Consider the following 55,472-nt stretch of genomic DNA (forward strand, 5'->3'; position numbering starts at 1 on the left):
GACAACGCCTCCGGCGTCGCCGGCACGCTCGAAGCCGCGCGGGTCCTGTCGAAGCACCGCTTCCACGGCAGCATCGTCTATGCGGCGCTGTCCGGCGAAGAGCAGGGCCTGTTCGGCGGAAAGATCGTGGCCGAAAAGGCACAGGCCGAAGGCTGGCGCATCGAAGCCGTGCTCAACAACGACATGATCGGCAACATCGCCGGCATCAACGGCGTGATCGACAACGGCACCGCGCGCGTGTTCGCCGAGGGCACGCGCGTGACCGAGACGCCGGCCGAGGCGAACCAGCGCCGCTTCACCGGCGGCGAAGTCGATTCGCCCTCGCGCAACCTGGCCCGCTACATCGATCGCATGGCCGACCTCTACGTGCCCGGGCTCGACGTGATGGTGGTCTATCGCCTCGACCGCTTCGGGCGCGGTGGCCACCACCGGCCGTTCAACGACCTCGGCTACCCGGCGGTGCGGGTGATGGAGACCAACGAGAACTACGACCGCCAGCACCAGGACCTGCGCACCGAAAACGGCATCGCCTACGGCGACGTGATCGAAGGCGTGGACTTCGACTACGCCGCAAAACTCACAGCGCTCAACGCCGTGAGCCTCGCCGGCATGGCCTCGGCACCGCCGCCGCCCGCGGGCGTGACCATCGAAGGCGCGGTCACCGCCGACACCACGCTGAAGTGGACGCGCGCGCCGGCGGCGCTCGCACCCGACCTGGCCGGCTACCGGCTGCACTGGCGGCGGACCACCGAACCGCAGTGGACGCACAGCGTGTACGTCGGTGATGTCGACCAGCACACGCTGGAGAACGTGGTGATCGACAACTGGTTCTTCGGCGTGTCCGCGGTCGCGAAGGACGGCGCCGAGAGTCCGGTGGTGTTCCCGGGCGCGGCGGGCAGCTTCGGCGGCTACGGAACCCCCTAGCCTCCGCGATGCCCGATCGCCCCGGCTGTTACGGGGCGCCGGGCGTACCCGGCCGCGATGCGGACGCGCTACTCGCCGGGCAGCGAGAGCACCTCGTCCGCGAACACCGCCACGTGCGGCACGCCGTCGGCGCCGATCCAGCCGCGATACATGCCTTCGGTATTGAAGGGGAAGGCGACGTTGCCGGCGGCGTCAAGCGCGATCGCGCCGCCATTGCCGCCCGCAGCGACCACCTCGCCGTTGATCACCGCTTCACCTGCGGCCGCGATGCTTTCGCCTAGATGACGCACGCGCGCGCAGACCTCGTGCGCCGCGGCGGTGCGGATGTAGAACTCGCCCCAGCCGGTGCCCGAGACCGCGCAGCGCGCATCCGCCCAGGTGCCGGCGCCGATGATCGGCGCATCGCCCACGCGTCCCCAGCGCTTGTTGGTCATGCCGCCGGTGGAGGTGCCGGCGGCGAGATGGCCAGCGTTGTCGAGGGCCACCGCACCGACGGTGCCGAAGTACTTCAGACCATGCGTTCCGTCGCGCAGATCGGCTCCAGCTTCAGCGCCCTCCGCGGCGTCCTTCCGCAGCGCGCTCTGCAGCTGCTCCCAGCGTCGTTTGGTACGGAAGTAACCGGGATCCACCAGCTCGATGCCCTGCCCGGCCGCAAACTCCTCGGCGCCGCTCCCGGCCATCATCACGTGTGGCGAATGCTCCATCACCGCACGCGCCAGCAGGATCGGGTTGCGAACGCGCTGCACGCCGGCCACAGCGCCAGCGTTGCCGTTGCGCCCTTCCATGAGCGAGGCGTCCAGTTCGTTGCGACCCTCATGAGTGAACACCGCACCGTGCCCCGCGTTGAACGCGGGGTCATCCTCGAGCACGGTGATCGCGGCGGTCACGGCGTCGAGCGCGGGGGCGCCGTCCTGCAGCTTGGCGTGACCCGCGAGCAGCGCGCGCTCAAGCCCCGCGCGCGCGGCCGCCTGGTCCGCCGCCGACAGTCCCGCGCGCACGACCCCCGCGCCGCCGTGGATCGCGAGCACCGGAGTTCCAACTCCCGGCGTCCGGGGCATGGCACCCGATGCATCGCTGATGCCGGCGGCACCATCGCCCTCCGCCATTTCCCGGCAGGCCACTAGAGCCAGGCATGCCAGCACCGCGGCAAGCGTGCCGCTTCGACCGTATCGCTTCATGTCGCTCTCCCTGAATTCATCCTCGCCGACCATGCCGGAGCGCGGCGTTCCGATCAGACCGTACCGCGATTGCGCCCCTGCCAGGGCCGGTACCACTCACGCACGCGCGCCATTTCCGTGGCGTCGTCATCACCAACCCGGAACGGCGCACCAATGCCGATCACCTTGTCCGGGTAGTGGAAGTACACCGGCAGCACCGGCACGTCGGCGGCGCGGGCGATCTTCAGGAAGCCGCTTCGCCAGTGCTCGACCGGCTTGCGCGTGCCCTCCGGCGCCAGCCCGAACCAGAACCGGTCGTGGGCGCGGATCATCGCCGCGATCTGCTCCACCACGCCCGCCGAACGATTGCGATCGACCGCGATCACGCCGAGCTTGCGCAGGAGCGGCGCCAGCGGCCACCAGAACAGCTCGCGCTTGCCGAGGAGCTTGATCTCCAGGCCCAGGCCAAGCTTGACCGCAAAGCCCCAGATGCCGTCCCAGTTGGACGAGTGCGGGGCGGCGATGAGCACCACGCGCGGCTCGTCGGGAAACTCGCCGACCACGCGCCAGCCGCCGATGCGCAGGATGCTGCGTCCGAGCCCCCGCATGAACCGGTTGTGCTTCACCCGCGGCACCTGCGGTGGCAAGGGCGGCAGGATGTCGTGCTTCGCTCCGCTCATGTGCCCCCTGTGGCGTCAGTCCCAGCCCTTCCCCGTGCGGCCGCGCTTGATCGTACTACGCTCGCGCTTGGCATCCAGGCGGCGGGCCTTGGCCGCGCGGCTGGGCTTCGTTGGCACGCGTGCCTTGGGCGCCCTGCGCCCGGACTCGACGAACGCCGCCAGCCGCTCGCGCGCGTCCTGGCGGTTGCGGTCCTGGGTGCGGAAGCGCTGCGCGTTGAGCACCAGCACGCCGTCGTCGGTAAGCCGGCGGTCGCGCTTTGCGAGCAGCCGCTCGCGCACTGCTTCGGGCAAGGATGGCGAGTTGGCGATGTCGAAGCGCAGCTCGACCGCGGTCGCGACCTTGTTGACGTTCTGCCCGCCCGGCCCGGACGCGCGCACGAAACGCTCGATGATCTCGGTTTCCGGGATTTCGATGGCGGATGGCGTGGTGGTCATGGGCGTCCGGAATCGATGGCCAGCGCGACGGTCAGCGCGGTCCCGCCTCGGCAGCCGGCGCGGCATCGGCGGGCTGCGTGAAGAATGCCAGCGCGCGTGCGAACTCCGCGTCAGGCGGCGCCACGGCGTGCACGCGTCGCGCCGGGTCCCCTGGATGCGGGAATGAGAGCTGCTCCGCGTGCAGCAGCATGCGGTGGATGCCGAGCATGCGGAAGCTGCGGTTGTGGCGGCCGTCGCCGTGGCTGGTGTCGCCGATCAGGTGGTGCGAGAGGTGCTTGAGGTGGCGACGGATCTGGCGGAAGCGCCCGGTCTGCGGCCAGGCGCGCAGCAGCGCGTAGCGCGAGGTCTCGAACCCGGCGGACGGGATCGGAAGCTCAGCGGTGGCCAGGCGTTCGAAACGCGTCACCGCGGGCTTTTTCTGCGGCTTGCCGGGGCCGCCGTCGAGCGGGTGGTCGACGGTGAACGCCTCGTCCGCGGGCCAGCCACGGCAGACCGCGAGATAGCCCTTGTCGACCTCGCCGGCCATCAGGGATTTGCCGAGCGCGGAAGCGGTTTCGCGATCGAAAGCCAGCAGCAGGCAGCCGCTGGTGGCACGGTCGAGGCGGTGGACGAGGAAGATCGGGCGATCGAACTGCTCGCGCAGGCGGTCGGCGGCGAAGTCGCTCTCGCCGCGCGCGAGCTTGCTGTCGTGGACCATGAGCCCCGCGGGCTTGTCGACCACGGCGAAGGTGTCTTCCAGATGGATGACCGGCAAAGCCGCGGGAAGGTGTGCTGACGGGATATCCGCACCTGCATTTGTAGGAGTAGCTACAGCTGCGACTGCGTCACCCTCTGCGTCACCGGGAAGAGCGGGTTCGGTTGCGGGGAGATCGCGGTCGCAGCTATAGCTGCTCCTACTGGGAGAGCTGCTCACGGCCGGGGGCGGGCGGCAATGATGGCCCAGAGTCCGGCGAGTCCGGCGACCCAGGCCGCCGCCGGCACCGACCACAGGCGCGGCCCGCCGGCATCCAGGCCGTACAGCACCGCCGCCGCCACCAGCAGGCCCACGCCCAGGATCGCCGCCACGGTGCGCCGCTGCATCGCGCGCATCACCTGCACAAGCTCGGCCAGCTCCGCGGAGTGCATGCCCAGCTGGTGCCGACCCTCCACCTGCTGGCTCAGCCATGCGTGCATCAGCCGCGGCATTTCCGGCGCGCGGGTGATCAGCTCCGGCAGCCGTTTGCGGAACTCGCCGGCCAGCCGCTGCGGGCTGTAGCGCTCCGCAAGGATCCGCTCCAGCACCGGACGCGCCACCGCCCAGATATCGATTTCCGGGTCCAGGTGCCGGCTCACGCCTTCGACGTTGAGCAGGGTCTTCTGCAGCAGGATCAGCTGCGGCTGCAGGGTCAGCTGGTAGCGCTGTGCGGTGCGGAACAGCTTCAGCAGCACTTCGCCCAACGAGAACTCCGACAGCGGTCGCGTGAAATAGGGCTCGCAGACACCGCGCACCGCCGCTTCCAGCTCATCCAGGCGGATGTGCGACGGCATCCAGCCGGCCTGCACATGCAGCTCGGCGATGCGACGGTAGTCCTTGTTGAAGATCGCCATGAAGTTTTCGGCGAGGTAGTACTGGTCGTCGCCGGACAGCTGGCCGACGATGCCGAAATCCAGCGCGATGAAGCGCGGGTTGACCCGCCGCGACGGATCGTTGTCCACCCAGATGTTGCCTGCGTGCGCATCGGCGTGGAAGAAGTTGTCGCGGAAGACCTGGGTGTAGAACACGCGCACCGCCTTGGCGGCAAGCAGCTTGCGATCCATGCCGGCCGCTTCGATCGCCGCGATGTCATCACTGGGAATGCCGTGCACCCGCTCCAGCGTCAGCACGCCCTCGCTGCTGTGCGACCACACCGGCGCCGGCACGTACAGATCGGGCGAGTCCGCCCAAAAGCGCCGCAGCACCGACGCATTCGCGCCTTCGCGCTGCAGGTCGAGTTCGGCGGCCAGCGTGCCTGCGACTTCGGCCACCACTTCGCGCGGACGGATCTTGTCGGCGCTGGGATGGGTGCGCTCGACCAGGCCGGCGATGCGCTCAAGCAGGCGGATGTCGGCGGCGATGCGCGCATCGATGCCGGGACGCAGCACCTTGACCACGACCTCGGCGCCGGGCGCGCCATCGACGCCCGGCAGCTGCGCCGCGTGCACCTGCGCCACCGAGGCCGAGGCCAGCGGCACGATGTCGAAGCGCGCGAAGGCCTCGGCCACCGGCCGCTCCAGTTCGCGCTCTACGATGGCGCGCGCCTCTTCGCCGTCGAAGGGCGCCACCTGGTCCTGCAACAGCACCAGTTCGTCGGCGACGTCGGCCGGCACCAGGTCGCGGCGGGTCGACAGCACCTGTCCGAACTTGACGAAGATCGGGCCCAGCTCCTGCAGTGCCAGGCGCACGCGGGCGCCGCGCGGCAGGTCGGTGATCCCGCGCGGGGCACGCGGCACGAACGGCCGCAGCAGCCACAGCCAGCGCTGGACCGGCGTGCCTTCAAACAGCGTGTGCAGGCGATAGCGGAGCAGGACGCGCCCGATCTTCAGGGCGTGCATCGCCGAACTCACCGGGCTGCTCCCGCGCTTGACGCCATGCGCGCCACGCGCGCCGCGATGCGTTCGACGTCGTCGCGCAGGGTGTCGACGTCGTCGTGGAAGGCATCGAGCTCATGGCGGCCGACGACGTCGCGCGACTCTTCCACCACGTATTCGGCGGCGGTGGCCGCGAAGCCTTCGCCAGCGCGGCGCGCGCCCTTCAGGGCCGCCGCGAACCCGTTGGCCACCTGCACGCCGATGACCTCGCCGAAGGCGGCGACGAAGGGCCGCTGCCAGTCGGGGTCGAAGCGCGAGGCCAGGCGCTGCAGCGCGCGCGCGAGCTCGGCGTCGCCTTCGATGCGCAGCCGGCCGCTGGGGGTGGCGTGCTCGTCGGCCCCGCCAAGCATGCCCTGGAGCTGGCCAAGCAGGCCGCCGAGCGTGGTGCGCACCGACAGGTCGGGGCTGGCATCGTCGGCCACCGGTCCCACGCGCAGGGCTTCGCCGTCCACGCGCACCGACATCGCCAGGGGCGGCGATGCCAGGTGCAGGGCGACGTGACGCCCGTCCAGCCGGGCAAGCGCCTGGCGGGTGTCGTCATCGAGTGCAAGCGCGCGGTTGAGCGCGGATTCCAGCGCGCGGCCGGCCAGCGGCTTCAAGCCGGGGAGCGAAAAAGGGGATCGGGCCATGGCCGGCATTGTAGCGGCCGCGCCCCTTGCGCCGGCGCGCCGGACCGCGCCGCCGACGGGGCCACCGCTGCGCCGCGACGCCGCGGCGCAGCGGTGGCGCGGGTCAGACCCGCTTGCCGCGGAAGAACGAGATCGCGGCCAGCACCAGGAACACGACGAACAGGATCCAGGCGATGTTGCTGGCGGCACCCGCGATACCGCTGAAGCCCAGCACGGCGGCGATCAGGGCGATGACCAGGAAGATGACGGCATAACTCAGCATGGCGGTTCTCCAGTCCGTCGGAGCGCGGACGGCTGGCGACATCCTTGCCGGCCACGGGTCGTCAGGAGGTGATGGTTCCGCGCTGCGACAGGGCCAGGCGCTCGAGGCCTTCGGCGATCGACACCCGGGGCACGTAGCCGAAGTCGCGGGTGGCCGGCGCCATGTCGTACCAGTGCGTGGTGCTGAGCTGCTCGGCCAGGAAGCGGGTCATCGGCGGCTCCGAACGCAGGCGCAGCAGCGGCCACGCGGTCTCGCAGGCGCCGCCGATCGCATAGGCGAGGCCGAAGGGCAGCGTGCCCTCGACTTCGGGCGCACCGACCGCGCGCAGCAGCGCGTTGACGATCTCGCGCATGGGCATCGGCTCGCCGTTGCTGATGAAGTAGGCGCGACCGGCGCAGGTCGCCCCAGGCCCCAGGTGGTCGAGCGCATCGAAGTGGGCCTGCGCGGCGTTGTCGATATAGGTGGTGTCGATGCGGTTCATGCCGCCGCCGACCAGGCGCAGGCGGCCGGCGCGGGCGCGTTCGGCCAGGCGCGGGACCAGCTGGTTGTCACCCGGCCCCCAGATCAGCCGCGGGCGCAGGGCGACGGTGGCCAGGGACGCGTCGTTGGCGGCAAGCACCACCTTCTCGGCGATCAGCTTGGTCGCGGCGTACGGCGCCTTGAGGTCGTCGCCATAGGGCACGGTGTCGGCAGTGCCGCCCTCGACCGGGTGCGTGGCGCGATGGGTCACGCTAGGCGACGAGGTGTAGACCAGCTTCGGCACGAAGTGTTCGCGGCAGCCGGCCAGCACGTTGCCGGTGCCCATCACGTTTGCCCGGTGATAGCTGTCGTAGCTGCCCCAGGCACCGGCTTTCGCGGCGTTGTGCAGCACCGCATCCATGCCGGCGCAGGCGGCGATGACCGCATCGCGGTCGGCAAGGTCGCCGCGCAGCTGGCGGACGCCGAGCGCATCAAGCTCCGGGTAGTGGCCGCGGTTGAAGCTCGTGACCTCGTGTCCGCGTTCGACCAGGCCACGGCACAGCGCCTGGCCAAGGAATCCGCCGCCGCCCGTCACCAGTACCCGCACTTCAGTGCTCCCTCGCGTCAATCAGGCGTCACCACCGTGTCGTAGACCTTGCCGCGGCGCAGCTCGCGCGCGGCCCAGACGGCCAGTTTTTCGCGGCCGATTTTCGCATTGTGGCGGATGTCGACGGGAAACGCAGGGTGGAAGGCGAAGGCATCGACGTGCGCGGTGTGGACGAACCCTTCGCCAAGGTGGCGCAGCTCACCGGCGATGCGGGCGTGTTCGGCCCTGTCGATACCGGGCTGCAGCTCGACGCAGAGCAGCGGCCGCTGGGCACCGCGTTCGCCGATGCCGACCAGCGCCGTGCGGCGGACGTCGGGATGGGTATCGAAGACCGGCTCGATCTGTTCGGTGCACAGCGTGCGCTGCGCGGTGACCACGCGCTGCGATTTGCGGCCGCAGAACCAGAGGCGGCCTTCGGCGTCGAAATAGCCGAGGTCGCCCATGCGGTGGACGATGCGGGAGGTATCCGCGGCACCCTCGGCACCCGCGGAAAAGCTCCCCGCCTCGCGGATTTTCGCCAGCGCGGTCTGCGCGTCGCGATTGAAGTAGGTGTCGGTGGCGGTGGGTCCGGCAACGGTGATCTCGCCCACTTGGCCCGCCTTCACCAGCAGCGCGTCGGACCATTCCGGGATGGCCTCGTCGGTCACGCGGATCATGCGCACCTCGTTCGGCGCCACCGGGCGGCCGACGCAGGTACCGGCACCGGTTTCGGTGCGCTCGCGCAGGGTCACCAGTTCGCGGCCTTCGATCACCGCCACCGGCAGGCATTCGGTGGCGCCGTAGGGCGTCCAGAACTGTCCGTCGTCGGGCAGCAGTTCGCGCATTTTTGCCACCACGTCCGCGGGCACGGGCGCACCCGCCGAGGTCACGCGCGTCACCGTGGGCAGCGGCTTGCCATGTTCGGCAAGCACCCGCATCAGCGCCGGCGAGCCGAACAGCTGGGTCACGCCGAAGCGCTCGATGGCCGCGTGCAGCTTTCGCGGATCGGCCTTCGCCGGCCGCGTCGGGTCCATGTCCGGGATGATCGACGTCAGGCCCAGCGCCGGATCGAACAGGGCGAACGGCGGGAAGGTCGGGAAGTCGACGCCACCGGGCGACACGCCAAGCATGCCGCCCAACATGTCGATCTGGGCCACGAAGTGACGGTGGCGGTAGACCACGCCCTTGGGCACGCCGGTGGAGCCGCTGGTGAACAGGATCGCCGCGACGTCATCGGGCGCGGTATCGGCCAGCTGCGGGCCCGCGTCGGCGCCGCTGCGCTCGACCTCGGCCAGGGTCACGTCCGCGAACAACGGCCTCGCGCCGGTGGTCACGCGCAGCCGCGCAGACTTCGCCCAGCCCAGCAGCACGCGCGCGAACATCGCCAGCGGAACGCCGACGAAGGCCTCGGCCTGCACCTCGCCCAGGCACTGCTTCAACGCCCGCTTGTCGATGCCCGGGTCCACCAGCACCGGCACCGCGCCGGCCTTGAACAGCGCGTACATCAGCAGGAAGAACTCCGGCGTCGGCCGCACCATCACCACCGTGCGCGTGCCGCGGCCGATGCCGCGTGCGGCAAGGCCGGCGGCGATGGCGTCGCTGCGGGCGTCGAGCTGGGCGTAGGTCAGCGCGGTGGCGTAGCGGCCGTCGCGGCCGGGGGCGCGCATGGCCACCTGGTCGGGCAGCTCGCGCGCCAGCCGCGGCAGCGCGGCGGCGATGTTGCAGGAACCGGTCATGGCCGGATTATCGCCCGGACGCGCGGGGCACATGCACGTCGGCGCGTCGGCGCGTCGGTGCGTCAGCGCGTCGGCGATCCTGCAGGCTCCGCATCGCGGACTCATCGCGCTCCCGGCCCGGGCCCCCTGGCAGCCCGTTGGCCCCGTGCGCAGCAATGATCGACAATCGCCGGCCCCGCGGCCGGGCCGCGCGTCCCGGAGACCCGACCATGTCGCTGTTCGAACGCCTGAAGGCCACCGCCGCCGATGACTGGAACGCCTATATCGACCACGCCTTCGTCCGCGGCCTGGGCGATGGCAGCCTGCCACCGGCCGCGTTTCGCAACTATCTGGTGCAGGACTACCTGTTCCTGATCCAGTTCGCCCGCGCCCACGCCCTGGCCGCGTACAAGAGCCGCAGCCTGGCCGACATGCAGGCGGCCCGCGGCGGCCTGGCCGCGATCCTGGACGAAATGGGCCTGCACCTGCGCGTGTGCGAACGCTGGGGCCTGTCGGCCGCCGACGTCGAAGCCACCGAAGAGCAGCAGGCGACCGTGGCTTACACCCGTTTCGTGCTGGACACGGGCATGTCGGGCGACCTGCTCGACCTGCAGGTGGCGCTGATTCCCTGCACCCTGGGCTATGCCGAGATCGGCCGCCGGCTCACGCCCGCGGGCATCGACGCCATTCCTGCCGACCATCCCTACCGCGACTGGATAGCCGAGTACTCCGGCGATGCCTTCCAGCAGGCCGGCGCCGCCGCGCACGCGTGGCTGGACGACCTCGGCCGGCGCTATGCCAGCGAGAACCGCTACGCGGAACTGGTCGCGATCTTCCGCAAGGCCTCGCGGCTGGAGGCGGCGTTCTGGCAGCAGGGGCTGGATGCGGCGGGCGCCGGACCTTGAGGCTGTGGCGCCGCCCTGGCAGCTATCGCGGCTATAGCCGCTCCCACGGGCGGATGTTGTGGGAGCAGCTATAGCTGCGAAAGCCACCTCGCCGCCATCCTCACCCCAACGCCGTATCGATCCTGATCTCCCCCACCAGCAGCTTGTGCACCGGACAGGCGTTGGCGATCTGCAGCAGCCGCTCGCGCTGGGCCTCGTCAAGGTCGCCCTTCACCGTCACCACGCGCCGGATGTCGTTGCCCGCCGCCGGCTTGCCGTCGGGGTTCAGCACCAGCTCCACCGAGACATCCTCCAACGGCCACTGCTTGCGCGCGGCGTACATCTTCAGGGTAATCGCCGTGCAGCCTCCCAGCGCCGACAGCACCAGGTGCATGGGATCCGGCGCGGTGTCGCCGCCGCCCAGAGACGCCGGTTCGTCGGCCTGCCAGCGGTGCCCGGCGGGATCGGTGAAGTCGACGATGTAGTCGGTGGCGGTGGAGGTGGCGGTCACGCGAGCAGCGCTGGACATCAGGTTCTCCTTGATCGGCGCGGATATGTGCCGGACCAGCATAGGCCAGCCCGGCGCCCTCTCCGGCGGTGGCTTCAGGCGCGCTCCGAAACCCCTTGCGCGCCGCCCGCGCTTGCCGAAAAATCCTGCACACGCCACTCAGCGACCCGCCCGCGTGCCCCATCCCTGCCTCAGCTGTGGCGCCTGCTGCGCCCATTTCCGCGTGAGCCTGCACTGGTCCGAAGCCGACCCGGTGCTGGGCGGGCACGTGCCGGCGGCGCTGACGGTGCCGCTGCGCAACCACGAGCTCGCGATGCGCGGCACCGCCGGCGGATCCACGCCGCGCTGCGTGGCGCTGGACGCCGACATCGGTCGCCGTTCGCGCTGCAGCATCCATCCGCTGCGCCCACAGGCCTGCCGCGACGTGGCGGCCTCGTGGGAGTTCGGCGAACCCGGCCGCCAGTGCGACAACGCGCGTGCGGCGCACGGCCTGGCCGCGCTGACGCCTGCGGACTGGATCTGGCGCGAAGCCGCGGCCAACGACCGCGACGGCAACCCCGACGGCAGCGACCACCCCAACGACCGCGGCACCCCGCCGCCCGCCCTGCCGCCGCCGATCGCAGCCTGATTGCGGCTGGCTGCTGTGGGAGCGGCCACCAAGCGCCGGCGATCAGAGCGGGTTGCGGTCCAGGAAATCGCGGATCGCGGGCACCAGCACTTCGTGCTTGTCTTCCAGCACGTAATGGCCGGCATCATCGAAGGCCATCGTCTCCGCGCCCGGCAGCTCGGCCTGGAAGCGCTCGAGGAAATGGCGGTCGAACACGAAATCCTTCAGCCCCCAGCCGATGAAAACCGGCAGGCGGGCGTACTCGTGCAGGCGCCGGCCGGATTCGTCCAGCATCGGCCAGGCCCGGTCCTTCGGCGACAGCGGGATGTCCTGCATGAAGCGCACCGTCGAAATGCGGTTCTTCCAGCTGTCGTAGGGCGCGACATAGGCGCGGCGCACATCGGCCGGCATCTTCCGCTCCACGCCCAGCCACGACGCGCCGGAGGAAAACGCGTTGAAGCCGCGGATCACCATCTCGCCAACGTTGTAGTCGCGGCCCAGCGCGATCTGCCAGGGCACGGCCTTGGCATCCGGCATCGGGAAGGCCGCGGTGTTGAGGATCACCAGCCGATTCACCTGCGCCTGGTGCGACAGCGCCCAGCCGAAGCCGATCATGCCGCCCCAATCGTGCACCGCCAGCGTCACCGGGCCGTCGATGCCGAGGTGTTCAAGCAGCGTGGAAAGGTCTTCGACCCGCGACTTGAGGGTGTAGTCGTAGCGGGGGATCGCGTTCGGCGCGTCGTCGGGCTTGTCGGACAGTCCCATGCCGACGTGGTCGGGGACGATGCAGCGGTAGCCCTTGCCGGAAGCGGGGTGAGTCAGCCCTGCCACCAGCGTGCGCCAGTAATAGCTCCAAGACGGATTGCCGTGGACCATGACCACGACCTCGCCGTCGCGCGGGCCCTCGTCGAGATAGGACATCGCGATGCCGGGACGGACCTGGAAACGCTGGGGACTGGAGGGATAACCCGGAAAATGCATGGCGGTGCCAGGGCGGACAGCAGCGTCCATTGTAGGACGCGGGCGCGGCCCCCGGCCCCGCCGCCGCGGCGACGCGACTACCATGCATGCCTCGCCGCCTTCCGCAGATCGCCATGTCCAGCAAGACCTCCGCCCCGCCCTATCTCGACGAAGACCGCATCGAACGCCTCGCCGACCTCCTCGACCGGCGCGCCGTGCCCTTCAAGGGTTTCAACCTGGAGGCGCTGGACGGCTTTTTGACCGCGCTGGCCGTCTCGCCATCGACGGTGCCGCCGGAAGAATGGCAGCCCGTGGTCTGGGGCGGCAAGGCGCCGACCTGGGACGGCGCAGCGGAGGCGGACGAGGTGCAGCAGTTGCTGATGGGGCACCTGAACATGTGCACCGCCCGCGCGCGCTACGACGACAGCGACCTGCCGGACCATCTCGCACCGCTGATGTGGCTGCCCGAGGACCCGGAGCTGACCGGCGAGGAGGCGCTCAACGAGGACGAACTCGACGTCGGCACCGACTGGGCCCACGGCTTCTTCTCCGCGGTGATGCTGCGCGAGGCCGAGTGGGACCAGTGGCTGGACGACAACGACTGGATCGAGGACATCTTCGACGCCCTTGACCGGCTGGCCAGCGGCGAAGCCATCAACCCGGACGACCCCACCGCCGAAGCGATGCCCGTCGACTACCGCGAGCGTCTGGGCATCGTGATCGAGATCCCTTCGATGATGGCCGATCTCAACCACCACCGCGTGGAAGCGCTGACCCCGCGCACGCCGATCCGCCGCGACGCGGCCCCGGAGCGCAACGACCCCTGCCCCTGCGGCAGCGGGAAAAAATACAAGAAGTGCTGCGGATTGAACTGAGCGGCGGACACTGAACAGCCAGCAGGAGCAGGACATGGGCAAGGGGATCGAATTGAACAGCGCAGCACTCCTGCTCGCCGGCCTGCTGGGCATTGCCGGCACGGCAGTGGCATCCGGCGACGGCGACGGCGACGCCGTCTACGGCCCGCGACTCGAAGGCTTCGCCTATCCGCACCCGGTGCGCACGCATGCATTCGAATCGCAGCGCCAGCAGGTCGAAATGATCTACCTGGACGTGGCGCCCACCGGCGAGGCCAACGGCCGCACCGCGCTGCTGCTGCACGGCAAGAACTTCTGCGCCGCCACCTGGGAGCAGACCATCACCGCGCTGGCGCAGGCCGGCTACCGCGTGATCGCGCCCGACCAGGTGGGCTTCTGCAAATCCAGCAAGCCCGACGGCTACCAGTACGCGCTCGCCGGCCTTGCGCAGAACACGCGCGGCCTGCTGGCCTCGCTTGGCATCGAGCGCAGCGTGGTGGTCGGGCATTCCATGGGCGGGATGCTGGCGATGCGCTACGCGCTGATGTATCCCGACGCCGTCGAGCACCTGGCGCTCGTGGGGCCCATCGGGCTGGAGGACTGGAAGGCGAAGGGCGTGCCGTACCAGCCGGTGGAACAGGTCTATGCATCGGAGTTGCGCACGACTTACGACAGCATCCGCGACTACCAGACCGCGGTGTACTACGCGGGCGAATGGCGCCCGGAGTTCGAGCGCTGGGCGCGGATGCAGGCCGGCATGTATGCCGGCCCGGGCCGCGAAGTGGTGGCGTGGCACCAGGCGCTGACGTTCGACATGTTGATGTGGCAGCCGGTGGTGTATGAGATGCCGCTGCTGCGGGTACCGACGACGCTGTTCATTGGTGTGCATGACCGGACGGCGCTTGGCAGGGGAGCGGCGGCGCCGGAGGTGCAGGCGAGACTTGGGGACTATCGGGCGCTGGGGCGCCAGACGGCCGAAGCGATTCCGGGAGCGGTGCTGGTGGAGTACGAGGATCTCGGGCATTCGCCGCATATCCAGGACCCGGAGCGATTTCATCGGGATCTGCTTCGGGAGCTTTCTCGCGCCGATGGACGAAGCGATTAGGCAGTGTTGTCGCAGGTCGGCAGGGGCAGCTTTCGACCCAAAGCCGCCAGTCATGCGACAGCGCCTTGGTGGTTGGCGTGGATGCGAGCTATTCGCTTACTTGCGTAATTGGCTTTTGGCTAGGGATTCAATTTGTCTGGCGATCCGATCGAAGGGCTCGATGCTCTGCTCGGCGCGGCAAAGGACCACCGCGCCTTCCAGGCTCGCGATCACGAGTGTCGCCAAGTCCGCAGCCTCATCCTTGCCGATGCCGCCGGATGCGAACGATTTCTCCAGGCGTCGGCGCCAGCCAGCGAAAACCTTGGCGGCCGCTTCGCGTGGTGCATCCCCCTCTGGAACCAGCGGCTCGTCGATGGCAGCGGCCATCACCGGGCATCCGATCCGGAACTTGGATCGCACCAGAATGTCTCGCCAGCTGGCAATGAACTGACCAAGTCCTGCTGGATTGCCTGCTTGCAGGTAAAGGTCGAGTCCGGCATCGACGCGCGCACCGGCAAGCGCGATTGCTTCGACGATGACCTGGTCCTTGCCCCGGGGAAAATGATGATAGGTCGACCCCAAGGGTGCATCGGCGCGCTTCGCCAACTCGCGGATGCTGGTGGCATTGAGGCCATGGCGAGCGAGCATGTCGGCAGCGGCGACCACCATGCGCTGTCGCGAATCCAGGGCGGGCTTGGTCATCGGCGCACCTTGTTATGACGGTCGTCATAGTCTACGCTCCTCGACTATAACAAGTGTCATAGGGCGGAATCGAGCCATGAACGAGGTGCGTTCCACCACGCTGACAGCGGCGGATGGTTATCGGCTGGGCGCCACCCGCTACCCGGCGATGGGGCCGTTGCGTGGTCGCATCATCGTGGCCAGTGCCACCGCGGTCCCGCAGGGTTTCTACAAGCGTTTCGCCGAGCATGCCCGCCGGCGCGGCCATGAGATCCTGACCTTCGACTACCGCGGCATCGGCCAGTCGCGGCCTCCTTCGTTGAAGGGATTTCGCATGGATCTGCTCGACTGGGCCAGGCAAGACCTTGCCGCAGCGGTGGATGCCATGCCGGAGGATGGCGTGCCGCTGTTCATCGCGGGGCACTCGTACGCCGGGCACGCGTTCGGCCTGCTTCCCAACCATGCCAAGGTCGCCGGATTCCATGTCTCCGGTACCGGTGCGGGTTGGCATGGCTGGATGCCGCTCGGCGAGCGGATCAAGGTGCGAGCGCTGTGGGCCGTGCTGGGTCCGGTGACCCGCTGGAAGGGCTATTCGCCGTGGAAGACTCTCGGCATGGGCGAGGACATTCCGGAGGACGCATTCCGACAGTGGCGCCACTGGTGTCGTTTTCCCCACTATTTTTTCGATGATCCGGCGATGAGCGGGATTGAGGCATCCTACGCCACGGTCACGACGCCAATCATCGCGGCCAACGCACTCGATGACCTGTGGGCAGCGCCCGCATCGCGCGATGCGTTCGTGAAAGCCTACAGCAACGCTCCGCTGACGAAACGTGACATCGACCCGCGCAGCCTGGGACGGGCCATCGGACACATGGGCTATTTCCGCCAGAGTGCTGAACCACTGTGGGACGAGATGCTGGACTGGTTTGGATCATTGCCCAAGGGGCGTGCCGTAGAGAAGCTCTCCAGGTTTGATTCACTGCCAAGCCGGCAGACCGCATGAGCTTCCCGGCCGCGCACTTGATACGCCTGGGTTTGATGCTGCTCGCAACAGCGATAAGCAGCATCCTTCACTACGTCGACAACCTGCTGTTCTTCCATGAATACCCGGAGCCGCCGTGGATCAATCGAGCCATGATTGACGCGTTCTGGTTCGTCATGACGCCACTGGCATTTGCAGGATGGTTGGCGATCAAACGTGGTCATCCGGTAGCCGGGCTCTTGCTCCTGATGGGTTATGCCGGTTGCAACCTGCTATCGCTAGGGCACTACCTCTACGCACCGTTGCACGCCATCAGCGGAAGGATCCATGCCTTCATCCTGCTGGAATCATTTTTAGCGGTGGCGTTGTTGTGCATCTTGGCGCGTACGGCATTCGCACGACATCACGCGCGTCATGGATCGGATGTGAACTGATTCGACGCGAACGACCGCTTCTGGCCGATGAAGGCCATTTCGACTCTAGGTAATCTGTCGCTTCTGAACCTGAGTGTGAACCGTGCGGCCCAGAACAGGGCCTTTCCGACGAAGAAGACGCTCTTGATCCAGAACAGCAATCTCAGTCTCAACGTGCAGCTAATGAATAAGGACGGCTGGGATGAAGAGGCAATCGCCGAACGGGGCAAACAACTGACCAAAGTCGCCACGCAACTGTATCCACGGTAGACGCCCGCCAACGGCCATCCAGAGGTGGAACGCTTGTCTGCTTCTGGCCGCTCCTCGACCCTGTGGGGCCGAGGAGCGAGCCCTGCGGGATCAGACATCCGTCTGCTCGGCGATCTCTAGAGCGTCATCAACTTCGATACCCAAATAGCGCACTGTGCTTTCCAGCTTCGTATGCCCAAGCAGTAGCTGGACAGCCCGCAGGTTCCGCGTCCGGCGGTAGATCAAGGAAGCCTTCGTCCGGCGCATCGTGTGAGTGCCGTAGGATCCCGACTCGAGGCCTGCTTCTTCCACCCAGCGATGGACAATCCTGGCGTACTGCCTCGTCGACAGGTGGGGCGAGTCCGACACTCTGCTGGGGAACAGGAAATCCAAGGGCTCAAGCTCGGCATGGGTGATCCAAGCCTGCACGGCCTCGCGGGTCGATTGGGTGATCTCGAACTGGATGGGGCGGCCTGTCTTCTGTTGCATCACCATGGCGCGGGACGCCATTTGCCCGCCATGCGAGACATCGGATACCCGGAGCTTCACTAGGTCGCACGCACGGAGCTTGGAATCAATTGCCAGGTTGAATAGGGCAAGGTCGCGAACCCTATGGCTGAGTTGAAGCCGAATCCGGATGGCCCAGATGTCTTTCAACTTGAGTGGGGCCTTCTGGCCGATGAGTTTTCCCTTGTTCCAAGGCTCGTGGGGGTGCGAGGTGTGAAGATTTGCCATGACCAACTCCTGGTGAAGGGGGGGTCAGGCTTCTCCTACGCAGAGAAGCAAGGCGTGATGCGACCCAAAGCGGACGTCTCGTTGGAACATCGCGCACCACTTCGTCCCACGGATCACTCAGGCAGCCAAGCCCGACCGCATGACCTCGTAGAGCGCAGTCCGGGTCTTGTTGTCTGCCATCGAAGGGCTAGCAGCCCATGCAACGGCAAGAGCCCCTAGGAAGAGACTGAGCCGGGGCATCCCGGCGGCTCCCGGCGAGGTCAGTGTCCCCGCGCATGAAATCGAACCGCTGCAGCAGGCGCACCAGTTCCTGGACACGCACTGTCGTCGGGGCTGCGCGATCACCAGCCGTGCCAGTGCGGCAGCGGAAACAAGTACAAGCGGTGCCATGGCCGACAACTGGAACGCGCCTTTTCCCTGTAGCCCTCTCGACGCATTCAGCGGAATTGTATAACCCCATCATCCGCAGGTACCCTGCGCGGCCATGACCCGCCTGCATCCCCGCTTCTTGTTGCCGCTCCTGCGCGTCGTCGTGCTGGGTGTGCTTGCGTTGGGGCTGGCGTTCCAACCGGTGATGACAGCCGCCGGCGAGATGCATGAGCTCGCGCACGATCCGTCTGGCGCGCACAGCCACGGCCCGCATGCCAACGATCTGGACCCGGAGTTCGCCGCGGCGGACGCGCACGATCAGGACGGATCGGAGACGTTGCACCTGTTGCTGGATTTCGCCCATTGCTGTGGTTCAGCCGCGGCCGTGTTGCCGGTTCTGGATTCATTTTCCACTCAACCGGTCGCCGGTCGAATGGGGGTCGAAAAAGCGTCGCCCCCGGCCGCCTTGCGTCTGCCGAGCCCATTCAAGCCTCCGATCTTCGGATGACCGCGCCGTCGGCCTGATGCCGACTCCCGTCAATTCGATTCATCGGAGCAACCCCCATGCGTTTGCGATCAGCGGCCCTGGCCGCGTTCGTCGCCGTGTGTGCCGTGGCATTCCCCACGCACGCCGCCGACCCCCTCACCCTGGACGACGCTTTCCTTCGCGTTGCCGACGCCCATCCCGATCTACGCTTGTTTGGTGCCCGCCATGAGGCCCTGAAAGCCGAACTGGATCGCTCCTCGTTGCGCCCGGCGCTGGTCGCTGGAGCCGAGGTCGAGAACGTGCTCGGTACCGGCCCGGCCAGCGGCCTGGATGGCGCCGAGATCACGCTGAGCCTCGCCTCCGTGCTGGAGCGCGGCGGCAAGCTCGATGCCCGCCGCACGCTCGCGCAAAGCCGGATCGACGCGCTGGCCATCGAGCGCGAGGCGCAGCGGTTGGATCTCCTGGCCGAAGTGGCCCGCCGCTACCTGGCGGTCGTCGGTGCGCAACGCGAAGGCGAGCTTGCGCAGTTGGACGTCGACCAGCGCGAACGCACCGTTGCTGCGGCGCGCCGGCGTCACGAGGCCGGCGCTTCGCCGGAATCGGTCGTACTCACCGCCCAGGCCGCCCTCGCGCGGTCGGAACTGGATCGCGCGCGAGCCCGGCAACGTCAGGCGGCCGCCCGCCAGCATCTCGCGGCCCTGTGGGGCGAGCGAAATCCCGCATTCGAGATCCTCGGGGGCGATCTGCTCGCCGTGCCCCAGATCGCGGACTTCGCGGTACTCGCCGACTGGTTGCAACGCACTCCCGAGCTCGCGCAGTTCGTCGATCAGCAGCGCATTGGCGAGGCACGCCTGCAGCTGGCACGCAGCGAAGCGACCCCGGACTTCGACTGGCAGGTGGGCGTGCGACGGATGGCGGACGGCGATGACTTCGGCTTGGTCGGCAGTGTCTCGATCCCGCTGGGCACCACCCGCCGGGCACAACCGGGCATCCGTGCCGCACGCGCCGAGTTGACAGCGCTGGAAATCGAACGGGAGGCCGTGGGGCTGTCGCTCTACTCCACCCTCGCTGAGGCGCATGGCCGCTTCGGGGTGGCCCGCCTGGAAGCACAGCGGCTGGGTGAGGACGTGCTTCCACGTCTGGCCAAGGCCGAAGCAGCGGCCGCCACCGCGTACCGCGCAGGCGCCGCCAGTTATCTGGAGTGGTCGAGCCTGCAGGCGGAGCGCGCCGCCGCACGGCAGCAACAGCTGGCAGCTGCGCTGGAAGCCCAGCGCGCCCTGATCGAGATCCAGCGGCTGACCGGCCAGGCATTCGTCGCCGGCCCGGGCCCGCAAGACAACCAAGGAGCAACCCCATGAAGCCTGTCCACCTGATCCCGGCATTGGCGCTGGCCTTGAGCCTGGCGGCTTGCAGTGGTGAGCCGGACCAGCCTAGCCAGCCGGCAAACGACGCCCATGCTGACGAGGCCGCCGACCACGGCACCGAGGCCGACGAACACGGTCATGAAGCGGGTGAAATCGCCAGCACGGTCATCCCTGCCGAAATTGCCGAAAAGTCCGGTATCCAGACGCGGCCCGTCGGCCCCGGCGTGATCGCCGACGAGCATGAGGTACAAGGCCTGTTGACCCCGGTCGAGGGGCGTGTTGCGCAGGTCACCGCCCGCTTCCCAGGCCCGATCCGCTCACTGCGCGCCAATGTCGGAGACCAGGTTCGCGCCGGCCAGATGCTGGCGACGATCGAGAGCAACCTGAGTCTGAGCACCTACAGCGTCGCCGCGCCGATCTCTGGCGTGGTCGTCGAGCGCAGTGCCTCGGTCGGCGGCCTGGCCGGCGAGGGCGCGCCGCTGTTCGAGATCGCCGATCTCTCGCAGCTCTGGGTCGACCTCCACATCTTTGGCGCCGACGCCCAGCACATCCAGCCCGGCGTGCCGGTGGCGGTCACCCGCATGAGCGATGGCGAGACGGTCCGAACCACGCTCGAACGCGTGCTGCCGGGCATGGCCACCGCCAGCCAGAGCACGGTGGCCCGCGCAACGATCGACAACGCCGACAACCAATGGCGGCCGGGAACGGCGGTCAAGGCGCGGATCACGGTCGCGCAGGAGCCGGTGGACCTGATGGTGCCGCTGACCGCGCTGCAGTCGATGGATGGCCAGGAGGCCGTGTTCGTACGTGAGGGCGAGACGTACCTGACCCGACACGTCGAACTCGGTGCCCGCGATGCCACGCAGGTGCAGATCCTCTCGGGCCTGAGCGAAGGCGAGGAGGTGGTCGTCGCGGAGAGCTACCTGATCAAGGCGGACATCGGCAAGGAGGGCGCGGCGCATGACCACTGACGCCGTAGCCCTCCAGCCGGGCCTGCTGGAGCGAATCGTCCGGTTCTCGATCCGACATCGCTGGATGATGCTGGTGCTGACCCTCGGGCTGATCGGCGTGGGCATCTGGAGCTTCACCCGGCTCCCGATCGATGCAACGCCCGACATCACGAACGTCCAGGTACAGATCAACACCGAGGCGTCCGGCTACTCGCCACTGGAGTCCGAGCAGCGGGTTACCTACCCGATCGAGACGGCACTCGCCGGCCTGCCGCGCCTTGACTACACGCGATCTCTGTCCCGATACGGTTTGTCGCAGGTCACAGTGGTGTTCGAGGACGGCACCGACCTGTACTTCGCCCGGCAGCAGGTGGCCGAACGCCTGCAGCAGATCCGCTCGCAGATCCCAGAAGGACTGGAGCCCGAAATGGGGCCGATCTCGACCGGGTTGGGCGAGATCTTCCTGTACACCGTCGACGCGGCGCCCGGGGCGGCCAAGCCGGACGGCACGCCGTGGACCGCCACCAACCTCCGCACCCTGCAGGACTGGGTCATCCGGCCGCAGATGCGCAACACACCGGGGGTGACCGAGGTCAACACGATCGGCGGCTTCGAGCGGCAGATCCACATCACGCCGGACCCGTCCAAGCTGGTTGCACTCGGCTTCACGCTGCAGGACATCGTCGACGCGGTGGCGGCCAACAACCAGAACATGGGCGCCGGTTACATTGAGCGCAACGGCCAGCAGTACCTGGTGCGCGTGCCCGGCCAGGTCGGCGGGATCGACGAGATCCGGAACATCGTGCTGGACCGACGCGACGGCCTGCCGATCCGGGTCGCTGACGTGGCACAGGTGGGTGAGGGTCCGGAGCTTCGTACGGGCGCGGCGACCCAGAACGGGGAAGAGGTCGTGCTGGGCACAGTGTCGATGCTGGTGGGCTCCAACAGCCGCACCGTCGCGCAGGCCGCGGCGGCGAAGCTGCAGGATGCGAACGCAAGTTTGCCGGAAGGCGTCACCGCGACGGCGGTCTACGACCGCACCGGGCTGGTCGAACGCACGATGCAGACCATCTCGAAGAACCTGATCGAGGGTGCCTTGCTGGTGATCGTGGTCCTGTTCCTGCTGTTGGGGAACTTCCGCGCCGCGCTCATCACCGCAGCCGTCATCCCGCTGGCCATGCTGTTCACCATCACCGGGATGGTGCGTGGCGGCGTGTCGGGGAACCTGATGAGTCTCGGTGCGCTCGACTTCGGGCTGATCGTCGATGGCGCGGTCATCATCATCGAGAATGTTCTGCGGCGGTTTGGCGAGATGCAGCACCGACTTGGGCGGACGTTGACACGCGAGGAACGCAACGACCTGACGGCCACTGCCACGGTCGAAGTCATCCGGCCCAGCCTGTTCGGCATGTTCATCATCGCCGCGGTGTACCTGCCGATTTTCGCGCTGACCGGGATCGAGGGAAAGATGTTCCACCCGATGGCGATCACCGTGGTGCTGGCCCTCACCGGTGCAATGGTCCTGTCGCTGACCTTCGTTCCCGCGTCCATCGCGATCTTCATGGGTAACCGCGTCGAGGAGAAGGAGAACAGACTGGTCCAATGGACGCGGCGGCGCTATGAGCCGTTGCTTGCGTGGTCGCTTCGCCGGCAAAACTGGGTCCTTGGCGGGGCACTGATGCTGGTCGTCGTGTCCCTGCTACTCGCCACACGCCTGGGCAGCGAGTTCATTCCCAGCTTGGACGAGGGCGACCTCGCCATGCAGGCGATCCGCATTCCCGGAACGGGCCTGGAGCAGTCGGTGAAGATGCAACTGGCCGTGGAAGAACGCCTGATGCAGGTTCCGGAAGTCGAGCGTGTCTTCAGCAGGATTGGCACGGCGGAGGTGGCCACCGACCCGATGCCACCCAACGTGGCGGACACCTACCTGATGGTGAAACCACGCGGGCAATGGCCCGATCCACGCAAGCGCAGGGATGTGCTGATCGACGAAATCGAAGCGGCAGTGGCGACGCTTCCCGGCAACAACTACGAGTACTCGCAACCGATCGAGATGCGGACCAACGAGCTGATCTCCGGCGTGCGTGCGGATGTGGCGGTCAAGGTGTTCGGTGACGACCTGGACACGCTGGTCGAGGTGGCCGAACAGGTCGAGGCGGCTGCCAGGCAGGTCGAGGGCGCGGTCGACGTCAACACCGAACAGGCAACCGGCTTGCCACTGCTGACGATCGTCCCGGACCGCGCAGCGCTTGCGCGCTTCGGACTGAATCCGGGGATCGTGCAGCAGACCGTTGCCACTGCGGTGGGTGGCCAGGTGGCCAGCCAGCTGTTCGAGGGCGACCGCCGCTTCGACATCGTGGTTCGACTGCCGGAACAGATGCGTGTCGATCCGATCGCCCTGCAGGACCTGCCGATCCCCTTGCCCGACGTTGCGAACGCGGACCGGTCGAGCTTGGAGCCACGCTGGGCGACCGCGCGGACCGTACCGCTGCGGGAGCTCGCGAAGATCGAGAGCCTGCTGGGGCCCAACCAGATCAACCGCGAGAATGGAAAGCGCCGGGTGGTGGTCACCGCCAACGTGCGTGATCGCGACTTGGGTAGCTTCGTCGAAGAGCTGCAGCAGCGCGTCGGGCAGCAGGTGAACGTACCCGAGGGCTACTGGATCGACTACGGCGGCACGTTCGAGCAGTTGATCTCGGCCAGCCAACGGCTCGCAGTAGTGGTACCAGTGACCTTGGTCCTCATCTTCGGCCTGTTGTTCATGGCCTTTGGCTCGGCCAGGGACGCGGTGATCGTGTTCAGCGGCGTGCCGCTGGCGCTGTCGGGCGGCGTGGCCGCACTGGCTCTGCGCGGTATCCCGTTGTCGATCACCGCAGGTGTCGGCTTCATCGCGCTGTCCGGCGTGGCCGTGCTCAACGGCCTGGTCATGATCGCCTTCATTCGCAACCTGCGCGAACAAGGCCAGTCGCTGGACGACGCGGTCTTCAACGGCGCGCTCGGGCGGCTGCGGCCGGTCTTGATGACTGCCCTCGTGGCGTCGCTCGGCTTCGTCCCGATGGCGCTCAATGTCGGCGCGGGCGCGGAGGTGCAGCGTCCGCTCGCCACCGTCGTGATCGGCGGGATCGTGTCTTCAACGCTGCTCACCCTGCTTGTCCTGCCCACCCTTTACCGTCTTCTGCATCGCGGCGACGCAGCGAAGCCGCAACTGGAGGCCCACTGAGTTGAGTGAAGAGAAGATCGAGATACACGACGCGCACCAGCGCCGGATCCTGTTGATCGTCCTCGCCCTGAACCTCGCGCTTGCCGCGGGGTTCGGGGTCACGGGCGTCGCCGCCGGCTCAAGCGCTCTGATCGCAAATGGACTGGACAATGCGTCCGACAGCGCCGTCTACATCATCACCCTGCTCGCACTCAGTCGCTCACAAGCCTGGAAACGGTCGGCGGCCAAAGTGTCCGGCTGGCTGCTGATCCTGTTCGCCGCTGGGATCCTGGTCGACGTGGGCCGTCGGTTCCTGGGTGACGCCGAGCCCATTGGTACGACGATGATGGTGATGGCGCTGGGGGCCGGCCTGGTAAACGCGACATGCGTGTGGCTGCTCAAGAAAATCCGGCAGGCCAATGTGAACGTGCGTGCCGCGACGACCTTCAGCACCAACGATTTCATCGCCAACGCAGGCGTGCTCGTGGGTGGCGGACTGGTGCTGTGGACCGGGCGGGCCTGGCCCGACCTCGTCGTGGGGCTCGCAGTGGCGGCGATCGCCCTGAAAGGGGGCATCGAGATCCTGCAGGATGCCCGTGGCGAAGAGGACGCTTGAGTGCCGACCTAGGATGGCGGGTGGCGCAGCGTGTCGAGGATGGCGCACTGGCCGCGCTCGCCGCCGCTGCAACTGCCAATCACCCGTTCGAGCTCCGAGGCCATCCGCTGAAGGTCGTTTAGCCGGTTCCGGATGTCCAGCAGGTGCCCGCGGGCAAGACGGTCGACATCCTGGCAGGACAACCCGTCGTCTTCGGCCAGGCCCAGCAGGCTGCGGATCTCCTCCAGCGAGAAGCCCAGTTCGCGTCCGCGGCTGATGAAGCGCAGCCGATCCGCGTCGGCGGGACGGTAGTCGCGATACCCGCCCGCCGTGCGCGGCGGGGCAGGCAACAACCCGATGCGCTCGTAGTAGCGCACGGTTTCGGGATGGCACCCGCTGCGCTCCGCGACCTCTCCGATCTTCATGGGCTTGACTCTGTAGCGACTCCGGGGTTTAGGATCGCCGACCTGGAAGCGGGCCGCAAATCCTCGGACGCCCGCTCGACTCGGAGACATGATCATGAGTGATTCGTGCGGCTGCGGAAGCACGGTGGATATCCGCGCCCTGGAGGCGGGGCAGCGGCGCGTGTTGATGATCGTGCTGGCAATCAACATCGCCAGCTTCGTGATGATGATCACCGCAGCGATCTACAGCGGCTCGTCCTCGTTGCTGTCGGGCAGCCTCGACAACCTCGGTGATGCGTTGACCTATCTGCTGAGCCTAGCAGTGATCGGCGCGAGCCTGCGCGCCAAGGCCAGGGTGGCGTTGTTCAAGGGATTGCTGATCCTCGGTGCCGCGGTTGCGGTCGCCATCCAGATCGGCTGGCGCCTGGCCCACCCGGAGGTGCCGATCTTCGAGGCCATCGGCATCGCCGCCGTGATCAATCTTGCGTTCAACGCCTTGTGCCTGTGGCTGCTTACCCCGTACCGCTTTGGCGACGTGAACATGTCATCGGCCTGGGAGTGCTCGCGCAATGACCTGTACGAGGGTGTTGCGGTGCTGCTGGCAGCCGCCGGCGTGTGGCTGTTCGATGCCGGCTGGCCCGATCTGGTCATCGCCGGTGGACTGTTGCTGATGTTTCTGCGGTCCTCCGCTCGGGTACTCCGCATGGCTTGGCGGAGTTACCGGGACGAGGTGAAATAACGAGTTACGGCCCGTTGTCCGGTCCTCGAAGAAGAAATGCTCCGTTCTGAAGCGTGGCTGGAGCGGCCAAGAAAGTCAGCTATGACAGGCAGTTAGCTCACCTTTGGCCGTTTTTTACACGAATCCCTGCCGACCCTCTGAAAGAGTGGATTCGAAGCGGCAGTTCGGGTCAGCCAGAACGTCCGCTTCTGGCCGATAGCCGACATTCCAGGCAAATGGACCGCCCATCAAGATGTTGCTCGCGTGCCCACTGCCATGCCTCTTCATGGCCCTCTGCGGGCTACCCGCTTGCGATTCTCTGTCGGGAGCAGCGACACAAGCTGCTGGTGTCGCTCGAACAGGAAGGCTACGCGCTCCGCGTCCGTTCCTAGCTTTGGTGTCTTTCGGCCTGCGGCCTTCTCGGCCGCGAGGTAGCCCACATCCACCGCTTTATCCAGCTGCTGGTGCGCCCTGACCAAGGCGGCCGGCATGGTCAACGGGTCGTAAAGGTCCGCCAGCGTGCTGCCAAGGAAACTGGCCCGCGCATCAAGGACGCCGCCGGCGGCGATATTGATGGCGGCGCGGTGTTTTTCTTCAACGACGTTTGGCCAAGGGAAATTGTTGTAGACAATTGTGTTGGAGTAGCTGAAATCACTCTTCAGGCGGCCGCAAACGGCCCGCACCCAAGCGACGTGCATAGCGCTGCTCAGAACACCGAAGTGGTACGGGCTCGCGTCAGGAACGAACTGGATCTTGTTGCTGCAGATGACGTCTGCGCCCAAGAACGCGATGGGCAGATAGACACGTCGCTCGGATGACACCTCCGGAACTGCGAGGTAGTCGGAACTCGGCTGCGAGATCTGCCGGAACCGCGTCGGGTACTTCGCGTACTCCCGTGTTGACGGCGCCTTGCTCGCGAGCCTTGATTGCCGCACGTTCTCCACGCGCTTCATCACCTCTGGGAGCGATTTCAGCTCTTGCGGCGTGGCGTCATTTAGCCAAAGACAGTATCGCTCGATGCCATTGATGAAGTCGCCTCCGCTCATGTAGCGACGCACGAACCTGGTTGCGCCAGGCTCTCTCTCAAGCAGCTCCGCCCGCTCTTCCGGCGACAGGATGAGATGGCCACCGTCGGTAGGCTTGTTGCCCCACGACATTTTTGGCACGTCACACAGCGGGGCGGACCGGTTGGTGATCACGACGTCCGGCGCGTCCACAAGGTACGGATTGATGTTCGCCGCCACAATCACGCTTGGCTCGGCCTTGGGCGACTCGTAATCGAAGATGAGCTTTGGCGAGGAATCAACAAGTCCGAACCCGATTATCACGCAATGCACGGCCGCGTTACCACGCGCTTCGTTATTCCATTGGAACGTGCGGTGTGCAAAGTTGATGCGAATCCCCTTGGAGAGAAGCAGCGGCCAGAGCAGCCCTACCTGCTCTCCTTGGGTGATCGAATTCGTCGAGACAAAGGCGCACAACATCCGAGGGTTTGCCTGGATGTAGTCCGCTGTCTTCACGTACCAGTTGCCCACGAAGTCGAGTACACCTTGTGCCCGGATTTCGTGCATCACCTTGGCCTGGTCTTGCTTCTGCTCGACGCTTTGGTAGTGGTGGCCGATGAACGGCGGATTCCCCAGGATGTAATCCAACTCCCCCGCCCCCACCACCTCATTCCAATCCACCCGCAACGCATTCCCATGCACGATCGCTGCCGACTTCTTCAACGGGAGTCGCACCATGGTCTCGCCGAACTGCTCGGCCACGCGCAGGTTCATCTGGTGGTCCATCAGCCACATCGCCACCTGGGCGATCTGCGCCGGGAACTCCTCGATCTCGATGCCGTGGAACTGGTCCACGTCCACCAGCACGTGGTCCTGCACGTGCGCCAGCACCGACTGCTGGGTCGCGAACTGGCGCTTGAGGATCTCGAGCTCCAGCAGCCGCAGTTCGCGATACGCGATCACCAGGAAGTTGCCGCAGCCGCAGGCCGGGTCCAGGAAGCGCAGCGTGGCCAGCTTGCGGTGCAGCTGCGCCAGCTTCTTCGGGTCTTGGCGCGCCTTGCCCAGTTCGTCCTTCAGCCCATCGAGGAACAGCGGGCCGATCAGCTTGAGGATGTTCTTTTCGCTGGTGTAGTGCGCGCCCAGGTTGCGGCGGGCCTTGGCGTCCATCACCGACTGGAACATCGAGCCGAAGATCGCGGGGCTGATGCGGCTCCAGTCCAGCGCGCTGGCGTCCAGCAACTGCTGGCGCATGGCGGCGTTGAAGTCGGCCAGCGGCAGGCGTTCCTCGAACAGGCGGCCGTTGACGTAGGGCAGTTCGGCCAGCTGTTCGTCCAGCGTGGTCTGTCGCCTGTCTTCGGGCGTGTCGAGCACCTGGAACAGGCGCGCCAGCCAGCCGCCGAGGTCGGCGCCGTCTTCGCTTGTGCGCTGGTCGATCAGGTCGTGCAGGGCGTGGCGCGGGAAGATGCCGGTGTCGTCGGCGAACAGGCAGAACAGCAGCCGCACCAGCAGCACTTCCAGGGCGTGGCCGTCGTAGCCGGCCGCTTTCAGTGCGTCGTACAGCCGCCCCATGCGCTCGGCGGCCTGCACGTTGACGGGGTCTTCTTCCTTGTAGGTGCGGGTCTGGTAGCCGCTGATGAAGCCGAAGCGGCCGATCTCGCGGTGCAGGTCGGCCAGCGGGAACTCGACGTGCGGCTCGCGGCCGTCGAGGTCATACAGGCGGAAGCGCTGGAAGTCGCTGACCAGGATGTACTGCGGCTTTTCGGATTCCTTCAGGCCGGCAAAGTAGTCGGTGGCCTGGTCGAAGGCGGCGTCCAGGTCCACGCCCGCGCTCTTGTGCTCGGCCAGCATCACGCCGGGCCAGAACAGGTCGATGCGGCCCTGGGCGGTGCCGGTGAAGCGCCGGGCCTTCTGTTCGTACACCGCCACGCTGCGGCGCTTCTTGCCGAACACGTGGAAGAAGTCGTTCCAGAAGCTCTGCGCCTCGGCGCGCTCGGAGGTTTCGCCGTCCCATTCGCGGGCGAAGGCACGCGCGCGGTCGCGGATCTCGTTGAGGCTCAGCGGCATGTGCACGCGCTCCTGTTGCTCATCATTCCGGCAGGCTCTCCTCGCCAGGGTCTTCGACGGCCGCCAGCACTCCGCGGGCGAGATACTGCCGGCCCCAACTGCGGCCGGTGGTTTCCTCGATCAGGCCGGCACGCTCCAGCACGGCCAGTGCCTTGCGCGCGGTGGGGTCGCTGACGTCGAGCAGCTGCTTGACGCGGTTGGCGTCCAGGAAGGGGTTCCCGAACAAGGGGTCCACCAGCGCCAGCGCGCGCGGATGGGCGGCGACGCGTGCACGCATGTCCTCGCGCAGGGCGAGCAGTTGCCGCGCTTGGCGCACGGCGCGGCGCGCGCTCCATTCCACGCCGGCAAGGAAGTAGTGCAGCCAGCCGTTCCAGTCACCGTGGGTGCGGATGCGCATCAGGCCGCGATAGTAGTCGTCGCGGTGGCGTTCGATGAACTCGGACAGGTACAGCAGCGGCTGCGAGAGCCGGCCGCGTTCGATCAGGAACAGCGGGATCAGCAGGCGGCCGACGCGGCCATTGCCGTCGAGGAAGGGATGGATGGCCTCGAAGTGTTCGTGCATCAGCGCGCACTGGACCAGGTCGGGCAGCTCATCGCGGCGGTGCAGGAACTGCTCCCATGCGGCGAGCGTGTGCTGCATTTCCTGCGGCGGCGGCGGCACGTAGGGGGCGTTGGCAGGGGTACTGCCATGCGGGCCGATCCAGTTCTGGCTGCGGCGGAACTCGCCGGGGGTGGCGCGGTCACCGCGCACGCCCTGCATGAGGCGCTGGTGCAGTTCGCGCACCAGTCGCAGCGAAAGGGGCAGGGCCTGCAGGCGCTCGATGCCGTAGTCGAGCGCGGTCACGTAGTTGCGGACTTCCCGCACGTCGTCGGGCGTGGCCTGCGCGTCCCGTCCTGCTTCGTCGGCCAGAAGGTCCGAGAGGCTGGTTCGGGTGCCTTCGATGCGCGAGGACAGCACGGCCTCGCGCCGCACGTAGGGGGCGATCAGCAGGTGGGGATCGGGCAGCAGGCTGCCCACGCCGGACAGTTCGCCCAATGCCGCGTCTGCGGCCGACAACAGGCGGACCAGCGCCGGGGTGTAGTGCAGCGACGGCGGTAGCGGCGCCGGCACGAAGGCGTGGTAGCCCTGCGCCGTGCGGAGGATGCGGCCGGCTTCGGGTGCCTGGTAGTCGGTGGCGTCCATCGGCCCCTTTGCAAGCGCATGTGCATTGCGCCCGAACCTTTGAAAGAAACTATGACAACTCTTTCAAAGAGACGGAAACAATGCAAGCGGATTTTCCATCCTTGTGGGTAGGGCAAGCCGCGGTCACCCGCCCCATTCGGTCGCAATGTAGCGGCCGGTACCTTCCTGCACCGTCCATGGCCGCCATGGATTGAACACGGGGGCACCGGTTGGCGCGAAGTCCGCCTCGTTGCGGGTCACCACGGTGAGGCCGTGGACCAGAGCGGTGGCGGCCAGCAGCGCATCGCGTTCCGGCCGCGGATCCGGCACGTGCAGGCGGGCGCATCGCAGGGCGACCGCGCCGTCCACCGGCAGCACCCGGCCTGCGAACTCCGGGATCACTTTCTGGTTCAGCCACGTGCGCAGCGCGGAGCCCTGCCTGGCGTCGCGGCGCTCCATGCGCAGCACGCCGACCTCCAGCTCCATCAACGTCAAGGCCGATACCTGGCAAGCTGCCAGGCCCACGTCGGACAACCAGGCGGTGACTCGCGCGTCGCCCCGTCCGCGGATCGCGCGGTGCAGTTCGGAGACAACGTTGGTGTCGAGCAGGTACATCCGGCGCCCGGCTCAGTCTTCGAAGTCCGGAACCTGGAGTTTGATCTCGAGCTTCGGCGGGTCGAAGTCGACGTCCTCCATTCCCGGCATGCTCAGTGCTTCCAGCAGCGTCCGCCGCTGGCCGCTCAGGCGCAGGTAGTCGGCATAGCTCAGCAGCACGTGCGCCGGCTTGCCGCGGTCGGTGATGACCACGGGGCCGTCCAGCGCGGCCTTCTTGGCACGGCCGAGGTCCTGGTTGAGTTCGCGACTTGAGAGGGTGGTGGTCATGGCCTGCCTGCCTTCATCACAAGGTAGCAACGTTACCACATCAGGCTGACCCGGCTCCATGCGCCAGGCTTCCGGACTTTCGGTGCTGGCGTCGCAGCCCATGCGATCGACACCTTTCGAGCAGGCACCTGGCCGTCGTCAGTCGCCGCGCTCACCCTCCCAGTCGAAGCCGGTCATCGCGGCCAACTGCGCCGGCTCGAGCACTTCAACATAGTGGCGGCCACCGATGACCCAGGTCGGGTAACCGGTCACGCCGGCAATGGCGCATTCGGAGGCCACGCCGCCGTTGGGGCCGTTGGGCGAACACTCCACGTACGGCAGTTGCGCGGCCGCGCCGCTGAACTTGCGCTTCTGCTGGGTGCACGTGGGGCACCAATAGGCGCCGTAGAACTTCGCACCGGACTGTTCCAGATGCGCGGCAAGTGCATGCAGGCGCGGACCGCCGCGGCGCTCCAGCAGGCCCGACGACGAGACGTGCAAGGCCGCCACCACGGCAAGCGCGAGCAGGCCATTGCCCAGCCACCACGTCGACCACTGCGTTCCCGGCGCGCTGTCGGGCCGGGCCACGTGCACCAGCACGAAGATCGCCAGCAACGTCGCCAGCGACAGCAGGCACCAGGTGCAGAACGCGGCCAACGCGATCCACCCCGCCAGGGTCAGGTACACGCTGATCGCCAGGCCCAGGAACGACAGGCGCCATAGCCGCCGCCAGCGCATCAGCCTCGGTGCCGGCCGCCACGTCACCCACGCCAGCAGCGCATACAGCGCGCCGCCCCACAGCGCGATCGGCACGCCGAGGAAGCGCGACCACTGGCTGTTCTGCACCACGTCGCAACCCGAGCCTTCCGTGCAGAACGCCGCACCGGTCTCCCGCACCGCCACCCACGTCAGGTAGGCGGTCAGCAGCAGCCCGAACGCGGTGAGCACGCGCAATGCGATGTCGGTGCCTGATCGTGGCGCTTTCAGCGCTTTCGACGTTGCCGCCACGCCCGCGTCATGCCGTGCCGGCTGCGTCCGTTTCCGCTTCGCCTTCGCTCTCTTGCTCATGCCTGCCTGCGTCCCGTGTGCTTGCGTTCGTGCACATTGTGGCCGAGATACGTAGCTGCGCAGGCAGTTCAGCCGACGACGAACGCCACCAGCGGATTCCCCGGCTCCAGCAGCAGCTTCACCGTCAGCAGCAGCGACATCACCACCAGCAGCGGCCGGATCACCCGCGCGCCCGCGCGGCCCAGCGCCAGGTGCGCGCCCAGCTGGCCGCCGGCGATGCTCGCCACCGCCATCACCAGGCCAACCACCCACAGCACCTGGCCGCCGATGATCAGCGTGACCAGGGCCGCGACGTTGCTCGCCAAGTTGAGGAGCTTGGTGTGCGCCGTGGCCGACACCAGGCCGAAGCCGAACAGCGCCACCAGCGCGGTGGCCATGAACGAGCCCGTGCCCGGGCCGAAGAAGCCGTCGTAGAAGCCCAGCGCGAACATCAGCGTGACCAGCGCCGCATGCCCCAGCCGCGCGTGGCGCTCGGCCTCGCTGGCCTTGGGCCCCAGCAGGAAGTACGCGGCCATCGCCACCAGCAGCACCGGCACCAGGCCGGCCAAAAACGAGGGATCCACCAGCTGGATCGCGATCGCGCCGCCGACCGAGCCCGAGAACGCGCCCACGGCAGGCCACAGGAAGCGCCGGAAATCGATCCGCCCTTGGCGCGCGAACGCCAGCACGGCGCCGGCGGTGCCGAAGCTCGACTGCAGCTTGTTGGTGGCGATGGCCTGCACCGGCGGGATGCCGGCGGCCATCAGCGCGGGAATGGTGATCAGGCCGCCACCGCCAGCGAGCGCATCGATGGTGCCCGCGACGAAAGCCGCCAGCGCCAGCAGGGCCAATACCTCGAGTCCGAATTCCATCGAACGACCTCCAACGCCGTGACCATCCGCACCGTCCGCCATCCCGGCCGGTGCCCCTGAAACGACGCGGGGCCGGACAGGCCGGCCCCGGTCAGCTTGCGATGTGGCCCGGACTTACCAGACCACCTCGGCCATCGAGCAGTTCAGCCCCGAGCCGATGCCCAGCAGCGCCACGCGGTTGCCCTTCTTCAGGCGGCCCTCTTCGCGCAGCTTGCTGAGCACGATCGGCACCGAGGCCGGGCCGATGTTGCCGTGCTCGCCAAAGATGGTCATGACCTTCTTCGGGTCGATGCCCATGGCCTTGGTGAAGGCGGCGGTGTGCACCTTGCTGACTTGGTGGATCACGAACTCGTCGAGCTCGCCCACCACCCAGCCCAGCTTCTGGGTCGCGACCACGAAGGTCTTCTGCGCCAGCTTCACGCCTTCGATCAGGAGCGTGCGGGTGTCGGTGATCATGCCGTCGAGGTTGCCGCGGCAGAGCTTGTTCCACTCGGTGGCCGCGCGGGTCACGCCGCCGCGGTAGCGCGGTGCGCCCGGGGCGAGCTCGGCGCGTGCCAGCACCATGGCGGCGGCGCCGGAGCCGAGGGTGAGCGTGGCCAGCTCGTTGCGGAAGTTCTCTTCGGTGGTCTCGGCGCGGCTCAGGCGCTCGATGGTCTTTTCATAGGCGAGGTCGGCGGTTTCGCCGTCCACCACCAGGGCGTACTCGATCTCGCCGCGCTCGATCATGCGGCTGGCGATGTCCATGCCGTTGATGAAGGCCAGGCAGGCGTTGGCGACGTCGAAGTTCTGGCATTCGTCGCCAAGGCCGAGGTTGCCGCTGACGATGCTGGCCGTGGACGGCTCGAGGTAGTCGCGGCTGACCGAGGTGTTGACCAGCAGGCCCACGCGCGCCGGGTCGATGCCGGCGTCGGCCAGCGCCTTGACGCCGGCCAGGGTGGCGGCGTCGGAGGCCAGCATGTCGCCGTCCCAGAGGCGGCGGGCATGGATGCCGGCGACATCGCCCAGGACATCGGTGCGGATGTTCAGGCGGTCGAGCGTCGGCTTCAGGCGGGCGTTGATCTCGTCCGAGGTCAACCGGCGCGGGGCGTCGATGTGGGCAAGGCCCGCGATGGCTACGTGCTGGAACAACATGGGCTATGCCGCCGTAAAGCTGGGAAAAAGATCGCCTAATGTAGCGGCTTCCGGCCTTCGGCGCACTTTCCGGCCCGTCGATCCGTTCACCTGCGGCCCCCGTGGGAGCGCGTTCCCCGGGGCGGGAATCAGCGGCCGCAGCGCCAGGCGGCCCAGCGCTGGGCGCCGCGCACGGGGTCGGACAGGGGGTGCACGGTATCGGCACCCAGTCCGGGGGCCTCGTTGCGGGCCAGGGTTTCCAGCTCTTCGCGCACCCGCAGCGCGTTGCGGTCGATGAACGCGACGCTGTGTTTTACCGAGACCTCGACCTCGCCGCGCTTTTCACAGCCCGCGGGCGGCGAGGCGGCGATGCGCACCGCGGACGCGCCGGGCGCCATGTGCACCCAGGTGCAGGCGGAAAGCATTCCCAGAAGAGGAACCAGCAGTAGTTGGCGCATGGAGGAACTCCGTGTTGGACCCGGTCGATTGTGCCCTGCAATTCTTTGGCGGGAGCGACTGCGGGATATCGCGGCCATGGCCGCTCCCGCAGTTGCTCGCCGCCATGGCGGGTCTCTGAGCGCGGGGGTCAGGGGGTCACGGGCTGGCCGTCGGCGTCGAGCACGGTGACCTCGCCCAGCTGCAGCGCGCGCACCGGGGCTTCGATCTGCGAAAGATCGCCGACGACCACCCAGGTCAGCGCATCGGCGTCGATGGTCTTCGCCGCCTCCGCCACCTGGGCCGGGGTCATGGCCTCGATCTCCGCCTTGCGGCGCTGCACGTAGTCGTCCGGCCGCCCGTACATCACGTTGCCGGCGATGGTCGATGCCACCGAGGACGCGGTTTCGTACGCGCCCGGCAGGCTCAGCGTGTTGATCGCACGGATGCGCTCGACTTCCTCCACCGTCGGCGGCGCCTTGCCGCTGGCGAAGCCTGCGATCTCGCGCTTCATCTCGGCCATGGCTTCGGCGGTCTTGTCGATCTGCACTGGCGCCGAGGCCAGCCACGGGCGCTGGCCCAGGGCGCCGGACGCGCCGCTGCGGGCGCCGTAGGACCAGTGCTTGTCCTCGCGCAGGTTCATGTTCAGGCGCGCAGTGAAATCGCCGCCGATCACGCCATTGGCCATGTCGAAGCGCACCGCGCCATCGTCGGTGGTGGCGGGCACCAGCAGGCCGGCGTAGATGTTGGCCTGCACCGCGCCGGGCTGGTCGATCAGGAACACGCGCGCCTTCGCGGGGCGGGGCACGGCCGGGATCGCCGCCGCGGCCTCGGGCGCCGGGCCGCTGCCGGACCAGTCGCCCAGGTGTGCTTCCAGCAGGGGCACGATCTCGGCCAGGGTGGTGTCGCCGACCACCACCAGGGTGGCGCCTTCCGGCCGCATCTGCGCGCGGTGGAAGTCCACCAGGTCGTCGCGGGTCAGCGATGCGATCGACTCTTCCGTACCGCTGCCGGTGAACGGCATCGCATAGGGATGGCCTTCGCCGTAGAGCAGCGGCGGCAGCACGCGCAGCGCCGCGGTCTGCGGACGCGCCTTCTCCTGGGCGATGTTGGCGATCCAGGTCGCGCGCACGCGCTCGATCTCGGCGGCGTCGAAGTCCGGGCGCCGCAGCATGTCCGCGAACAGCGCCAGCGACGGGTCCAGCTGGCCCTTCAGCGCCGACAGCCAAGCGGTGCCGGCATCCAGGCCGGAGCCCGCGCCCAGCTGCGCGCCGAGCGCCTCGGCACGGTCCGCGAACTCAAGCGGCTTGAGGCCCGCGGCACCCTCGTCCAGCATGCCCATGGCGAAGCTCGCGGTGCCGATCTTGCGGCCGGCATCGGCGCTGTAGCCCGCGCCCGGGAACTGGTAGCGCAGCTGCACCACCGGCACGCCGGTGCGGCGCGCCAGGACCACGGTGGTGCCGTTGCCGAGCGTGGCGCGCTCGACGTCGGGGAACTTCAGCTCCGGGAAGGCGTCGGGCATGGGCACGCCGGCGCTGCGGTCCACGGCCGGCGGCGTGACCCAGTAGTGCTCGTCCAGCTGCGGCAGGTCCCAGGGCTGTGGCGTCCCGGCCGGCTCCTCGACCAGCGGAGTGCGTTCGCCGGGCAGGATCAGCAGCGTGTGATCGCCGTCGCCAAGCCATTCGCGGCCGGCGGCCTGCACCTGGTCGGCGGTGCTGGTGTCGATGATGCGCAGCGACTCGCGGAAGCAGCCCGGGTCATCGGCATAGACCGCGCATTCGGCCAGCGCGTCGGCCTTGCCGCCGAAGCCGCCGATGCGCTCGATGCCGCGGATGAAGCCGGCGCGGAACACCGTGCGCGCGCGCGCCATCTCGTCCGCGGTCGGGCCTTCCGCCAGCAGGCGGTCGATCTCTTCGTCGATCACCGCCTCCACCTTCGCCGGATCCACGCCCTGCTTCACATTGGCCATGAGGATGAAGTTCGAGCCCAACTGCTTGGCATAGACGCCCGCGCTGATGCTGTCGACCAGCTGGTCGCCGTGCAGCAGGCGCGCGTCGAGGCGCGAGGACCGGCTGCCGCCCAGCACCTGCGCCAGCAGCTGCAGGCGCTCGAGGTCGTCATTGCCGACCTCGGCCACGTTCCAGACCCGGTAGATGCGGGCCTGCGGGACCTTGTCATGCATGGTCTCGCGGGTCGCTTCGGCGCGGCGCGCGACGTCCACCGCCGGCTGCGCCATGTCGGGGCCGGCGGGGATGTGGCCGAAGTACTTCGCGACCTTGTCCTTCGCGGTGGCCAGGTCGATGTCGCCGGCCAGCACCAGCACGGCGTTGTTGGGGCCGTACCAGGCGCGGAACCAGGCGTGCACGTCCTCGATCGAGGCCGCGTCGAGGTCGTTCATCGAGCCGATCACCGAGTGGTGGTACGGGTGGCTGGCGGGATACAGCGCCTTCATGAGCTTTTCCCAGGCCTGGCCATAGGGCTGGTTCTCGCTCTGGCGCTTCTCGTTCTGGACCACGCCGCGCTGCTCGTCCAGCGCCGCCTGGTCGACCGCGCCCAGCAGGTGGCCCATGCGGTCGGACTCCATCCACAGCGCGGTGTCGAGCGCGGTGGTGGGCACGTTCTGGAAGTAGTTGGTGCGGTCGGTGTTGGTGGTGCCGTTCTGGTCGGTCACGCCCACCTGGGTGTAGGGCGCGAAGTACTCGCCGGCGTGGTTCTCGGACGACTGGAACATCAGGTGCTCGAACAGGTGCGCGAAGCCGCTGCGCCCGGAGGGCTCGTCCTTGCTGCCGACGTGGTACCAGATGTTGACCGCCACGATCGGCGCCTTGCGGTCGGTGTGCACCACCACGCGCAGGCCGTTGGGGAGGGTGAATTCTTCGTAGGCGATGTCGACGCCGGCCGCGGCGGCCGCGGGCGGTGCTTCGGCCCAGGCCAGCGGGGCGGCGGTGCCAAGCGCGGCGGCAAGCGCCAGGGCGAGGAGGGTGCCGCGGCGCGGCAGGGGCTTGAACGTCGACATGGGCTCTTCCTTAGCGGGTCAGCCCCTGATGGTACGGTGCCGCGCGGCGGGCGGGAGCGGGCCATAGGTCCCGGTCGAAACGCCCGCGTGACCCCGCCTGGTGCATGCTGCCGGCATGGACAGTCCCTCCCGCACCACCCTGGTCACCGGCGCGAACCGCGGCCTTGGCCTCGAGTTCGCCCGCCAACTGCTGGTCCGCGGCGACCACGTCGTCGCCGCCTGCCGCGAGCCCGGGCGCGCCACCGCGCTCAATTCCCTGGCCGGGGAGCATCCGGGTCGCCTGCACGTGCTGCCGCTGGACGTCGCCGACGCCCGCTCGCGCACGGCGTTCGCCGCCGAGCTGCCGCTGGTGCTGGGCGACGGCGGGCGCATCGACCTGCTGCTCAACAACGCCGGCGTGCTGCACTCGGGCGAGCGTTTCGGCACCCTGGGCGAAGCCCATCTGGAACACAGCTTCCGGGTCAACGCGATGGGTCCGCTGCTGCTCACCCAGGCGCTGGCGCCGCTGCTGGCCGGGGGCGCGCGGGTGCTGAACGTGTCATCGCGCCTGGGTTCGATCGCCCTGACCGAGCGCTTCGGCACGCCCAGCTACAACATCAGCAAGGCGGCGCTGAACATGGTCACGGCACTGCTGGCGCAGGCGCTGGCCGAACGCGGGATCGTGGTGATCGCGGTCAGCCCCGGCTGGGTGCGCACCGAAATGGGCGGCAGCGACGCCGACGTCGCGCCCGAAGATGCCGTCGCCGGCATGCTGCGCCAGGTCGATGCCCTCGGCGAAGGCGACAGCGGGCGATTCCTGGGCACCGACGGCAAGACGATCGCCTGGTAGCCGGCACGGCCGGATATCCTGCACGCCGCCCGCTTCGACCGCAGCACGCGATGATCGACATCATCCTCTACCAGCCGGAAATCCCGCCCAATACCGGCAACGTGATCCGCCTGTGCGCCAACACCGGCGCCCGCCTGCACCTGGTGCGGCCGCTGGGCTTCGACATGGACGACCGCCAGCTGCGGCGTGCCGGGCTGGACTACCACGAGTACGCGCGGGTGGCGGTGCACGACGACCTGGCCACCGCGCTCGCCGCGATCGCGCCGCCGCGGCTGTTCGCGCTCAGCGCGCGCGGCCAGGTGCGCTACGACGCGCCCCGCTACGCCACCGGCGACGCCTTCCTGTTCGGCTGCGAAACCCGCGGCCTGCCCGGCGACGTATTGCATGCGGTCGCCCCCGACCATCGGCTGCAGCTGCCCATGCGCCCGGACAACCGCAGCCTCAACCTGTCCAATGCGGTGGCGGTGGTGGCCTACGAAGCCTGGCGGCAGCTGGGCTTCGCGGGATCCGCCTGAAGCAAGGGCCCCGCGAACCCTGGCGCATCACTTCTCGATGCTGAACTCGTCCATGACCTTGCCGTCGACGTCGTAGGACGTGTACTGCAGGCGTCCGCCGTCGATGTCGATGACCTGGTAGGTCGAGATGTCGGTGAAACGCTTCGCGACGTGCGGCGCATCCGACTGCTCGTACATCTTGGTGCCGGCCACGGCGTGGATGTAAACCGGACCCTCGGCGGGCGAGCCCACCACTTCATCGCCCTTCATCGGGAAGGTGCGCAGGTAGGCATGGTCGTCGCCCTGCAGCACCAGGTCGACGCCATGCTTCTCGAACAGCGGCGCCCACGCCGCCTTCAGCTCCGGTTGGCCGCGGTCGCCGGGCTTGGTCGAGTACAGCGGGTGGTGGTAGACGACGAACTTCCAGGTCGCGTCCGAGGCACCGAGCGTGCGGTCCAGCCATTCGACCTGCGGCCCGGGCTCCAGGTTGGAATCGAGCACCACGAACAGCGTGTCGGCGTACTCCATCGAGTAGACGCGCTCGGGCTCGATGGCGGCCGGCCCGTTGCGCGGCAGGTCGAACTGGCCCACGTACAGATCGACATGTCCCATGTCGACTTCGTGGTTGCCGATCGCCGGCACCAGCGGGCGGTGGTCGTAGACGCCGGCGGCGTTCTGGAACAGCAGGTCCCAATCGTCGCGGCGCTCGCCCCAGTTCACCAGGTCGCCGGCCATGACGTAGAACGCGGCCTGCGGGTGCCGGGCGTAGGCCTTGCGCACCAGGGTGCCCCAGGTGTCGAGTCCGTTCTGGGCGTCGCCCATGTAGATGAAGGTGAAGGGCTCGGCCTGCGCCGGCGCGGTGGTGAAGCTGCGCTCCTCGCCCCAGGCCGCGCCGTCGCCGATCGCGTAGCGGTAGGTGGTGCCGGGCCGCAGCCCTTCCAGGGCGACGGTGTGGCGCAGGGTGCGCGGATCGTTGGCGATGTCCGGGGTGTGCAGCTCCGCGCTGGCGGCCTCGACCACGACCGGGGTGCCCCCGCCCGCCGAATAGCGCAGGTGCGCGTTGCCGCTGCCGGTGGCGGTGCGCCACTGGATCGATTGCTGCGTTGCCGGATCACCGGCCCAGGTCAATACGACCTGGTCGGCCGCGGCACCTCCGGGATAGGGCGTGTTGCGGAACCAGCCCAGCAGGGCGGCCTCGTTCTCGCGCTTCTCCAGCGTTTGCAGCAGGGCGAGTCCCTGGAGCGCCGGATCGATCGCGTCCAGGATATCGGTGTCGTCGGCGAACACGCGGACACCGATCGTCGCCGTGGCGAGACCCATGCGCTCCGGGGCCGGCGCCGACACCACCGGCTGCGCGCCGCCCTCCGCGGCCGGGCCGACCAGCACGAAATAGGGCTTCACGCCGCTCTCGATGGAGTGCACGCCAAGCCCGACCTCGCCCGCCCCGACCGGCTTTTTCCAGGCGCGGAACTGGTCGTCGCCGTCCACCGTGGCGACCAGGCCGGTGCGCTCGAAGCCCTGTTCGGCGAGCCATAACGGTGCTTCACGGGAGTCCGGCGAAAGCATGACGTATACGGTGGCGGGGACATCGACGCTGAAGCGCAGGAACCCGGTCGACAGCGCCTGCAGTCCGGCTTCGTCGGCCAGCGCGAGCACGTCGGCCGACGTGGCATCGGCGAGTTCCGCGGCGGGCATGCGCTCGAGCATGCGCGACCGGATCGCGTCCACCGCTGCCGTGATTTCACCTGACGCCACGTCCTCGACGGCGGTCGTGGCGGGCTGCGCGGCGGCAGCGGTGGCGGGGGCCTGTGCGCCCTCGGGGGCCTGCTGGCACGCGGCCAGCAGGGCTGCGGCAAGCACGCCGGGAATCAGCGTGCCCAATGCGCGTTGAACGGTCATGGTGGTCTCCATCAGAAGCTCATCCGCATGCCGACCATGAAGCGCTGGCCGAACTGCTCGAACTCGGTGGTCCGGCGGCGGTCGCCCTGGTAGCGGATGCCCGGCTCGTCGAGCAGGTTGTTGGCGTCGAAGTACATCTCGACGTTGTCGTTGAAGGCATAGCGCAGCGAGAAGTCCAGGCGGCCGACGTCGTCCCAGTACTCATCGCCCATGATGTCGCCGTCGCCGATGCCGTCGATCCACTCGCTGCGGTGCTGCCAGCTCAGGCGCGCCGACAGTCCGTGGGCCTCGTAGTACACCGAGGTGTTGTAGATCACGTCGGACGTGCCCGGCAGGGGAACCTTGCGGCCGTCGGGCGTGTTCGCCTCGCTGTCGTTGAAGTTGACGTTGGCGGCAATGCCGAAGTCGCCCACCCACATCGGCAGGTCGAAGCGCTCCGCCAGCGGGCCCAGCTTCTGCGAGTACGCCAACTCGATGCCGCGCAGGTAGCCGTCGCCGCCGTTGGCGAGCGTGTAGTAGGTGTACTCGGAGCGGTCGAAGTCCGGGGTGTCGAGGTCGTTGCTGCCGAAGCGCGGGATCTCGACGTCGAGCAGCACGTCGCGCAGGTCCTTGTAGTACACGCCGGCGGAGAAGAAGCCCTGCGGGCGCATGTACCACTCGAAGTAGGCATCCAGGCCGACCGACTTCTCGGTCTCGGCATAGGGGTTGCCGCCGTCGATTTCCTGGTCTTCGTCGCTGATCGCGAAGTTCGGGCGCAGGTCGGTGTAGTCGGGGCGCGCGGCGCCGGTGTTGGCGGAGAAGCGCAGCTTCATCTCGTCGTTGAGGTCCCAGTTCACGTGCACGCTGGGGAAGAACTCGACGCCGCTCTCGCTGATCGTGACCGGGGCGAAGTTGCCCTCGTCGTCTTCGGTGTTCGCGGTGGATTCGTTGCGGGTGTACTCGCCGCGCACGCCGGCGACCACGTTGCCCCAGTCGAAGTGGCTGGTGGCCATGCCGTACACGGCGCCGACCTTCTCGGTCACGCGGTACCACTCCTCCAGCGGCACGGCATCGTCGTACTCGCCGACGCCCTGCGAACGCAGGCTATCGAGCAGCGCCCAGGCGCGGGCTTCGTCGTGGTAGCGGAAGCTGTAGCCCAGCGGCAGGCTGCCCTGGTAGGGCTTGTCGGAGGCAATGTCGCTCATGGTCGGCATGTCGATGCCCGCGGCCGCCAGGTGCCCGGCGTCGATCATGAATTCCGTCTCGTGCATTTCCTTGCTGCGGTCGTCGTACTGGAAGCCGAACTGCAGCTCGGTCGGGCGGCCGAACAGGTCGATGTCCTTGAACAGGTCCAGGCGGGCGCTGTAGGAATCGGTCACCGCGCTGTCGACGCCCGAGGTCAGGCGCACGAAGTCGTAGTCGTGTGAATCCAGCGAGCGCTTGAGCTTGCCCTTGGAGAACGAGCCGTCCGGATTGACGATGGTGTCCCACAGGGTGACGCGGTGCAGCTCGCGGTTGGTGAAGTCGTAGTCCACGGTCGGGCGCAGGGCCCGGTCTTCGGGGCTGACCCAGGTGGAGCCGAAGCCCGGACCGCCCTCGTCTTCCGCCTTGGTGTAGTTCAGGCGCCAGCTGGCGCGCAGGTCGCCAATGTTCTGGTCGCCACCGAGGGTGGTGGTGAAAATGCTCTGCTCGGAATTGCTGATGTTCTGCGTGGCATCCATTTCCACGCCATGCACGGTGCCAAGGTACGGCGTGTTGCCGCTGCGGACGTCGGCGTAGCCGTCGCCCCGGGCCCCACTCGACGTCTCCACCGCATCCGCGTCGAAGTCGAACTCCCACGCGTTGCGCATTTCATGGTCGCTGAATCTGGTGAGGATCGTGCTCAGGAAGAAATGGTTGTCGTCGTTGGGACGGAACTCGAGGCGGCCGCTCACCGACTCGTTCTCGCGGGTCAAGCGGTAAAGCTTGTTCTGGTGGGCATCGAACCAGACGCGGCCCTCGCCGCCCGGCTCCTGATCCTCGTCGGCAACCTCCGGATCGGACTCGAAGTTGTCGGTGACCATGTCGCGCGAATACTTGGACGCGGAGACCAGCAGGCCCCAGCGGTCGTCGGCGAACTTGTTGGAAATGAAGCCGCCCCAGTTGTACTGCGAACCACCGCCCAGGTCGTTGTAGCCGATGCCGACGTCGGCACCGATCTTCAGGCCTTCATAGTCGAAGGGGCTGCGGGTGATGATGTCGATGTTGCCGGCCAGGGTCTCGCTGGGCATGGCCGCGGTGATCGCCTTGCGGGCGATGACCTGGCTGGCGATCGAGGACGGAATGGTGTCCAGGCGCGCGACGCGACCGGCCGGGCTGATCACGTTGACGCCGTCGAAGGCGATCGTGGTCCAGCGCGACGGCGCGCCGCGCAGGTTCACGTAGCGCTCCTGGCCCTGGTCGCGCTCGACCGCGATGCCGGGCAGGCGGCTGAGCGCGGCGGCCACGTTCTGGTCGGGGAAGCGGCCGATGGAGTCGGCGGCGACCACGTTGACCAGCGAGGTCGACGAGCGCTGCGCCTGCAGCGCGGCGAACTCGGATTCCGCGATCGGCTTGGCGCGGACCACCACCGAATCGAACTCGGTGGCGACCGCGCCGGCCAGCGGGACATCGACGCGGACGCTTGCCGACTGGCCGGCAACCACGTCGACGGCCTGGTTCTGGTCCGGGCGACCGATGTAGCTGACCGTGAGCTCGTGGCGACCGGCCGGCACGCGATGCAGGGAGAAGCGGCCGTCCGAACCGGTGACCGCGACCACCTCCTCACCGGCGATGCGGACCTCGGCACCGGCCAGGTAGCCGCCGCGGCCGGCGTCGGTGACGACGCCGCTGATGGAGCCCGCCTCGCCCCGGGCGAGCTGCTGTCCGGCTCCGGTGCCAGCGCCGATGCCGATGCCGGCGGCTGCCGGGCCCGGCACGTCGCCGGCATGCGCCGGAACGTGGATGACGAGGATGGTCGCAAGCGCGGCGGCAAGAGTGCTGGTCTTGTACATCTACATGTCCCGTGGGAATGAGGCGCAGCCGTCCGACCCGGCAGGCACCAGGCGGACGGCAAATGGGGAGTCTTCAAGCGAAGGACCCTGGAATGTCCGAACTCCCGGACAGGTCCGGCTGGTCACGAACCGGCGTTCCCCGGCGCGGCCGCAAGGCACGCCCCGGCCGGAACGGGAGGGATTGTCGCGGCGCACCATGTCAGCGGCTGAACAGGAAGGTTTCAGTGCGGTGACACATCGCGATGGCGCCTGCGCCGTTCCGGTCATGGCCCCGTCACCCGGGCCGCCGACCATGCCCGGTCCAATCAGGAGCCGATCGATGAAACCTTCTTCCCCCCGTCCGCTGTTCGCTGCCGCGCTGGTCGCGATGCTGTCCCTTCCCCACGCCGCGTCCGCGCACGACGCCGGCGAAGCCCGGGCGAAGAACGTCATCGTCTTCCTGGCCGACGCCGCCGGCGTCTCCACCCTCCACGGTGCCAGCCTGCACGGCTACGGCGAGCCGCTGAAGCTGCACATCCAGGGCTGGCCGCACCTCGGCCTGAGCGACACCAGCCCGGTGGACAAATGGGTATCCGATTCGGCCAACGGCATGTCATCGATCATGACCGGCGTGAAGACCCGCAACGGCGTCATCAGCCAGGGTCCGGATGCCGTGCGTCGCGAGAAGGACGGCACGCCGACCAGGACCCTGCTCGAATACGCCGAGGAGCGCGGCCTGCGCACCGGCGTGGTCAGCACGCAGTCGATCGCCGATGCCACGCCGGCCGCGACCTATGCGCACTCGAACGACCGCGGCAAGTGGGGCGAGATCTTCCCGCAGGCATTCTCGCCACGCTACGGCGACGGTGTCGACGTGCTGATCGGCTCGGGGCGCGGGAAAATCGGCAGCCAGCTCGCCGCGGCCGGCACCAGCTTCGAAGCCTTGAGCACGCAGCACCGCCGCCCGATCCACGCATCGCTGGCGGACGTGGATGCAGGCAATACGCGTCCGGTCGTGGTCGCCGACGGCATCGATGCCCGCGCCGCCACGCTGAAGGCGCTCGACATCCTGCAGGACGCGCCGGAGGGCTATCTGCTGGTGGTGGAGTGGGACGCGCACACCGATGACGTGCGCAAGGGCCTGCAGAACGTCGTGGACTTCGACCGGCTGATCGCCGAGGTCGAAGCGCGCGTCGATCTGGACGACACCCTGCTGCTGTTCACCGCCGACCATTCCTTCGGCCTGCAGGTGGACGGCGGCGAGCGCGGCCAGCCGCTGCTCGAGGGCTACGAGGACTGGGCCCGCTCGGGTTCGGACGACGACCTGGTGCGGCTGGACAACGTGCTGGTCAACCGCACGCATACCGCCGAGGAAGTGGTCGCTGTCGCGACCGGTGCCGGTGCCCACCGGGTCCGCGGCTATTTCCCCAGCACCCACCTGTTCACGGTGGTGCTGGAGGCCTGGGGCTGGGACGCGGACTGAGGCCGGCGGCCGGTCCAGGCGGATCCGGAAAAGTTCCTGCACTCCCGGGTTCATTATTCAGGTGACGTTGTCCCCGCATCGGCAGAATGCGTCTACCGGCCACGGGCGGTATCCGATTTCCCCGATCGGTTCTCTCCCTCCCCTGCTTCCCGTGGCCGGTCCTCTTCCCAGAACCAGAACAAACAGAGGACCTCCCCCTGATGAAGCGCACCCTGATCGCCATTGCACTGGCGGCAACGGCTCCGTTCGCCGCAAACGCGGCCGAAGGCGTCTCCTACAACTACCTTGAAGCCGGCTACATGGCTTCGAACGGCGACATTGATGCCGACGGCTACGCGGCGCGCGGTTCGTTCGCGTTCCACGACAATTTCCACGTCTTCGGCGGCCTCGGCAGCCAGGAGATCGACAACACCCGCTTCGACGTCGACCAGTACAACATCGGCCTCGGCTACAACCTCGAGATCTCGCCGCGCGCCGACCTGCTGGCCCGCGTCGCCTACCAGAAGCTCGACGCCGGCACCGTGCTCGGCAATGACCTGGACTTCGACGGCTGGAGCACCGAGGTCGGCGTGCGCGGCCTGCTTGCCAACAACTTCGATGGCTACGCGCTGGTCGGCTACGAGGACTACGACGGCGGCATCGACGGCGACTTCTACGGCCGCCTGGGCGCCAACGTGGCCTTCAACGCCAACTGGGGCCTCAACGGCGACGTCAAGTTCAACGGCGACGTCACCGAGTGGTTCGTGGGTCCGCGCTTCCGCTGGTAAGCGCGCGTCCCGCAAGACAGACACACCGCGGCCCGACTCTCTCCCCGAACCGCGTTGCTGACCCCGGCCGAAAGGCCGGGGTCTCTTTTTTTGGTTATCTCCCAACCAAGGCTCGCACGCCGCCCGGGGCCAATCCCGTGGAACGGCGCCTCCCCAGCCTGTGGGAGCGGCTACAGCCGCGATCAACGACAGCGCGGGACCAATTGTTGCGTCTGGAGCAGCTCCGTCCTGATTCTGGCTGCCCGTGCCGCGCATTTCTCCGTTTTAGTCCGCGCTGCCCGTCCCGTGCACAGGGGGTGTGCTCCCCCGGCCTGTCCAAGTCCTGCTCCCAAGGCCGGCCGCCGGCCATCCATGGCCGGCTGTACGCACACCCCCTGTGCACGGGACGGGCCGTGGAGTTTCTTGGCTTCGGGTCGAAGATCAAGAGCGTCGCGCTCGCCGGCGTGGCCGTAGCCGTAGCTGTGGCTGTGGCTGTGGCTGTGGCTGTGCCGCTTGATCCGGTGACGACCGCCGGTTGCGACATCTGCGTCGACGTTGCCCCCGTCCACCACCGCGCAAAAGGTCCGGGCCCGCCGTGGAGGCAGGGGGGATGTCCAGAGCCGGCCATGGATGGCCGGCGGCCGGAACTGGGAGCAGGATGCGCATATTCCGGCTGGGCATCCCCCCTGCCTCCGCGGCGGGCAGCGCGCAACCTCCCGGACTCCCTCCCGGACTCCCTCCCGGACTCCCTCCCGGAGCAATCACCCGCAAGCTCCACGCAATCGGGAGAAGAGCCGAAAAAAAGGCGGGCGGGATCAACCCGCCCGCCACCACTCGGACCCGCTCCGCTCAGTACGTGCCGACCACCGACACGCCCGAATACGCGCTGTAGCCGCGCACCAGCACGTGCCACGTGCCTGCCGCCGGACTGTTGAAGGTGCAGGTCTCGGCGTTGCCCGCCCGGTACGGCCTGCAGCTGTAGGTCGACGTGGTCGGCGCCGATCCCTGGCGCACGTACAGGTCGACATCGCCGCTGCCACCGGACGTCTGCACCCGCAGCTGGCTGCGGCCCGCGGGAACCTGGATCGTGTAGCGGCGCTCGCTGTTCGCCGCACCCGACAGGCCGGTCACCGGCACGCCGTTCTGCAGCTGGCTGCCGCCGCCTCCGCCGCCACCGGTGCTGAAGCTGCCGCTGAGGGTCACGCCCGAAAACGCCGAATACCCGCGCAGCATCACGTGGTACGTGCCTGCCTGTGGCGCGGCGAAGCTGCAGCTCTCGGCGTTGCCGGAACGATAGGGACGGCAGTCATAGGTCGACGTGGTCGGCTGCGAGCCCCGGCGCACGTAGAGATCGAGGTCTCCGCTGCCGCCGCTGGTGGCGATGTTGAGGTTGGTGGCGCCGGCGGGAACGGTGATCGTCCAGTACTGCGTGCTGCCGGAGCCGCCGGAAATGCCGGTCACCGGCGTGCCGTTTGCAAGCTCGTTGCCGCCCGGATCGCCAGGGTCGCCCGGGTCTCCACCACCGCCGCCACCGGCCGCATCCACCGCCGCCTTGGCGTTGACGATGCCGGCGCCGATCGGCTGCGACGGCGTGCTGGGGAACGCCCGCGCCGTGCTCTTGATCAGGGCCTCGACCTGGGCCGGGGTCTTGGCCGGATTGGCGACCGACTGGATCAGCGCGACCACGCCGGCCACGTGCGGGGCCGCCATCGAGGTGCCGTCGTAGCTGGCATAGCTCTCGCTGCCCGGGCCCTGGCTGCCGGTATTGAGCGTGGAATAGATGTTGGAGCCCGGGGCCGCGATATCGACGGTCGCCCCGTAGTTGGAAAAGCTCGAGCGCGCGCCGGTGCTGGTGATCGAGCCCACCGCGATGACGTTGCTGCAGTTGGCCGGCGAGAAGCCCGAGGTATTCGCGTTGCTGTTGCCCGCCGCGATCACGATGGTCGTGCCGCGGCCGACGGCACCGTTGATTGCGCTCTGCATGGCGCTGCCGCAGCTGCCCGAGCCGCCCAGGCTCAGGTTGATGGCTTCCGCCGGATTGGCATTGGCGGGCACGCCGCTGACCGGGCCACCCGAGGCCCAGATCACCGCATCGGCGATGTCGGAGTCGTAGCCGCCGCCGCGGCCGAGCACGCGCACCGGCACGATCTTCGCACCGTACGCGGTGCCGGCCACGCCCTTGGCGTTGTTTGTCACCGCCGCAACCGTGCCGGCGACGTGGGTGCCGTGCCAGCTGGAGGCGTAGCCGCCGGAATAGTCGCCGGGATCGCTGGCGTCGGCGTCGCGCCCGTTGCCATCGCCGCCGACCGCGGCCGTGGAGATGAAGTCGTAGCCGGGCAGCACGTTGGCGTTGAGGTCGCTGTGGTTGGTGATGCCGGTGTCGAGCACCGCGACCACGGTGCCGGCGCCGCTGGTGGTGTCCCAGGCCTGGGTGGCGCGGATGCCGCCGGAGCCGGTGCCGTAGCCCCACTGCTGGCTGAAATTGGTGTCGTTGGGGGTCATGACCAGCTTGTTGAGCTTGTCGACCTCGACGTATTCGACGTTGGGATTGGCCGCGACCTGGCGCATCAGGCTCTCGGCCTCGACGCGGTCGAGCTTGCGGCTGGTGGTGATGACCTCGGCGCCCACGGCCATGCGGCGCTCGTGGCGCAGCACAAGCGGCTTGCCCCGTGCGCCGGCGGGCAGGGTGCCGGCAGCAGACCTGAGGGCGGCATCGCGTTGCTTCGCGCTGGCCTGCTCGGGGCTGCCGTCGACATACTTGATGATGAAGCGGTCGTGCTGTTCCGAAGCCTGCAGGCCGCTGAGATTGATGCGCTCTGCGGCAAGCGCAGGCGCGGCGGCCAGAGAGGCCAGGGCCACGGTGGTTGCAAGCGCGAGGGCGTGCAAGCGCGCGCGGCGGAGCTTTTCGTCGGTCATGAGTGGGTTTTCCCGGAGCGGAAGCCGTGCCGCACTTGGCGGCGTGGAGGCCGGCAGACACCGTTCCGGGAATCCCCTCCCCGTTTCTGGCAGCCGCCGGACGCGAAGCGGACTGACACTTTTCGTCCGCAAAGTGACGCTAAGCGACACCCCGCTGCCGCGCAAGCGGCAACAGGACGCACTTGGCAGCGCCATGCGCGCCACCCGTCACAGTTCAGACATTTGGTTGTGGAAACAGGAAAGACGGGCCTTGCGCCCGCCGTCCGGATCAGAACATTCCGGTTTCCAGGCGCGCGGCCTCGGACATCATGTGCCGGGTCCACGGCGGGTCGAACACCAGTTCGACGTCGGCCTCGACCACGGTCGGGATCATCTCCAGCTTGCTGCGGACGTCGTCCACGAGGATGTCGCCCATGCCGCACCCGGGCGCGGTCAGGGTCATGCTCACCTCGACCAGGCGCTGGCCGTCGTCGCGATGGGTGACCTTGGCCTCGTAGACCAGGCCGAGATCGACGATGTTGATCGGGATCTCCGGATCGAAGCAGGTGCGCATCTGCGACCACACCAGACGCTCGACCTCGGCATCGTCGGCGCCCTCTTCCAGCTCCAGCGGCTGCGGCGGCTCCTTGCCGATGGCGTCGGCGTCCTCGCCGGCGATGCGGAACAGGTTGCCCTCGACGAAGATCGTGAAACTGCCGCCCAGGGCCTGGGTGATGTAGCCCACGCTGCCGGCAGGCAGGGTGACCTCGTCGCCCTGGGGAACGAGCACTGCGGCGCAGTCGCGCTCCAGGCGGACGGGTTCACTGTTGCGGGAATACATGTGGGTGCTCGCGGCGTTCCGGTGCGGGTCCACCATTCTACCGCTGCGCGGAGCGCTATCCTGTACCGCCCTGCAAGGCGCTCTGTTCCATGCCCCCATCCCGATCCCGGCCCGCAACGGCGCTGGCACTGGCGCTGGCCGGAAGCATCGGCATCGCAGCCGCCTGGATCCTGGTTGCCCAGGCCACCGGACGCCAATGCAGCTGGATGGCGGTCGTCGCGGCGGTGGACGCCGCGTTGCTGCTGCGGATGGGCCGGCACCGCCCCGGCCTTGCCCGCGCGCTCTGGGGCGTGCTGGCCACAACGCTGGCGATCGCCCTGGCGAACTGGGGGATCATCGCCACCGAGGTCGGACGCATGCTCGGCCTGGCGCCCTGGGCATCAATGGGCAAGCTCGGCGTCGAGCACGCCTGGCTGCTGGCACGGATGGCCAACGATGCGGTCGCGCTGGCCTGGCTGGCCGCGGGGCTGGTGGTGGCCGCAGTCGCAAGCCGCTGATCGGACCCCATCGACCCCGGGGTTCGGGTCGCCGCTTCCTCAGTGGCCGCCGTCGAGCGCCTTGAGCTCGCTGACCAGGGCGCTGGCCATCTCCGAACCGTCGCCGTATAGCATGCGGGTGTTGTCCGCATAGAACAGCGCGTTTTCGATGCCCGCGAAGCCCTTGCCCTTGCCGCGCTTGATCACGATGGTGTTCTTCGAATCGACCACGTCGAGGATCGGCATGCCGTAGATCGGGCTGGCCGGGTCGGTCTTGGCCACCGGATTGACCACATCGTTGGCGCCGATCACCAGGCTGACGTCGGTGTTCTTGAACTCGGGATTGATGTCGTCCATGTCCGTGATCAGGTCGTAGGGCACGCCGGCCTCGGCCAGCAGCACGTTCATGTGGCCCGGCATGCGCCCCGCGACCGGGTGGATGGCGAACTTCACCTTCACCCCGCGTTCGATCAGGCGCTGGCTCAGCTCCCAGATCTTGTGCTGCGCCTGGGCCACGGCCATGCCGTAGCCGGGCACGATCACCACGCGCTCGGCGTAGGCCATCATCGCGGCGACGTCGGCGGCCTCGATCGGCTTCTGGCTGCCGCTGATCTCCGCCGCCTCGCCGGTGGCACCGAAGTTCGAGAACAGCACGCTGCCGATCGAGCGGTTCATGGCCTTGGCCATCAGCCGCGTCAGCAGCATGCCGGCGGCACCGACCATGGTGCCGGCGATGATCAGCGCCTCGTTGCCGAGCACGTAGCCCTCGAAGGCCACCGCCAGGCCGGTCAGCGCGTTGTACAGCGAAATCACCACCGGCATGTCGGCGCCGCCGATGGGCAGCGTCATCAGCACGCCCAGCGCCAGCGCTGCGACGAAGAACGCCACCACCAGCGGCACGCCCAGCGAGTGCACCAGCATGCCGCCAAGCACCAGCGCGGCAACGAACACCGCGGCGTTGAACAGCTGCATGCCCGGGAAGCTGTAGCGCTTGTCCATGCGGCCGTCGAGCTTGGCCCAGGCGATGATCGAACCCGTCAGCGCCACCGAGCCGATCAGCGCGCCCAGCACCGCCAGCACCGGCACGACCACTCCGGGCGCCTGGCCCGCGTCCGTCCAGCGCAGCAGCTCGACCGCGCCGATCGCCGCCGCCGAGCCACCGCCGAGGCCGTTGTACATGGCGACCATCTGCGGCATGTCGGTGATCGCGACCTTCTTGCCCGAGACCCAGGCCAGCACCGTGCCCAGCAGCAGCGCCACCACGATCAGCGCCAGGTTCTGCAGCCCGGGGATGAAGAAGGTGACCAGGGTCGCGAGCACCATGCCGACGCCGGCCCACTGGATGCCGCTGCGCGCGGTGCGCGGCGAGGCCATGCGCTGCATTCCCAGCAGGAACAGCGTGGCGGCGGCCAGGTAGCTGGCCTTGATCACCAGCAGCAGGATCTCCTGGCCGCTCATGCGCCGCCCCCCTTGCCGCCGGCCTTGGCCTTTCCGCTGGGCTTGAACATCTCCAGCATGCGCTCGGTGACGACGTAGCCGCCGGCGGCGTTGCCGGCGCCCATCACCACCGCAATGAATCCGATCGCCTTCTCCAAGGTGGTGTCGGCGTGCCCCAGCACCACCATCGCACCGATCAGCACGATCCCGTGGATGAAGTTGGAACCCGACATCAGCGGCGTGTGCAGGATCACCGGCACGCGCGAAATGATCACATGCCCGGCAATCGCCGCCAGCATGAAGATATACAGCGCCACGAATCCATCGGCCACGCGTGCTCTCCCCGGAACTGCCCGTGCCGATCATAACCGCCCGCGACGCCGCCGCCACCGCCGCTGTCAACCGGGGGCCGCGACGTGCGTTGTCAATGCCGATCCCATTGGATGCAGGTGGATGGACGGCAGCGTGCAAGCACATCGCAGCGGCACCGGGGTGGCTATGCTGGACGGCATGCCTGCCGATGCCGCCGCCACGGCCGTCGTGCCGCCCGTCGGGGCGGCCGGCGATGCCGAGACCCTCGAGGGCTTCCTCGACGGCATCGCCGCGCGCGCCTTCCGCTTTGCCGAGGCCAGCCTGCGCCACCGCGAGGACGCGATGGACGCCCTGCAGGACGCCATGATCAGGATGCTGGGCTACCGCGACCGCCCGGCGCAGGAATGGACGCCGCTGTTCTGGACCATCCTGCGCAGCCGGATCGTCGACACCCAGCGCCGGCGCACGCTGCGCCTGGGCTGGATGAGCTCGGCCGACGAGCGCCAGGAGGCGGGCGTGGAATGGGCCGGCGACGAGCCGGATCCGTCCCGCGCCCACGACGGCCAGGAGGCCTACGGAGAGCTGGTGGCGGCGCTGCGCGACCTGCCCCGGCGCCAGCGCGAGGCTTTCACCCTGCGCGTGCTGGAGGAGCTCGACGTGGCGACGACCGCGCGCGTCATGGGCTGCGGCGAAGGTTCGGTCAAGACACACCTGTCACGCGCACGCATCGCGCTGCAGAAGCGATTGGAGGATTTCCGATGAACGACCCGCGCCACGACGACTTCGACCGCAGGATGCGTGCGCTGCACGCGCATGCCGTCGAACAGGTGCCTTCGCGCACCACGTACCAGCTGCGCATCCGCCGCGAGGCGGCAGCGCGGGCGCCGGCCGCCCGCCGCCGCAGCGGCTGGTGGCTGGCCGCGACCGCCACCGCGACCACCGTATTCGCGCTGGCCATCGGCTTGCGCCAGCCGGACCCGTCGTCCCTCCCCGGGGGCGGCGACATCCCGGCACTGGCCACGGCTACCGAGGCGGTGCAGGCGGCGGACTACGACGAAAGCTTCGCCGCACTCGACGAAGACCCCGATCTGTACCTGTGGCTCGCAGCCCAGGACAGCCTGATCCTGGCCATGGAGTGATGACCGTGCCGAACTTCCGCACCCGATCGATCGCCGCGGCCCTGCTGGCCCTGGCCCTGGCCGCCGCGCTGCCCGCGGTGGCGCAGCCGACAGGGGACGCCGCGGCGCTGCCCGCCTGGGACGAGCTCACCGCCGCCCAGCGCGACGCCCTGGTCGCGCCCGTGCGCCAGCGCTGGAACGACCGTCCCGAAAAGCGCGCGCACATGCTGTCGCATGCCGAGCGCTGGCAGGAGATGGACCCCGCGCAGCGCGAGCGCGCACGCCGCGGCGCCCACCGCTGGCAGCAGATGGAGCCTGAAAAGCGCGAAGCGATGCGCGCGCTTTACTCGCGCATGAAGGCCCTGCCCGAGGGCGAGCGCGAGGCGCTCCGCGCGCAGTGGAAGGCGATGAGCCCGGAGCAGCGCCGGGCTTGGGTGAAGGTCAACCCGGCACCACCGGAGCGGCCGCGGGAGCGCTGAAAATCAGAGTCGCTGCACGCGGGATGGAGTCGCGGCCATGGCCGCTCCCACGCGCGAATGGCGGCGCACGCACGCCGCTTGTTCAGGCGTCGCGGGCTGGCCAGACGGTCCTGGCCAGCAGTTCGTCGTCCCAGTCGAACGCCAGGGCACCCTCGGACACCAGCAGGCTGGCGAAGTTGTACACATTGCGCGCGAACATCTCGCTGGCATGCAGCGCACCGCTGCTGGCCAGGTTGAGCGGCCCGGCCACGGTGACGCCACCGGCGTCCACGGTTTCTCCGGGACGGGTCAGCTCGCAGTTGCCGCCGGTCTCGGCGGCGAGGTCGACGATCACGCTGCCCGGAGCCATGCCCGCGACCATGCCTGCGCTAATGATCTTGGGTGCCGGACGACCGGGCACCGCGGCGGTGCAGACAATGACATCGATGACGCGCAGGTGTTCACCAAGGCGGCGCTGCTGCTCGGCGCGCTCGTCGTCGGTCAGCGCGCGCGCGTAGCCGCCCTCGCCCGCCGCACTCACGCCAAGGTCGAGGAAGCGGCCGCCCAGCGATTCGATCTGCTCGCGCGTCTCGGGACGCACGTCGAAGCATTCCACCTGCGCGCCCAGCCGGCGCGCCGTTGCGACCGCCTGCAGGCCGGCGACACCGGCGCCGATGATCAGCACCTTCGACGGACGGATGGTTCCGGCCGCGGTGGTCAGCATCGGGAAGAAGCGCGGCGCCAACTGGGCGGCGATCAGCACCGCCTTGTAGCCGGCCATGCCCGCCTGCGAGCTGAGGATGTCCATGGCCTGCGCGCGCGTGGTGCGCGGCAGCCGCTCCAGCGGGAAGGCGACCAGGCCGCGCGCGCGGATGGCGTCGGCGCGCGCCGGGTCGGCCTCGGGCTGCAGCTGGCCGATGATGGTCGCGCCCTCGCGCAGCGTCGCCAATACGGCCGATGGCGGCGCCTGCACGCAGAGCACCAGGTCGGCAGCGGACAGGGCGGCCGCGGTGTCGTCGACCAGGGTGGCGCCGGCGGCGGCATAGGCGGCATCGGGAAAGTGCGCCAGCGCGCCGAGGCCGCGCTCGACGGTGACGGTTGCGCCGGCGGCGGCCAGCTTCCTGCAGGTTTCCGGGGTCAGCGCGACCCTTCGCTCGCCGGGCGCGGTTTCGCGCGCGACTCCAATGCTCACTGCCATGCCCGCTCCCCGGTGTCCGCTCCGGACCATCCTAGCGAATGTCCCGGGCGTGCGCGATGCGCCGCCTTCAATCCGACCGGGCGCCGGCCGCCAGTTCGCGCAGCACGGCTTCCACCGGTCCCTCCACCGGCCTCGGCAGCAGGGTCCCGGCAGCTACGGCCGCGTCCAGTTCGTCCGCGGACATCAGGGCGTGGCGCGCACCCTGGCGAGTGGCCAGCATGTGGTTCCCGCTGATTGGACTGGTCCACGCCAGGCGCAGCCAGACCAGGACCTGGCCTCCATCCTGGCGCGAAATGAACACCTGCCCGGGCGGAGGAGGGTCGCCGCGATCGGCACCCGGCTCGCGGTCCCCGACCTGCTCCGACGGCAAGGCGGCGTGCACGACGCTGCGCGGCGCATCGGGCCGGACGAACTCCGCCACCAGCCGCGCCAGTGCGTCTTCGGACTCGGCCTCGCCGGCACCGCCGGCGGCGATGCAGGACTTCAGCCGGGGAACAATCGCAAGCAGCCCGTCGGCCACCTCGCCGCCGCGCGCCGCCGCCGCGGCCGCGTCGATGCGGAGCAGGTCATCGCCCAGTGCCACGATCCCGGCATGGCGCTCTGAACCGGGGCCGTCGCGCAGCCGCAGCAGGACCAGGGCCTGGTGCCAGGCGCCGGAGAGGAACTCCGAGACCGCCGGGAGCATGCTGCGACCGTCCAGGCGCGCCGCCACCAGGGCATCGGCTTCGCGGCGCGCGGCCTGCAGCCGCTCCTTGCCGTGGATGGCCTGCCAGGCCCGGCGCTCGCTGATCGCGGCACGCCGCTGCAGCGGCTCCAGCCCCGCAGTCAGCGCTGCGAGGGCACGCACGAAGACCATGGCCTCGCCGTGGTAGCCGTTGGCCACTGAATCCGCGATGGCGTCCGCCAGTGCGTGCAGCGCCGACTCGTCGTCAGCGGCCGCGGCGTTGGCGTCCCAGCACTGCACGAGGCCGGAGAGCAGTTCCATCGCCGGATGCCCGGCGTCATCGAACAGCTGCTCGTCATCCAGTGCCAGGCGCAGCCAGGGCCAGGCCAGGCGCGCGAGCCGCGCCCGCGCGCCTGCAGTCAGCACCGCGCCCGCGCACAGGCCGTCGAACAGGCCACCGGCGACGCTGATGGCGTCATCCTGGTGCTGCGAGGCAAGCGCGAGGTCGCGCGGGATCCCGAGGCCCTCCGCAGCCGACAGCAGGCTGTCCCGAAGATGGGC

Annotated in this window: 54 protein-coding genes and 1 pseudogene (2 of these 55 only partly in view); 23 read left to right on the plus strand and 32 right to left on the minus strand. The window is 68.5% G+C overall.

Annotation, left to right across the window (positions count from 1 at the left end):
- On the plus strand, positions 1-924 hold the 3' portion of the coding sequence (locus tag WCD84_RS05490; RefSeq protein WP_343254646.1) for a M28 family metallopeptidase. It extends 465 nt beyond the left edge of the window; the window shows 924 of its 1,389 coding nt (coding positions 466-1,389); its start codon lies beyond the left edge, outside the window; it ends in the stop codon at positions 922-924.
- A 68-nt stretch (positions 925-992) separates the two neighbouring features.
- Here the strand turns inward: WCD84_RS05490 and WCD84_RS05495 are convergent, their stop codons facing one another.
- The 9 genes from WCD84_RS05495 to oleC form a co-directional block, all read right to left on the minus strand.
- The gene (locus WCD84_RS05495; RefSeq protein ID WP_343280723.1) at positions 993-1,982 is read right to left on the minus strand and encodes an isoaspartyl peptidase/L-asparaginase family protein; all 990 of its coding nucleotides are present in this window, start codon (positions 1,980-1,982) and stop codon (positions 993-995) included.
- A 173-nt stretch (positions 1,983-2,155) separates the two neighbouring features.
- Positions 2,156-2,761, minus strand: a complete 606-nt coding sequence (locus WCD84_RS05500) for a 1-acyl-sn-glycerol-3-phosphate acyltransferase (protein WP_343280687.1) — start codon at positions 2,759-2,761, stop codon at positions 2,156-2,158.
- 15 nt (positions 2,762-2,776) lie between these two features.
- Complete coding sequence (arfB, locus tag WCD84_RS05505; protein WP_343280688.1) at positions 2,777-3,196, minus strand: alternative ribosome rescue aminoacyl-tRNA hydrolase ArfB; 420 nt, start codon at positions 3,194-3,196, stop codon at positions 2,777-2,779.
- A gap of 31 nt (positions 3,197-3,227) precedes the next feature.
- Positions 3,228-3,977 carry a pseudouridine synthase gene (locus tag WCD84_RS05510; protein ID WP_343280724.1) on the minus strand — a complete coding sequence of 250 codons (750 nt, stop codon included), beginning with the start codon at positions 3,975-3,977 and terminating at the stop codon, positions 3,228-3,230.
- Between the two features lie 128 nt (positions 3,978-4,105).
- On the minus strand, positions 4,106-5,779 hold the full coding sequence (gene ubiB, locus WCD84_RS05515; RefSeq protein WP_343280689.1) for a ubiquinone biosynthesis regulatory protein kinase UbiB: 1,674 nt from the start codon (positions 5,777-5,779) through the stop codon (positions 4,106-4,108).
- Positions 5,776-6,432: a ubiquinone biosynthesis accessory factor UbiJ gene (locus tag WCD84_RS05520; protein WP_343280690.1), complete on the minus strand. Its 657-nt coding sequence runs from the start codon at positions 6,430-6,432 to the stop codon at positions 5,776-5,778. The genes ubiB and WCD84_RS05520 overlap by 4 nt, the downstream gene beginning before the upstream one ends.
- 103 nt (positions 6,433-6,535) lie before the next feature.
- Positions 6,536-6,694: a DUF1328 domain-containing protein gene (locus WCD84_RS05525; protein ID WP_343254651.1), complete on the minus strand. Its 159-nt coding sequence runs from the start codon at positions 6,692-6,694 to the stop codon at positions 6,536-6,538.
- Between the two features lie 61 nt (positions 6,695-6,755).
- Positions 6,756-7,760, minus strand: a complete 1,005-nt coding sequence (gene oleD, locus WCD84_RS05530) for a 2-alkyl-3-oxoalkanoate reductase (protein WP_343280691.1) — start codon at positions 7,758-7,760, stop codon at positions 6,756-6,758.
- 17 nt (positions 7,761-7,777) lie between these two features.
- The gene (gene oleC, locus WCD84_RS05535; RefSeq protein ID WP_343280692.1) at positions 7,778-9,475 is read right to left on the minus strand and encodes an olefin beta-lactone synthetase; all 1,698 of its coding nucleotides are present in this window, start codon (positions 9,473-9,475) and stop codon (positions 7,778-7,780) included.
- 209 nt (positions 9,476-9,684) lie between these two features.
- On the opposite strand from oleC, the gene WCD84_RS05540 reads away from it, so the two are divergent.
- Positions 9,685-10,359 carry a TenA family protein gene (locus WCD84_RS05540; RefSeq protein ID WP_343280693.1) on the plus strand — a complete coding sequence of 225 codons (675 nt, stop codon included), beginning with the start codon at positions 9,685-9,687 and terminating at the stop codon, positions 10,357-10,359.
- A 100-nt stretch (positions 10,360-10,459) separates the two neighbouring features.
- On the opposite strand, the gene WCD84_RS05545 is transcribed toward WCD84_RS05540, so the two are convergent.
- Positions 10,460-10,867 carry an OsmC family protein gene (locus tag WCD84_RS05545; protein ID WP_343280694.1) on the minus strand — a complete coding sequence of 136 codons (408 nt, stop codon included), beginning with the start codon at positions 10,865-10,867 and terminating at the stop codon, positions 10,460-10,462.
- A 154-nt stretch (positions 10,868-11,021) separates the two neighbouring features.
- Here WCD84_RS05545 and WCD84_RS05550 point away from each other — a divergent pair, with 154 nt between their 5' ends.
- A complete protein-coding gene (locus WCD84_RS05550) occupies positions 11,022-11,474 on the plus strand; it encodes a YkgJ family cysteine cluster protein (protein ID WP_343279740.1) in 453 nt (150 codons plus the stop codon).
- Between the two features lie 42 nt (positions 11,475-11,516).
- Here WCD84_RS05550 and WCD84_RS05555 read toward each other — a convergent pair whose 3' ends face one another.
- Positions 11,517-12,434, minus strand: a complete 918-nt coding sequence (locus WCD84_RS05555; RefSeq protein WP_343280695.1) for an alpha/beta fold hydrolase — start codon at positions 12,432-12,434, stop codon at positions 11,517-11,519.
- A gap of 86 nt (positions 12,435-12,520) precedes the next feature.
- On the opposite strand from WCD84_RS05555, the gene WCD84_RS05560 reads away from it, so the two are divergent.
- Entirely contained in the window at positions 12,521-13,288 is a 768-nt protein-coding gene (locus tag WCD84_RS05560; protein WP_343280696.1) for a UPF0149 family protein, read from the plus strand.
- A 34-nt stretch (positions 13,289-13,322) separates the two neighbouring features.
- On the plus strand, positions 13,323-14,372 hold the full coding sequence (locus WCD84_RS05565; protein WP_343280697.1) for an alpha/beta fold hydrolase: 1,050 nt from the start codon (positions 13,323-13,325) through the stop codon (positions 14,370-14,372).
- Positions 14,373-14,468: 96 nt separating this feature from the next.
- Here WCD84_RS05565 and WCD84_RS05570 read toward each other — a convergent pair whose 3' ends face one another.
- Positions 14,469-15,053 carry a TetR/AcrR family transcriptional regulator gene (locus WCD84_RS05570; protein WP_062167440.1) on the minus strand — a complete coding sequence of 195 codons (585 nt, stop codon included), beginning with the start codon at positions 15,051-15,053 and terminating at the stop codon, positions 14,469-14,471.
- 76 nt (positions 15,054-15,129) lie between these two features.
- On the opposite strand from WCD84_RS05570, the gene WCD84_RS05575 reads away from it, so the two are divergent.
- The 3 genes from WCD84_RS05575 to WCD84_RS05585 are packed head-to-tail and all read left to right on the plus strand — an operon-like array spanning position 15,130 to position 16,700.
- Positions 15,130-16,038 (plus strand): alpha/beta hydrolase family protein, encoded by a 909-nt coding sequence (locus WCD84_RS05575; RefSeq protein WP_062167438.1) that lies wholly within the window; start codon positions 15,130-15,132, stop codon positions 16,036-16,038.
- Complete coding sequence (locus WCD84_RS05580; RefSeq protein ID WP_343280698.1) at positions 16,035-16,451, plus strand: hypothetical protein; 417 nt, start codon at positions 16,035-16,037, stop codon at positions 16,449-16,451. Before WCD84_RS05575 ends, WCD84_RS05580 begins: the two co-directional genes overlap by 4 nt.
- Positions 16,452-16,478: 27 nt before the next feature.
- Positions 16,479-16,700, plus strand: a complete 222-nt coding sequence (locus tag WCD84_RS05585) for a GmrSD restriction endonuclease domain-containing protein (protein ID WP_343280699.1) — start codon at positions 16,479-16,481, stop codon at positions 16,698-16,700.
- A gap of 90 nt (positions 16,701-16,790) precedes the next feature.
- On the opposite strand, the gene WCD84_RS05590 is transcribed toward WCD84_RS05585, so the two are convergent.
- Positions 16,791-17,414, minus strand: a complete 624-nt coding sequence (locus WCD84_RS05590; RefSeq protein WP_343280700.1) for a tyrosine-type recombinase/integrase — start codon at positions 17,412-17,414, stop codon at positions 16,791-16,793.
- A gap of 333 nt (positions 17,415-17,747) precedes the next feature.
- Here WCD84_RS05590 and WCD84_RS14340 point away from each other — a divergent pair, with 333 nt between their 5' ends.
- The 6 genes from WCD84_RS14340 (at position 17,748) to WCD84_RS05615 (ending at position 24,399) form a co-directional block, all read left to right on the plus strand.
- Positions 17,748-17,837, plus strand: coding sequence for an SEC-C metal-binding domain-containing protein (locus tag WCD84_RS14340; protein ID WP_225218078.1), 90 nt, complete (start codon positions 17,748-17,750; stop codon positions 17,835-17,837).
- 61 nt (positions 17,838-17,898) lie between these two features.
- The gene (locus WCD84_RS05595) at positions 17,899-18,291 is read left to right on the plus strand and encodes a hypothetical protein (RefSeq protein WP_162202221.1); all 393 of its coding nucleotides are present in this window, start codon (positions 17,899-17,901) and stop codon (positions 18,289-18,291) included.
- A 56-nt stretch (positions 18,292-18,347) separates the two neighbouring features.
- Positions 18,348-19,628: a TolC family protein gene (locus tag WCD84_RS05600; RefSeq protein WP_095208874.1), complete on the plus strand. Its 1,281-nt coding sequence runs from the start codon at positions 18,348-18,350 to the stop codon at positions 19,626-19,628.
- On the plus strand, positions 19,625-20,605 hold the full coding sequence (locus tag WCD84_RS05605; protein WP_095208873.1) for an efflux RND transporter periplasmic adaptor subunit: 981 nt from the start codon (positions 19,625-19,627) through the stop codon (positions 20,603-20,605). The genes WCD84_RS05600 and WCD84_RS05605 overlap by 4 nt, the downstream gene beginning before the upstream one ends.
- A 22-nt stretch (positions 20,606-20,627) precedes the next feature.
- Complete coding sequence (locus WCD84_RS05610; protein WP_343280725.1) at positions 20,628-23,804, plus strand: efflux RND transporter permease subunit; 3,177 nt, start codon at positions 20,628-20,630, stop codon at positions 23,802-23,804.
- 1 nt (position 23,805) lies between these two features.
- Positions 23,806-24,399: a cation transporter gene (locus tag WCD84_RS05615; protein ID WP_095208872.1), complete on the plus strand. Its 594-nt coding sequence runs from the start codon at positions 23,806-23,808 to the stop codon at positions 24,397-24,399.
- Between the two features lie 8 nt (positions 24,400-24,407).
- On the opposite strand, the gene WCD84_RS05620 is transcribed toward WCD84_RS05615, so the two are convergent.
- Positions 24,408-24,803, minus strand: coding sequence for a MerR family transcriptional regulator (locus WCD84_RS05620; RefSeq protein ID WP_095208871.1), 396 nt, complete (start codon positions 24,801-24,803; stop codon positions 24,408-24,410).
- A 94-nt stretch (positions 24,804-24,897) separates the two neighbouring features.
- On the opposite strand from WCD84_RS05620, the gene WCD84_RS05625 reads away from it, so the two are divergent.
- Positions 24,898-25,521 (plus strand): cation transporter, encoded by a 624-nt coding sequence (locus WCD84_RS05625; RefSeq protein WP_095209458.1) that lies wholly within the window; start codon positions 24,898-24,900, stop codon positions 25,519-25,521.
- 263 nt (positions 25,522-25,784) lie between these two features.
- Here WCD84_RS05625 and WCD84_RS05630 read toward each other — a convergent pair whose 3' ends face one another.
- From WCD84_RS05630 to WCD84_RS05670, 9 genes are all read right to left on the minus strand, one after another.
- Positions 25,785-28,568 (minus strand): class I SAM-dependent DNA methyltransferase, encoded by a 2,784-nt coding sequence (locus WCD84_RS05630; RefSeq protein WP_343280701.1) that lies wholly within the window; start codon positions 28,566-28,568, stop codon positions 25,785-25,787.
- Positions 28,569-28,590: 22 nt separating this feature from the next.
- Positions 28,591-29,751 (minus strand): Fic family protein, encoded by a 1,161-nt coding sequence (locus WCD84_RS05635; protein WP_343280702.1) that lies wholly within the window; start codon positions 29,749-29,751, stop codon positions 28,591-28,593.
- 123 nt (positions 29,752-29,874) lie between these two features.
- Positions 29,875-30,345, minus strand: a complete 471-nt coding sequence (locus tag WCD84_RS05640) for a type II toxin-antitoxin system VapC family toxin (protein ID WP_343254667.1) — start codon at positions 30,343-30,345, stop codon at positions 29,875-29,877.
- Between the two features lie 12 nt (positions 30,346-30,357).
- Positions 30,358-30,612 (minus strand): type II toxin-antitoxin system Phd/YefM family antitoxin, encoded by a 255-nt coding sequence (locus WCD84_RS05645; protein WP_343254668.1) that lies wholly within the window; start codon positions 30,610-30,612, stop codon positions 30,358-30,360.
- Between the two features lie 138 nt (positions 30,613-30,750).
- Positions 30,751-31,659 carry a vitamin K epoxide reductase family protein gene (locus tag WCD84_RS05650; RefSeq protein WP_343280703.1) on the minus strand — a complete coding sequence of 303 codons (909 nt, stop codon included), beginning with the start codon at positions 31,657-31,659 and terminating at the stop codon, positions 30,751-30,753.
- Positions 31,660-31,727: 68 nt separating this feature from the next.
- Positions 31,728-32,510: a TSUP family transporter gene (locus WCD84_RS05655; protein ID WP_343280704.1), complete on the minus strand. Its 783-nt coding sequence runs from the start codon at positions 32,508-32,510 to the stop codon at positions 31,728-31,730.
- A gap of 114 nt (positions 32,511-32,624) precedes the next feature.
- Positions 32,625-33,641, minus strand: a complete 1,017-nt coding sequence (locus WCD84_RS05660; RefSeq protein ID WP_343254671.1) for a 3-oxoacyl-ACP synthase III — start codon at positions 33,639-33,641, stop codon at positions 32,625-32,627.
- A 128-nt stretch (positions 33,642-33,769) separates the two neighbouring features.
- Entirely contained in the window at positions 33,770-34,078 is a 309-nt protein-coding gene (locus WCD84_RS05665) for a DUF4156 domain-containing protein (RefSeq protein ID WP_343280705.1), read from the minus strand.
- Between the two features lie 128 nt (positions 34,079-34,206).
- The gene (locus tag WCD84_RS05670) at positions 34,207-37,071 is read right to left on the minus strand and encodes a M16 family metallopeptidase (protein WP_343280706.1); all 2,865 of its coding nucleotides are present in this window, start codon (positions 37,069-37,071) and stop codon (positions 34,207-34,209) included.
- A gap of 115 nt (positions 37,072-37,186) precedes the next feature.
- Between WCD84_RS05670 and WCD84_RS05675 the strand changes: the two genes are divergently transcribed.
- A complete protein-coding gene (locus tag WCD84_RS05675) occupies positions 37,187-37,900 on the plus strand; it encodes an SDR family oxidoreductase (protein WP_343280707.1) in 714 nt (237 codons plus the stop codon).
- A 50-nt stretch (positions 37,901-37,950) separates the two neighbouring features.
- Positions 37,951-38,415: a tRNA (cytidine(34)-2'-O)-methyltransferase gene (locus WCD84_RS05680; protein WP_343280708.1), complete on the plus strand. Its 465-nt coding sequence runs from the start codon at positions 37,951-37,953 to the stop codon at positions 38,413-38,415.
- Positions 38,416-38,442: 27 nt separating this feature from the next.
- Here WCD84_RS05680 and WCD84_RS05685 read toward each other — a convergent pair whose 3' ends face one another.
- Both WCD84_RS05685 and WCD84_RS05690 read right to left on the minus strand, forming a co-directional pair.
- Positions 38,443-40,293: a metallophosphoesterase family protein gene (locus WCD84_RS05685; RefSeq protein WP_343280709.1), complete on the minus strand. Its 1,851-nt coding sequence runs from the start codon at positions 40,291-40,293 to the stop codon at positions 38,443-38,445.
- Between the two features lie 11 nt (positions 40,294-40,304).
- Positions 40,305-43,304 (minus strand): TonB-dependent receptor, encoded by a 3,000-nt coding sequence (locus WCD84_RS05690; protein ID WP_343280710.1) that lies wholly within the window; start codon positions 43,302-43,304, stop codon positions 40,305-40,307.
- Between the two features lie 319 nt (positions 43,305-43,623).
- Between WCD84_RS05690 and WCD84_RS05695 the strand changes: the two genes are divergently transcribed.
- Both WCD84_RS05695 and WCD84_RS05700 read left to right on the plus strand, forming a co-directional pair.
- Complete coding sequence (locus tag WCD84_RS05695) at positions 43,624-44,766, plus strand: alkaline phosphatase (RefSeq protein WP_343280711.1); 1,143 nt, start codon at positions 43,624-43,626, stop codon at positions 44,764-44,766.
- Positions 44,767-44,966: 200 nt separating this feature from the next.
- Positions 44,967-45,533, plus strand: a complete 567-nt coding sequence (locus tag WCD84_RS05700) for a diffusible signal factor-reguated Ax21 faimly protein (protein WP_343254679.1) — start codon at positions 44,967-44,969, stop codon at positions 45,531-45,533.
- 828 nt (positions 45,534-46,361) lie between these two features.
- On the opposite strand, the gene WCD84_RS05705 is transcribed toward WCD84_RS05700, so the two are convergent.
- The 3 genes and pseudogenes from WCD84_RS05705 to sufT form a co-directional block, all read right to left on the minus strand.
- Positions 46,362-46,715, minus strand: a complete 354-nt coding sequence (locus WCD84_RS05705) for a PPC domain-containing protein (RefSeq protein WP_343255961.1) — start codon at positions 46,713-46,715, stop codon at positions 46,362-46,364.
- Positions 46,695-48,428, minus strand: a pseudogene (locus tag WCD84_RS05710) (S8 family peptidase); the annotation flags it as partial. The gene WCD84_RS05705 and the pseudogene WCD84_RS05710, both read right to left, overlap by 21 nt.
- A 268-nt stretch (positions 48,429-48,696) precedes the next feature.
- The gene (sufT, locus tag WCD84_RS05715) at positions 48,697-49,248 is read right to left on the minus strand and encodes a putative Fe-S cluster assembly protein SufT (RefSeq protein WP_343255945.1); all 552 of its coding nucleotides are present in this window, start codon (positions 49,246-49,248) and stop codon (positions 48,697-48,699) included.
- An 89-nt stretch (positions 49,249-49,337) separates the two neighbouring features.
- On the opposite strand from sufT, the gene WCD84_RS05720 reads away from it, so the two are divergent.
- Positions 49,338-49,745, plus strand: a complete 408-nt coding sequence (locus WCD84_RS05720; RefSeq protein ID WP_343255946.1) for a hypothetical protein — start codon at positions 49,338-49,340, stop codon at positions 49,743-49,745.
- 39 nt (positions 49,746-49,784) lie between these two features.
- Here the strand turns inward: WCD84_RS05720 and WCD84_RS05725 are convergent, their stop codons facing one another.
- Positions 49,785-51,182 (minus strand): NAD(P)(+) transhydrogenase (Re/Si-specific) subunit beta, encoded by a 1,398-nt coding sequence (locus WCD84_RS05725; RefSeq protein ID WP_343255947.1) that lies wholly within the window; start codon positions 51,180-51,182, stop codon positions 49,785-49,787.
- The gene (locus WCD84_RS05730) at positions 51,179-51,493 is read right to left on the minus strand and encodes an NAD(P) transhydrogenase subunit alpha (RefSeq protein ID WP_343255948.1); all 315 of its coding nucleotides are present in this window, start codon (positions 51,491-51,493) and stop codon (positions 51,179-51,181) included. Before WCD84_RS05730 ends, WCD84_RS05725 begins: the two co-directional genes overlap by 4 nt.
- A gap of 166 nt (positions 51,494-51,659) precedes the next feature.
- On the opposite strand from WCD84_RS05730, the gene WCD84_RS05735 reads away from it, so the two are divergent.
- From WCD84_RS05735 to WCD84_RS05745, 3 genes are read left to right on the plus strand one after another with little or no spacing between them, the layout of a single operon-like run.
- Complete coding sequence (locus tag WCD84_RS05735) at positions 51,660-52,235, plus strand: RNA polymerase sigma factor (protein WP_343255962.1); 576 nt, start codon at positions 51,660-51,662, stop codon at positions 52,233-52,235.
- Complete coding sequence (locus WCD84_RS05740) at positions 52,232-52,612, plus strand: hypothetical protein (protein WP_343280712.1); 381 nt, start codon at positions 52,232-52,234, stop codon at positions 52,610-52,612. Before WCD84_RS05735 ends, WCD84_RS05740 begins: the two co-directional genes overlap by 4 nt.
- Positions 52,612-53,070, plus strand: coding sequence for a DUF3106 domain-containing protein (locus WCD84_RS05745; protein ID WP_343280713.1), 459 nt, complete (start codon positions 52,612-52,614; stop codon positions 53,068-53,070). The genes WCD84_RS05740 and WCD84_RS05745 overlap by 1 nt, the downstream gene beginning before the upstream one ends.
- 82 nt (positions 53,071-53,152) lie before the next feature.
- On the opposite strand, the gene WCD84_RS05750 is transcribed toward WCD84_RS05745, so the two are convergent.
- Together WCD84_RS05750 and WCD84_RS05755 are read right to left on the minus strand one after the other, a co-directional pair.
- Complete coding sequence (locus tag WCD84_RS05750; RefSeq protein ID WP_343280714.1) at positions 53,153-54,247, minus strand: NAD(P) transhydrogenase subunit alpha; 1,095 nt, start codon at positions 54,245-54,247, stop codon at positions 53,153-53,155.
- A 67-nt stretch (positions 54,248-54,314) separates the two neighbouring features.
- Positions 54,315-55,472: the 3' portion of a DUF1631 family protein gene (locus WCD84_RS05755; protein ID WP_343280715.1), read on the minus strand. Its footprint extends 960 nt past the window's final position; only the last 1,158 of its 2,118 coding nucleotides appear in the window; the start codon falls outside the window, past its right edge; the stop codon is at positions 54,315-54,317.

The sequence above is a fragment of the Luteimonas changyuni genome, from assembly GCF_039548395.1.
In the GTDB taxonomy this organism is placed as follows: domain Bacteria; phylum Pseudomonadota; class Gammaproteobacteria; order Xanthomonadales; family Xanthomonadaceae; genus Luteimonas.

Excerpts from the sequence above, each read along its gene's own strand:
- WCD84_RS05495 (WP_343280723.1), bottom strand. The coding sequence starts at position 1,982 with ATGCCCCGGACGCCGGGAGTTGGAACTCCGGTGCTCGCGATCCACGGC.
- WCD84_RS05500 (WP_343280687.1), bottom strand. The coding sequence starts at position 2,761 with ATGAGCGGAGCGAAGCACGACATCCTGCCGCCCTTGCCACCGCAGGTG.
- arfB (WP_343280688.1), bottom strand. The coding sequence starts at position 3,196 with ATGACCACCACGCCATCCGCCATCGAAATCCCGGAAACCGAGATCATC.
- WCD84_RS05520 (WP_343280690.1), bottom strand. The coding sequence starts at position 6,432 with ATGGCCCGATCCCCTTTTTCGCTCCCCGGCTTGAAGCCGCTGGCCGGC.
- WCD84_RS05525 (WP_343254651.1), bottom strand. The coding sequence starts at position 6,694 with ATGCTGAGTTATGCCGTCATCTTCCTGGTCATCGCCCTGATCGCCGCC.
- oleC (WP_343280692.1), bottom strand. The coding sequence starts at position 9,475 with ATGACCGGTTCCTGCAACATCGCCGCCGCGCTGCCGCGGCTGGCGCGC.
- WCD84_RS05540 (WP_343280693.1), top strand. The coding sequence starts at position 9,685 with ATGTCGCTGTTCGAACGCCTGAAGGCCACCGCCGCCGATGACTGGAAC.
- WCD84_RS05545 (WP_343280694.1), bottom strand. The coding sequence starts at position 10,867 with ATGTCCAGCGCTGCTCGCGTGACCGCCACCTCCACCGCCACCGACTAC.
- WCD84_RS05555 (WP_343280695.1), bottom strand. The coding sequence starts at position 12,434 with ATGCATTTTCCGGGTTATCCCTCCAGTCCCCAGCGTTTCCAGGTCCGT.
- WCD84_RS05560 (WP_343280696.1), top strand. The coding sequence starts at position 12,521 with ATGCCTCGCCGCCTTCCGCAGATCGCCATGTCCAGCAAGACCTCCGCC.
- WCD84_RS05565 (WP_343280697.1), top strand. The coding sequence starts at position 13,323 with ATGGGCAAGGGGATCGAATTGAACAGCGCAGCACTCCTGCTCGCCGGC.
- WCD84_RS05570 (WP_062167440.1), bottom strand. The coding sequence starts at position 15,053 with ATGACCAAGCCCGCCCTGGATTCGCGACAGCGCATGGTGGTCGCCGCT.
- WCD84_RS05575 (WP_062167438.1), top strand. The coding sequence starts at position 15,130 with ATGAACGAGGTGCGTTCCACCACGCTGACAGCGGCGGATGGTTATCGG.
- WCD84_RS05580 (WP_343280698.1), top strand. The coding sequence starts at position 16,035 with ATGAGCTTCCCGGCCGCGCACTTGATACGCCTGGGTTTGATGCTGCTC.
- WCD84_RS05585 (WP_343280699.1), top strand. The coding sequence starts at position 16,479 with ATGAAGGCCATTTCGACTCTAGGTAATCTGTCGCTTCTGAACCTGAGT.
- WCD84_RS05590 (WP_343280700.1), bottom strand. The coding sequence starts at position 17,414 with ATGGCAAATCTTCACACCTCGCACCCCCACGAGCCTTGGAACAAGGGA.
- WCD84_RS05595 (WP_162202221.1), top strand. The coding sequence starts at position 17,899 with ATGACCCGCCTGCATCCCCGCTTCTTGTTGCCGCTCCTGCGCGTCGTC.
- WCD84_RS05600 (WP_095208874.1), top strand. The coding sequence starts at position 18,348 with ATGCGTTTGCGATCAGCGGCCCTGGCCGCGTTCGTCGCCGTGTGTGCC.
- WCD84_RS05605 (WP_095208873.1), top strand. The coding sequence starts at position 19,625 with ATGAAGCCTGTCCACCTGATCCCGGCATTGGCGCTGGCCTTGAGCCTG.
- WCD84_RS05620 (WP_095208871.1), bottom strand. The coding sequence starts at position 24,803 with ATGAAGATCGGAGAGGTCGCGGAGCGCAGCGGGTGCCATCCCGAAACC.
- WCD84_RS05625 (WP_095209458.1), top strand. The coding sequence starts at position 24,898 with ATGAGTGATTCGTGCGGCTGCGGAAGCACGGTGGATATCCGCGCCCTG.
- WCD84_RS05630 (WP_343280701.1), bottom strand. The coding sequence starts at position 28,568 with ATGCCGCTGAGCCTCAACGAGATCCGCGACCGCGCGCGTGCCTTCGCC.
- WCD84_RS05635 (WP_343280702.1), bottom strand. The coding sequence starts at position 29,751 with ATGGACGCCACCGACTACCAGGCACCCGAAGCCGGCCGCATCCTCCGC.
- WCD84_RS05640 (WP_343254667.1), bottom strand. The coding sequence starts at position 30,345 with ATGTACCTGCTCGACACCAACGTTGTCTCCGAACTGCACCGCGCGATC.
- WCD84_RS05645 (WP_343254668.1), bottom strand. The coding sequence starts at position 30,612 with ATGACCACCACCCTCTCAAGTCGCGAACTCAACCAGGACCTCGGCCGT.
- WCD84_RS05650 (WP_343280703.1), bottom strand. The coding sequence starts at position 31,659 with ATGAGCAAGAGAGCGAAGGCGAAGCGGAAACGGACGCAGCCGGCACGG.
- WCD84_RS05655 (WP_343280704.1), bottom strand. The coding sequence starts at position 32,510 with ATGGAATTCGGACTCGAGGTATTGGCCCTGCTGGCGCTGGCGGCTTTC.
- WCD84_RS05660 (WP_343254671.1), bottom strand. The coding sequence starts at position 33,641 with ATGTTGTTCCAGCACGTAGCCATCGCGGGCCTTGCCCACATCGACGCC.
- WCD84_RS05665 (WP_343280705.1), bottom strand. The coding sequence starts at position 34,078 with ATGCGCCAACTACTGCTGGTTCCTCTTCTGGGAATGCTTTCCGCCTGC.
- WCD84_RS05670 (WP_343280706.1), bottom strand. The coding sequence starts at position 37,071 with ATGTCGACGTTCAAGCCCCTGCCGCGCCGCGGCACCCTCCTCGCCCTG.
- WCD84_RS05675 (WP_343280707.1), top strand. The coding sequence starts at position 37,187 with ATGGACAGTCCCTCCCGCACCACCCTGGTCACCGGCGCGAACCGCGGC.
- WCD84_RS05680 (WP_343280708.1), top strand. The coding sequence starts at position 37,951 with ATGATCGACATCATCCTCTACCAGCCGGAAATCCCGCCCAATACCGGC.
- WCD84_RS05685 (WP_343280709.1), bottom strand. The coding sequence starts at position 40,293 with ATGACCGTTCAACGCGCATTGGGCACGCTGATTCCCGGCGTGCTTGCC.
- WCD84_RS05690 (WP_343280710.1), bottom strand. The coding sequence starts at position 43,304 with ATGTACAAGACCAGCACTCTTGCCGCCGCGCTTGCGACCATCCTCGTC.
- WCD84_RS05695 (WP_343280711.1), top strand. The coding sequence starts at position 43,624 with ATGAAACCTTCTTCCCCCCGTCCGCTGTTCGCTGCCGCGCTGGTCGCG.
- WCD84_RS05700 (WP_343254679.1), top strand. The coding sequence starts at position 44,967 with ATGAAGCGCACCCTGATCGCCATTGCACTGGCGGCAACGGCTCCGTTC.
- sufT (WP_343255945.1), bottom strand. The coding sequence starts at position 49,248 with ATGTATTCCCGCAACAGTGAACCCGTCCGCCTGGAGCGCGACTGCGCC.
- WCD84_RS05720 (WP_343255946.1), top strand. The coding sequence starts at position 49,338 with ATGCCCCCATCCCGATCCCGGCCCGCAACGGCGCTGGCACTGGCGCTG.
- WCD84_RS05725 (WP_343255947.1), bottom strand. The coding sequence starts at position 51,182 with ATGAGCGGCCAGGAGATCCTGCTGCTGGTGATCAAGGCCAGCTACCTG.
- WCD84_RS05735 (WP_343255962.1), top strand. The coding sequence starts at position 51,660 with ATGCTGGACGGCATGCCTGCCGATGCCGCCGCCACGGCCGTCGTGCCG.
- WCD84_RS05740 (WP_343280712.1), top strand. The coding sequence starts at position 52,232 with ATGAACGACCCGCGCCACGACGACTTCGACCGCAGGATGCGTGCGCTG.
- WCD84_RS05745 (WP_343280713.1), top strand. The coding sequence starts at position 52,612 with ATGACCGTGCCGAACTTCCGCACCCGATCGATCGCCGCGGCCCTGCTG.
- WCD84_RS05750 (WP_343280714.1), bottom strand. The coding sequence starts at position 54,247 with ATGGCAGTGAGCATTGGAGTCGCGCGCGAAACCGCGCCCGGCGAGCGA.